This is a genomic window from Arthrobacter sp. AL05 (genome assembly GCF_029960715.1).
Lineage (GTDB): Bacteria > Actinomycetota > Actinomycetes > Actinomycetales > Micrococcaceae > Arthrobacter.
In genome coordinates, this window is the sequence record NZ_JASBRC010000006.1 from 113,022 (window position 1) to 170,692 (window position 57,671).

48 protein-coding genes and 1 pseudogene (2 of these 49 cut by a window edge) are annotated in these 57,671 nt (G+C 65.7%); 13 read left to right on the plus strand and 36 right to left on the minus strand.

Annotated features, from left to right (window positions below):
• The 4 genes in view from QK287_RS09730 to pgl are tightly spaced (at most 15 nt apart) and all read left to right on the plus strand, a layout consistent with a single transcriptional unit that may run on beyond the window.
• On the plus strand, positions 1-616 hold the 3' portion of the coding sequence (locus QK287_RS09730) for a glucose-6-phosphate isomerase (RefSeq protein WP_282359943.1). 1,019 nt of this gene lie to the left of the window's left edge; 616 of the gene's 1,635 nt are visible here — the last part of the coding sequence; its start codon lies beyond the left edge, outside the window; its stop codon occupies positions 614-616.
• Positions 617-631: 15 nt separating this feature from the next.
• Positions 632-2,194 (plus strand): glucose-6-phosphate dehydrogenase, encoded by a 1,563-nt coding sequence (gene zwf / locus QK287_RS09735; protein ID WP_226774889.1) that lies wholly within the window; start codon positions 632-634, stop codon positions 2,192-2,194.
• The gene (locus QK287_RS09740; protein WP_226774888.1) at positions 2,191-3,132 is read left to right on the plus strand and encodes a glucose-6-phosphate dehydrogenase assembly protein OpcA; all 942 of its coding nucleotides are present in this window, start codon (positions 2,191-2,193) and stop codon (positions 3,130-3,132) included. The genes zwf and QK287_RS09740 overlap by 4 nt, the downstream gene beginning before the upstream one ends.
• Positions 3,122-3,928 (plus strand): 6-phosphogluconolactonase, encoded by an 807-nt coding sequence (gene pgl, locus QK287_RS09745; protein ID WP_226774887.1) that lies wholly within the window; start codon positions 3,122-3,124, stop codon positions 3,926-3,928. The genes QK287_RS09740 and pgl overlap by 11 nt, the downstream gene beginning before the upstream one ends.
• A 31-nt stretch (positions 3,929-3,959) precedes the next feature.
• Here pgl and QK287_RS09750 read toward each other — a convergent pair whose 3' ends face one another.
• The 17 genes from QK287_RS09750 to QK287_RS09830 form a co-directional block, all read right to left on the minus strand.
• Positions 3,960-4,340 carry an RNA polymerase-binding protein RbpA gene (locus QK287_RS09750; RefSeq protein ID WP_226774886.1) on the minus strand — a complete coding sequence of 127 codons (381 nt, stop codon included), beginning with the start codon at positions 4,338-4,340 and terminating at the stop codon, positions 3,960-3,962.
• A 117-nt stretch (positions 4,341-4,457) separates the two neighbouring features.
• Entirely contained in the window at positions 4,458-4,715 is a 258-nt protein-coding gene (gene secG, locus QK287_RS09755) for a preprotein translocase subunit SecG (RefSeq protein WP_226774885.1), read from the minus strand.
• Between the two features lie 49 nt (positions 4,716-4,764).
• Positions 4,765-5,580 (minus strand): triose-phosphate isomerase, encoded by an 816-nt coding sequence (tpiA, locus tag QK287_RS09760; protein WP_226774884.1) that lies wholly within the window; start codon positions 5,578-5,580, stop codon positions 4,765-4,767.
• An 81-nt stretch (positions 5,581-5,661) separates the two neighbouring features.
• Complete coding sequence (locus tag QK287_RS09765; RefSeq protein WP_282359944.1) at positions 5,662-6,888, minus strand: phosphoglycerate kinase; 1,227 nt, start codon at positions 6,886-6,888, stop codon at positions 5,662-5,664.
• 10 nt (positions 6,889-6,898) lie between these two features.
• Complete coding sequence (gene gap, locus QK287_RS09770; protein WP_226774882.1) at positions 6,899-7,909, minus strand: type I glyceraldehyde-3-phosphate dehydrogenase; 1,011 nt, start codon at positions 7,907-7,909, stop codon at positions 6,899-6,901.
• 255 nt (positions 7,910-8,164) lie between these two features.
• Positions 8,165-8,788 (minus strand): superoxide dismutase, encoded by a 624-nt coding sequence (locus QK287_RS09775; RefSeq protein WP_226774881.1) that lies wholly within the window; start codon positions 8,786-8,788, stop codon positions 8,165-8,167.
• Between the two features lie 172 nt (positions 8,789-8,960).
• Positions 8,961-9,941 (minus strand): DNA-binding protein WhiA, encoded by a 981-nt coding sequence (gene whiA, locus QK287_RS09780; protein ID WP_226774880.1) that lies wholly within the window; start codon positions 9,939-9,941, stop codon positions 8,961-8,963.
• Positions 9,942-9,951: 10 nt separating this feature from the next.
• A complete protein-coding gene (gene yvcK, locus QK287_RS09785) occupies positions 9,952-10,971 on the minus strand; it encodes a uridine diphosphate-N-acetylglucosamine-binding protein YvcK (RefSeq protein WP_226774879.1) in 1,020 nt (339 codons plus the stop codon).
• Complete coding sequence (gene rapZ, locus QK287_RS09790) at positions 10,971-11,894, minus strand: RNase adapter RapZ (RefSeq protein ID WP_226774878.1); 924 nt, start codon at positions 11,892-11,894, stop codon at positions 10,971-10,973. The genes yvcK and rapZ overlap by 1 nt, the downstream gene beginning before the upstream one ends.
• 122 nt (positions 11,895-12,016) lie before the next feature.
• A complete protein-coding gene (uvrC, locus tag QK287_RS09795; RefSeq protein WP_226774877.1) occupies positions 12,017-14,044 on the minus strand; it encodes an excinuclease ABC subunit UvrC in 2,028 nt (675 codons plus the stop codon).
• A 44-nt stretch (positions 14,045-14,088) separates the two neighbouring features.
• The gene (locus QK287_RS09800) at positions 14,089-14,757 is read right to left on the minus strand and encodes a lysophospholipid acyltransferase family protein (protein ID WP_226774876.1); all 669 of its coding nucleotides are present in this window, start codon (positions 14,755-14,757) and stop codon (positions 14,089-14,091) included.
• Positions 14,744-15,520, minus strand: coding sequence for an HAD hydrolase-like protein (locus QK287_RS09805; RefSeq protein WP_226774875.1), 777 nt, complete (start codon positions 15,518-15,520; stop codon positions 14,744-14,746). The genes QK287_RS09800 and QK287_RS09805 overlap by 14 nt, the downstream gene beginning before the upstream one ends.
• A 111-nt stretch (positions 15,521-15,631) precedes the next feature.
• Positions 15,632-18,472: an excinuclease ABC subunit UvrA gene (gene uvrA / locus QK287_RS09810; RefSeq protein ID WP_253033584.1), complete on the minus strand. Its 2,841-nt coding sequence runs from the start codon at positions 18,470-18,472 to the stop codon at positions 15,632-15,634.
• Positions 18,473-18,678: 206 nt separating this feature from the next.
• A complete protein-coding gene (locus QK287_RS09815; protein WP_282359945.1) occupies positions 18,679-19,071 on the minus strand; it encodes a GntR family transcriptional regulator in 393 nt (130 codons plus the stop codon).
• Complete coding sequence (locus QK287_RS09820; RefSeq protein ID WP_282359980.1) at positions 19,068-20,798, minus strand: ABC transporter ATP-binding protein; 1,731 nt, start codon at positions 20,796-20,798, stop codon at positions 19,068-19,070. The genes QK287_RS09815 and QK287_RS09820 overlap by 4 nt, the downstream gene beginning before the upstream one ends.
• A 200-nt stretch (positions 20,799-20,998) precedes the next feature.
• Complete coding sequence (locus tag QK287_RS09825) at positions 20,999-22,726, minus strand: ABC transporter ATP-binding protein (RefSeq protein WP_282359946.1); 1,728 nt, start codon at positions 22,724-22,726, stop codon at positions 20,999-21,001.
• Between the two features lie 145 nt (positions 22,727-22,871).
• Positions 22,872-23,651, minus strand: a complete 780-nt coding sequence (locus QK287_RS09830) for a trans-aconitate 2-methyltransferase (protein WP_282359947.1) — start codon at positions 23,649-23,651, stop codon at positions 22,872-22,874.
• Positions 23,652-23,767: 116 nt separating this feature from the next.
• Between QK287_RS09830 and QK287_RS09835 the strand changes: the two genes are divergently transcribed.
• Genes QK287_RS09835 through QK287_RS09845 form a run of 3 tightly spaced genes read left to right on the plus strand, consistent with a single transcriptional unit; the run spans position 23,768 to position 28,251 of the window.
• A complete protein-coding gene (locus QK287_RS09835) occupies positions 23,768-26,314 on the plus strand; it encodes a DEAD/DEAH box helicase (protein ID WP_282359948.1) in 2,547 nt (848 codons plus the stop codon).
• A 22-nt stretch (positions 26,315-26,336) separates the two neighbouring features.
• Positions 26,337-26,837, plus strand: a complete 501-nt coding sequence (locus QK287_RS09840; protein ID WP_226774870.1) for a GNAT family N-acetyltransferase — start codon at positions 26,337-26,339, stop codon at positions 26,835-26,837.
• A gap of 52 nt (positions 26,838-26,889) precedes the next feature.
• Positions 26,890-28,251 (plus strand): alpha/beta fold hydrolase, encoded by a 1,362-nt coding sequence (locus tag QK287_RS09845; RefSeq protein ID WP_282359949.1) that lies wholly within the window; start codon positions 26,890-26,892, stop codon positions 28,249-28,251.
• A gap of 25 nt (positions 28,252-28,276) precedes the next feature.
• Here the strand turns inward: QK287_RS09845 and QK287_RS09850 are convergent, their stop codons facing one another.
• The 4 genes from QK287_RS09850 to coaE form a co-directional block, all read right to left on the minus strand.
• Positions 28,277-29,611 (minus strand): MFS transporter, encoded by a 1,335-nt coding sequence (locus tag QK287_RS09850; RefSeq protein ID WP_226773382.1) that lies wholly within the window; start codon positions 29,609-29,611, stop codon positions 28,277-28,279.
• A gap of 36 nt (positions 29,612-29,647) precedes the next feature.
• On the minus strand, positions 29,648-30,676 hold the full coding sequence (locus QK287_RS09855; RefSeq protein WP_226773377.1) for a TerC family protein: 1,029 nt from the start codon (positions 30,674-30,676) through the stop codon (positions 29,648-29,650).
• 178 nt (positions 30,677-30,854) lie between these two features.
• Complete coding sequence (uvrB, locus tag QK287_RS09860; protein ID WP_282359950.1) at positions 30,855-32,936, minus strand: excinuclease ABC subunit UvrB; 2,082 nt, start codon at positions 32,934-32,936, stop codon at positions 30,855-30,857.
• Positions 32,937-33,018: 82 nt separating this feature from the next.
• Positions 33,019-34,224, minus strand: coding sequence for a dephospho-CoA kinase (gene coaE / locus QK287_RS09865; protein WP_282359951.1), 1,206 nt, complete (start codon positions 34,222-34,224; stop codon positions 33,019-33,021).
• Positions 34,225-34,246: 22 nt separating this feature from the next.
• Here coaE and QK287_RS09870 point away from each other — a divergent pair, with 22 nt between their 5' ends.
• Positions 34,247-34,948 carry a YigZ family protein gene (locus tag QK287_RS09870; protein ID WP_282359952.1) on the plus strand — a complete coding sequence of 234 codons (702 nt, stop codon included), beginning with the start codon at positions 34,247-34,249 and terminating at the stop codon, positions 34,946-34,948.
• Complete coding sequence (locus QK287_RS09875) at positions 34,932-35,456, plus strand: GNAT family N-acetyltransferase (RefSeq protein WP_282359953.1); 525 nt, start codon at positions 34,932-34,934, stop codon at positions 35,454-35,456. The genes QK287_RS09870 and QK287_RS09875 overlap by 17 nt, the downstream gene beginning before the upstream one ends.
• 163 nt (positions 35,457-35,619) lie before the next feature.
• Here QK287_RS09875 and QK287_RS09880 read toward each other — a convergent pair whose 3' ends face one another.
• The 4 genes from QK287_RS09880 to polA all read right to left on the minus strand — a co-directional run bounded on the left by QK287_RS09880 (position 35,620) and on the right by polA (position 42,110).
• Positions 35,620-36,210, minus strand: a complete 591-nt coding sequence (locus tag QK287_RS09880) for a VOC family protein (protein ID WP_348774845.1) — start codon at positions 36,208-36,210, stop codon at positions 35,620-35,622.
• Positions 36,211-36,435: 225 nt separating this feature from the next.
• A complete protein-coding gene (gene rpsA, locus QK287_RS09885) occupies positions 36,436-37,917 on the minus strand; it encodes a 30S ribosomal protein S1 (protein WP_024367487.1) in 1,482 nt (493 codons plus the stop codon).
• A 198-nt stretch (positions 37,918-38,115) separates the two neighbouring features.
• Positions 38,116-39,405 carry a GNAT family N-acetyltransferase gene (locus QK287_RS09890; protein WP_282359954.1) on the minus strand — a complete coding sequence of 430 codons (1,290 nt, stop codon included), beginning with the start codon at positions 39,403-39,405 and terminating at the stop codon, positions 38,116-38,118.
• A gap of 47 nt (positions 39,406-39,452) precedes the next feature.
• Positions 39,453-42,110 carry a DNA polymerase I gene (gene polA / locus QK287_RS09895; protein ID WP_282359981.1) on the minus strand — a complete coding sequence of 886 codons (2,658 nt, stop codon included), beginning with the start codon at positions 42,108-42,110 and terminating at the stop codon, positions 39,453-39,455.
• A 187-nt stretch (positions 42,111-42,297) separates the two neighbouring features.
• Between polA and QK287_RS09900 the strand changes: the two genes are divergently transcribed.
• A complete protein-coding gene (locus QK287_RS09900) occupies positions 42,298-42,762 on the plus strand; it encodes a hotdog fold thioesterase (RefSeq protein ID WP_226773150.1) in 465 nt (154 codons plus the stop codon).
• 34 nt (positions 42,763-42,796) lie between these two features.
• On the opposite strand, the gene QK287_RS09905 is transcribed toward QK287_RS09900, so the two are convergent.
• From QK287_RS09905 to QK287_RS09935, 7 genes and pseudogenes are all read right to left on the minus strand, one after another.
• Positions 42,797-43,348, minus strand: a complete 552-nt coding sequence (locus tag QK287_RS09905; RefSeq protein ID WP_282359955.1) for a dihydrofolate reductase family protein — start codon at positions 43,346-43,348, stop codon at positions 42,797-42,799.
• A gap of 43 nt (positions 43,349-43,391) precedes the next feature.
• Positions 43,392-43,613: a hypothetical protein gene (locus QK287_RS09910; protein WP_226773152.1), complete on the minus strand. Its 222-nt coding sequence runs from the start codon at positions 43,611-43,613 to the stop codon at positions 43,392-43,394.
• Entirely contained in the window at positions 43,613-44,824 is a 1,212-nt protein-coding gene (locus QK287_RS09915; RefSeq protein ID WP_282359956.1) for an inorganic phosphate transporter, read from the minus strand. The genes QK287_RS09910 and QK287_RS09915 overlap by 1 nt, the downstream gene beginning before the upstream one ends.
• Positions 44,825-45,026: 202 nt before the next feature.
• Positions 45,027-45,708, minus strand: a pseudogene (locus tag QK287_RS09920) (hypothetical protein).
• Between the two features lie 51 nt (positions 45,709-45,759).
• Positions 45,760-46,629 carry a universal stress protein gene (locus tag QK287_RS09925; protein WP_226773154.1) on the minus strand — a complete coding sequence of 290 codons (870 nt, stop codon included), beginning with the start codon at positions 46,627-46,629 and terminating at the stop codon, positions 45,760-45,762.
• A 188-nt stretch (positions 46,630-46,817) separates the two neighbouring features.
• Positions 46,818-48,131 carry an erythromycin esterase family protein gene (locus QK287_RS09930; RefSeq protein ID WP_282359957.1) on the minus strand — a complete coding sequence of 438 codons (1,314 nt, stop codon included), beginning with the start codon at positions 48,129-48,131 and terminating at the stop codon, positions 46,818-46,820.
• Positions 48,128-49,510, minus strand: coding sequence for an MBL fold metallo-hydrolase (locus QK287_RS09935; RefSeq protein WP_282359958.1), 1,383 nt, complete (start codon positions 49,508-49,510; stop codon positions 48,128-48,130). Before QK287_RS09935 ends, QK287_RS09930 begins: the two co-directional genes overlap by 4 nt.
• 216 nt (positions 49,511-49,726) lie before the next feature.
• Here QK287_RS09935 and QK287_RS09940 point away from each other — a divergent pair, with 216 nt between their 5' ends.
• Complete coding sequence (locus QK287_RS09940; RefSeq protein ID WP_282359959.1) at positions 49,727-51,514, plus strand: long-chain-fatty-acid--CoA ligase; 1,788 nt, start codon at positions 49,727-49,729, stop codon at positions 51,512-51,514.
• 9 nt (positions 51,515-51,523) lie between these two features.
• On the opposite strand, the gene QK287_RS09945 is transcribed toward QK287_RS09940, so the two are convergent.
• Together QK287_RS09945 and QK287_RS09950 are read right to left on the minus strand one after the other, a co-directional pair.
• On the minus strand, positions 51,524-52,039 hold the full coding sequence (locus tag QK287_RS09945) for a TspO/MBR family protein (RefSeq protein WP_282359960.1): 516 nt from the start codon (positions 52,037-52,039) through the stop codon (positions 51,524-51,526).
• Complete coding sequence (locus QK287_RS09950; RefSeq protein WP_226773159.1) at positions 52,036-52,863, minus strand: dienelactone hydrolase family protein; 828 nt, start codon at positions 52,861-52,863, stop codon at positions 52,036-52,038. The genes QK287_RS09945 and QK287_RS09950 overlap by 4 nt, the downstream gene beginning before the upstream one ends.
• Before the next feature lie 214 nt (positions 52,864-53,077).
• Here QK287_RS09950 and QK287_RS09955 point away from each other — a divergent pair, with 214 nt between their 5' ends.
• Entirely contained in the window at positions 53,078-55,429 is a 2,352-nt protein-coding gene (locus tag QK287_RS09955) for an FdhF/YdeP family oxidoreductase (RefSeq protein ID WP_282359961.1), read from the plus strand.
• 160 nt (positions 55,430-55,589) lie between these two features.
• On the opposite strand, the gene QK287_RS09960 is transcribed toward QK287_RS09955, so the two are convergent.
• Both QK287_RS09960 and QK287_RS09965 read right to left on the minus strand, forming a co-directional pair.
• Positions 55,590-55,907, minus strand: coding sequence for a DUF6457 domain-containing protein (locus QK287_RS09960; protein WP_226773161.1), 318 nt, complete (start codon positions 55,905-55,907; stop codon positions 55,590-55,592).
• A 108-nt stretch (positions 55,908-56,015) separates the two neighbouring features.
• Complete coding sequence (locus tag QK287_RS09965) at positions 56,016-56,996, minus strand: LysR family transcriptional regulator (protein WP_226773162.1); 981 nt, start codon at positions 56,994-56,996, stop codon at positions 56,016-56,018.
• A 120-nt stretch (positions 56,997-57,116) separates the two neighbouring features.
• Here QK287_RS09965 and QK287_RS09970 point away from each other — a divergent pair, with 120 nt between their 5' ends.
• A protein-coding gene (locus QK287_RS09970) for a xanthine dehydrogenase family protein subunit M (protein ID WP_282359962.1) crosses the window boundary here: on the plus strand, positions 57,117-57,671 show its 5' portion. The gene runs 324 nt beyond the window's last position; the window shows 555 of its 879 coding nt (coding positions 1-555); it begins with the start codon at positions 57,117-57,119; its stop codon lies off the right edge, out of view.

Below are 57,671 nucleotides of genomic sequence, written 5' to 3' on the forward strand. Positions count from 1 at the left end.
CACGGCTGTCGCCGGGCGCCTCCTCGGGATCAACCCCTTTGACCAGCCTGACGTCGAAGCTGCCAAGGTGGCCGCCCGCGGCCTCCTTGACGCGCAGCCGGAGCCGACGCCGGCGGCCTTTACCGACGGTGCTATCGAGGTCCGCGGAGGTTCCTGGCTTGGCGGCGCCCGAACCGCTGCCGGCGCTCTCAGTGCGCTGCTCGGCGAACTGGAGCCGGACAGCTACCTCAGTGTCCAGGCCTACTTTGACCGACTCGCCTACGCACCCCTTGAGGACGTCCGGGACCAACTGGCAGCCGTCACCCGCCGCCCCGTGACGTTCGGCTGGGGCCCGCGGTTCCTGCACTCGACCGGGCAGTTCCATAAGGGCGGACCCGCGATCGGTGTCTTCCTGCAGGTGAGCGCAGCGGCAGCCACCGACCTGGCCATCCCGGATCGGCCTTTCAGCTTCGGGGAGTTGATCTCGGCCCAAGCCGCCGGCGATGCGCAAGTCCTCTCGGAACACGGCCGCCCGGTCCTGCGCCTGCACCTCACGGACCGCGCCGCAGGCGTCCGCCAGTTGCGGGAAATCGTTGCGGCGCTGGCCGGCCAGGCAGTCCCCTCCACCGAAAGCTAAGGCACCCACCCAACCATGCCAGAAAACCACAACGGCAACCGCAATTCCACGGGCCGGGGGCGGAACCCGCTCCGGGACCCGAGGGACCGGCGCCTGAACCGTATTGCCGGACCGTCGTCGCTGGTCCTGTTCGGGGTCACGGGAGACCTCGCCCGTAAAAAGCTCATGCCGGCCGTCTACGACCTGGCCAACCGCGGGCTGCTCCCGCCCAGTTTCGCGCTCGTCGGTTTTGCGCGGCGGAACTGGGAGAATGAGGACTTCGCCGCCGAGGTGAAGACGGCGGTGAAGGCTTACGCCCGCACCCCGTTTGATGAGACCGTGTGGACCCAACTGTCCGAGGGCATCCGTTTTGTGCAGGGCGAGTTCGACGACGACGAAGCGTTTAAGCGCCTCAGTGAAACCATCGACGAACTCGACGAACAGCGCGGAACCCGCGGCAACCACGCGTTCTACCTCTCCATCCCCCCGAACGCCTTCGAACTGGTGTGCCGGCAGCTGTCCAAACATGGCCTGGCGCAGGCCGCCGGAGACAAGTGGCGGCGCGTTGTGATCGAAAAGCCGTTCGGCCACAACCTGGAATCGGCACGCCAGCTCAACAACATCGTGGAATCCGTCTTCCCGCCCGATTCCGTTTTCCGGATCGACCACTATCTGGGCAAGGAGACGGTGCAGAACATTCTGGCACTGCGCTTCGCCAACCAGCTCTTCGAACCGCTCTGGAACGCCAACTACGTCGACCACGTCCAGATCACCATGGCCGAGGACATCGGCACCGGTGGCCGGGCGGGCTACTACGACGGTGTCGGCGCAGCCCGCGACGTCCTCCAGAACCACCTGCTGCAGCTCCTGGCGCTCACCGCAATGGAAGAGCCGATTTCATTCAACGCCGATGACCTGCGCGCGGAAAAAGAGAAGGTCCTTGCAGCCGTCCGGCTCCCCGCAGACCTGTCCACCCACTCGGCCCGAGGGCAATTCACCGGCGGCTGGCAGGGCGGCGAGCAAGTTGTTGGCTATCTGGAGGAAGAAGGCATCCCGGCGGACTCCAAAACGGAGACCTTCGCCGCGATCCGGGTCGACATCAACACCCGGCGCTGGGCGGGAGTGCCGTTCTACCTTCGCGCCGGCAAACGGCTGGGCCGCCGGGTGACCGAGATCGCTGTGGTGCTCAAGCGCGCACCGAACCTGCTCTTCACCGACCACGGTGAGGACGACTTCGGCCAGAACGCCGTGGTGATCCGGGTCCAACCCGACGAGGGCGCCACCATCCGGTTCGGCTCCAAGGTGCCGGGCACGCAGATGGAGGTCCGGGACGTCACGATGGACTTCGGCTACGGCCACTCCTTCACCGAGTCCAGCCCCGAGGCCTACGAACGGCTGATCCTTGACGTGCTGCTTGGTGAACCGCCGCTCTTTCCCCGCCACGCGGAAGTCGAGCTGTCCTGGAAGATCCTGGACCCGTTCGAGGAATACTGGGCGTCCCTGCCTGAACAACCGGAACCGTACGCCCCCGGAAGCTGGGGGCCGGCTTCCGCCGACCAGCTGCTTGCCCGCGACGGACGAACCTGGAGAAGGCCATGATCGTAGATCTTCCCGACACCACCACCTCGAAGATCTCCAAGAAGATCACGGCACTGCGTGAGCAGGGCGGCGTGATCGCCCTGGGACGGGTACTGACCCTGGTGGTCGTCACCAAGTCCGGGCTCGAGGAGGAGGCTATCGAAGCCGCCAATGAGGCCAGCCGCGAGCACCCCTGCCGGATCATCGTCCTTGCCGACGCCGGCGCCAAGGCTCCAACCCGGCTCGACGCGCAGATCCGGGTGGGCGGTGACGCCGGCGCATCCGAGGTTATTTTGCTCCGCGGGTACGGCGAACTCGCGGAGGAAAGCGAATCGCTCGTTGCGGCGCTGCTGCTGCCGGACGCGCCGATTGTAGCCTGGTGGCCGCACGGTGCCCCGAAGAATGCGTGCGAGACGTCCATCGGCCGGATCGCGCACCGGCGCATCACGGACTCGGGCAACGAGGCGGACCCGCAGCGGGCCCTCGAGAACGTCCGCCGCACCTATAAAGCCGGTGATACGGATCTCGCCTGGACGCGCCTGACCAACTGGCGAATCCAGCTGGCGGCGGTCCTGGACCAGGTGGACAGCTCACCGGTCACGGCCGTCGCCGTCGAAGGCGCCTCGGACTCCCCCAGTACTATCCTGCTCGCCGCATGGCTGACGCTGGCACTGGATGCCCCGGTGACAATTGTCGCTGACCCGGCCGGCACCGGAATCCGGCGTGTCCGGCTGACCCGGTCCAGCGGGGACGTGCAGCTGTTCCGGCCTGGGCAGACAGTGGCGGAACTGAGCCAGCCGGGCCAGCCGGTGCAGCGCATCTCCCTTCCGCGCCGCAGCCTGAAGGACTGCCTGGCCGAGGAGCTGCGTCGGCTCGATCCGGACGAAGTGTTTGGTGAAGTGATTACTATTGGACTGCCACGTACCAACTTAAGGAGTGTCCGTCCCAGTGAGCGCTGAGCCCAGAGTAAGCATCCATCCCGACTCGACCGTTCTGATGGCCGCCATCGCGGCCCGCCTGATCACCAAGCTCGTGGACATTCAGGACAAACACGGCGAAGCGACGGTGGTGCTGACCGGTGGCTCGATGGGCATCGGGTCGCTCAAGGCAGTCGCCGAGTCGCCTGCTGCGCCCGCCGTGGACTGGTCGAAGGTCAATTTCTGGTGGGGTGATGAGCGGTTCCTCGCAGCCGAGGACCCTGAGCGCAACGCCCGACAGGCCCGCGATGCGTTGCTCTCCCATATCAACGCCGATCCGGAGCGAATCCACACCCCCGGTTCCACCGCGGACTTTGACACTCCGGAAGAGGCTGCCGCGGACTATTCCCGCCGCCTGGCCGCGGCCGCGGCTGCGGAACACGCCGCGGACATGTCCGACGACCGGCCGGAGCGGCCCGGGGTCCTCCCCCGCTTCGACATCGTGCTCCTCGGCGTGGGTCCGGACGCGCACGTCGCCTCGCTGTTCCCCGAACAGGCCGGCGTCAGGGAGAAGCAACTGACGGTGGTGGGGGTCCGCAACTCCCCCAAGCCGCCGCCGATGCGGGTGTCGCTGACGCTGCCGGCCATTAACACGGCACTGGAAATTTGGATGGTCGTTGCCGGCGAGGACAAAGCCGGTGCGGTCGGACTGGCCCTTGCCGGAGCCAACCCGGTACAGGTGCCGGCGGCAGGTCCAAGGGGCCGGGACGAGACGCTGTGGCTGATCGACGAAAATGCGGCCTCGCACGTTCCGGAACAGTTGGTGCGCAAGGCCTAGGCCGCTCTCTTCCACCGCCTATCCTGCCAATCTATCCTGGCGGGAAGGATCGGCTGGCGCGCAGCCGCTCCAGCGCTCCGGCCAGGACGTCCTCGGCGTCTTGGCTGGAGCGCCGTTCTTTAACGTATTCGAGGTGGCTCTTGTAGCCTTCCGCCGGGACGTCATCGAGTGAGAATTGGGTTTCGTCCCGGGTTGCGGTTCCGCCGCAGTGCCGGCAGTCCCAGACACCGGGGATCTGCTCGTCGGGCAGCTGCGCGAAAACCAGTGCAGTCTCGTGGCCCTTGGCGCAACGGTAGGAGAACCGGGTGCGTGGTATCCGGGCGGCCGCGCTGGCAGGCGGCTCGTGGCGTGCTGGAGCCCCTTCTGTGGCACCTACCCGGGTTCCCCGGAACCCGGAGGCAGAATGAAGCATCGGGAGCTCCTGGCTACTCGAGGGACGGAATGCGCATGCAATCAGCCACAGTGTAGTTGGTGAGCTCCCGATGCCGGGAGGGCCAGAGGACCCGTTATTGAGTTTTCGGCCGTTGGGTCAGGAGTCGCCGGCACCGCTGAAACGCATCAGCAGACCCAGCCCGATGATCACAATGCCCCAGGTGATGCCAAGGATGACCGTAAAGCGGTTCAGGTTCCGTTCGGCGACGCCGGAGGAGCTGAGGCCGGAGGTCATGCCGCCGCCGAACATGTCGGACAGGCCGCCACCGCGACCCTTATGCAGCAGGATGAGCAAGGTCAGCAGCAGGCTGGTGATGCCCAGGAGGACCTGCAGAATGACATGAAGAACGTCCACGACGGCCTTTCAGAAGATTTGGATTGCGGGGGCCACGATGGTGTCCGGACTAATCCGTCAGCAGGTGACTCTCGAACCTGACAATATTAGCAAACTCGGCGGCATCCAGGCTGGCGCCGCCAACAAGCAAGCCGTCCACGTCGTGCTCTTTCATGATGGCGGCAGCGTTGTTGGCCTTAACCGAACCGCCGTAAAGCAGCCGGGTCTTGGCGGCGACGTCGGCACCAAAAAGGGTGGACAGTTCGCTGCGGATCGCGGCACACATTTCCTGCGCGTCGTCCGGACCGGCAACTTCGCCCGTTCCGATGGCCCAAACGGGCTCGTAGGCGACGACGAGTTCCGCGGCCTGCTCGGGGGTGAGGCCCTCGACGCCAGCCCGGAGCTGCGCGAGTGTGTGGTCAACGTGCGTTCCGGCCTGCCGGATTTCCAGGCCTTCGCCGACGCACAGCACGGGGGTAATGCCGTGCCGGAAGGCTGCCTTGGTCTTCGCGTTGAGGACCTCGTCAGCTTCGTGGTGGATGGTGCGGCGTTCGCTGTGCCCGACCAGGACGTAGCTGCAGCCAAGCTTGGCGAGGAACTGCCCGGAAATGTCGCCGGTGTACGCACCGGAGTCGGCCGGCGAGAGATCCTGGCCACCGTAGACAACCTTCAGCTCATCGCCCTGGACGAGCGTCTGGACACCGCGAAGGTCGGTAAACGGCGGGAAAACGGCAACCTCCGCCCGGCTGTAGTCGTGCTTGGCGTCCGAGAGGGTCCAGGCCAGCTTCTGCAGCAGGGTAATGCCCTGGACGTGGTCCATGTTCATCTTCCAGTTGCCAGCGATGAAGGGCGTCCGGTCGAATTTTCCGTTGCTTGACGTAGTCACGTGGTCTCCAAAAAGTTCGTAGCAGTGAAACAGCCGGCAGGGCGCCCGTCCTTGGAGAAGGGGCCCTGCCGGCTGGAGGATTTAGCGGTCCAGGACGCTCAGGCCGGGAAGTTCCTTGCCTTCAAGGTACTCCAGGCTGGCGCCGCCGCCGGTGGAAATGTGCCCAAACTGATCATCGGCGAAACCCAGGGTCCGGACCGCGGCGGCGGAGTCGCCGCCGCCGACGACTGTGAACGCCCCGGTTTCGGTTAGTGCCGCGGCGACGGCCCGTGTCCCGGCGGCGAACGCAGGGAACTCGAATACCCCCATGGGTCCGTTCCAGAACACCGTCCTGGCGCCCTGGATCCGTTCCGCGAACGCGGCAGACGATTCCGGACCGATGTCCAGGCCAATGCCCTGCGCGCCGAAGCTGCTGCCTTCCATCGCGTCCGCACGCACCGTCTCCTGCGCGGCGTCGGCGGCGAACTTATTTGCCACCACGACGTCGGTGGGAACCACAAATTCGGTCCCGGCGGCCGCTGCGCGCGCCAGATAGTCCTGCACGACCGGAATCTGGTCCTCTTCGAGCAAACTGCCGGCCACCTTGTGGCCCGCGGCGGCGAGGAAGGTGAACAACATGCCACCGCCGACCAGGATGGTGTCTGCCTTGCCGATGAGGTTGTTGATCACGGCCAGCTTGTCCGAGACCTTGGAACCGCCCAGCACAACGACGTAGGGCCGCTGCGTGTCGGTGGTGAGCTTGCGCAGCACCTCGACCTCGGTGCGGACCAAGTCGCCCTGGTAGGAGGGCAGGCGGGTCGCGACGTCGTACACACTGGCGTGCTTGCGGTGTACGGCGCCGAAGGCGTCGTCCACAAACGCGCCGTGGGATCCGGTGAGGGCCACCAGCTCATCGGCGAATGCGCCCCGTTCAACGTCGTCCTTTGACGTCTCCCGGGCGTCGAAACGAACGTTCTCCAGGACCAGGGCCTCGCCGTCCTGCAGCGCCGCCGCTCCGGCCGCAGCGGAACTGCCGACGGTGTCCCCTGCAAGGGAGACCTTGAAGGAGGCGAGTTCGGCAAGCCGCGCGACAGCTGGCTTGAGTGAGAACTTGTCCTCGGGGGCGCCCTTGGGGCGGCCGAGGTGGGCTGTAACCAGCACGCGGGCACCGGCATCCGTGAGCTTCGCCAGCACTGGGAGGGAGGCCTTGATGCGGCCGTCGTCAGTGACTGAAGAGCCGTCGAGCGGTACGTTCAGGTCACTTCTGACCAGAACGTACCGCCCGCGGACACCATCAGCGATCAGTTCGTTGAGGGTGTGGAATGTCATGAGTCTTACCCTAGCCCAGCTTGGCTGCGACGAGCTCCGTGAGGTCCACGAGGCGGTTGGAGTAGCCCCACTCGTTGTCGTACCAGGAAACAACCTTGACCTGGTTGCCGATCACTTTGGTGAGCCCGGAGTCGAAGATGGAGGATGCCGGGTCGCCGACGATGTCGGAGGAGACAATCGGCTCGTCGGTGTAGGTCAGCAGGCCCTTGAGTTCGGGAGTTTCGGACGCGGCCTTGAGCGCGGCGTTGACTTCCTCGACGGTCGTCTCTCGCGACACAATAACGGTCAGGTCGGTTGCGGAGCCGGTAGGGACCGGCACGCGGATGGCGTAGCCGTCGAGCTTGCCCTTGAGTTCGGGCAGGACCAGTCCGATTGCCTTGGCCGCGCCGGTGGAGGTGGGAACCATGTTGATGGCTGCGGCACGGGCACGGCGGAGGTCCTTGTGCGGGCCGTCCTGCAGGTTCTGGTCAGCGGTGTATGCGTGGATGGTGGTCATCAGGCCGCGCTCGATGCCAAAGGCGTCGTTGAGCACCTTGGCGAGCGGGCCGAGGCAGTTGGTGGTGCAGGAGGCGTTGGAAATGATGTGGTGAGCGGCCGGGTCGTAAAGCCCTTCGTTCACACCCATCACGATCGTGATGTCCTCGTCCGAGGCGGGGGCGGAAATCAGGACCTTCTTGGCGCCGGCATCGATGTGCTTCTGCGCATCGGCGGCCTTGGTGAAGAAACCGGTGGACTCGATCACAACGTCGACTCCGAGCTCGCCCCAGGGCAGCTTGGCGGGGTCGCGCTCGGCGAGGACCTTAACGGTCTTGCCGTCGACGACGATGTTGCCGTCCTTGACTTCGATGGTCTGGGCCAGACGGCCGCCGACGGAATCGTATTTGAAGAGGTGCGCCAGTGCTTCCGGGCTGGTGAGGTCGTTGACTGCAACGATCTCGAGGTCCGCCCCCTGGGCGAGTGCGGCGCGGAAGTAGTTGCGGCCAATACGGCCAAAGCCGTTAATACCAATACGGGTGGTCACGTTTTCAGTCTCCTTGGTGCTTTTACAAGCACGACTAGTTGAGAAGGCGCTCAAGCCAACTAACAGATCCCGCACGCCATTGGGCAGAGATGATTACCAGATCGGAGGGCGACCAGCCACATTGCTGAAGGCTAACCGCCTTCCGTGATCCATCTTACGTTTAGCTTGGCCCGCCCCCGCAAGTGCGGGGGCGGACCGTCCACAATTTGGGCCGAACGGGCCCAATTGTGAGCTTTGTTACAGCCGCATGACCTGCTACAGCGTGATCAGGCCGGTGGCGTTCTGGCGGGCGGCGTCAAAGCGCTTGGCGACGTCGGCCCAGTTCACGATGTTCCAGAAGGCCTTGACGTAGTCTGCTTTGACGTTGACGTAGTCCAGGTAGAAGGCGTGCTCCCACATGTCCAGCATCAGCAGCGGCGTGGTACCGACGGCGACGTTGCCCTGCTGATCGTAGAGCTGCTCGATCACGAGGTTTCCGCCGATCGGCTCGTAGGCCAGGAACGCCCAGCCGGAGCCCTGCAGGCCCATGGCCGCGGCGGTGAAGTGCGCCCGGAACGCGTCAAAGGAGCCGAAGGCGTCATCGATGGCGGCCGCCAGCTCGCCTTCGGGCTTGTCCCCGCCATCAGGGGAGAGGTTGTTCCAGAACACGGAGTGGTTGATGTGTCCGCCGGTGTGGAACGCAAGGTCCTTGGAGAGGCGGTTGATGTTGGCGAAGTCGCCCTTTTCGCGTGCTTCGGCCAGCTGGGCCAGGGCGTTGTTGGCGCCGGCCACGTAGGCGGCGTGGTGCTTGCTGTGGTGCAGCTCCATGATCCGCGCGGAGATGTGGGGCTCCAGCGCTGCGTAGTCATAGCTGAGGTCGGGCAGTACGTACTCGGTCACAAAATCCTCCAATGTCGTGGACTGGTTGTCCGTTTGGTAAGTCTCGGATTGTGCATCCGGATGTGTTTGCACCCGGAAGTTTCTGGATCGGGATCCAGTGGGCATAGCCTCCGGTCCGGCTGAGGTATTCCCGCTGCCCCATCTGAATTCTGCAGTTGTTTCTGAGGAGAGGCTACTCGTCAAGCATTTCCGGTGTCACATTCGCTTCCGTACCGGGGATGCCGAGGTCCTGCGCCCGTTTATCCGCCATGGCGAGCAGCCGGCGGATCCGTCCCGCGATTGCGTCCTTGGTCATCACCGGGTCCGCGAGCCGGCCCAGTTCGTCCAGGCTGGCCTGCTTGTGCGCGACCCGCAGCTCACCGGCGTACTTCAAGTGCTCCGGTACGTCGTCGCCGAGGATTTCCAGGGCCCGGTCCACGCGGGCTCCGGCAGCGACGGCGGCCTGCGCGGAACGGCGCAGGTTGGCGTCGTCGAAGTTGGCCAGCCGGTTCGCGGTGGCACGGACTTCCTTGCGCATCCGGCGCTCTTCCCAGACCATCAGCGCGTCGTGGGCGCCCATCCGGGTCAGCAGCGCGGCGATCGTGTCGCCGTCGCGGATAACCACTCGGTCCACTCCCCTGACTTCGCGGGCCTTGGCCTGGATGCCGAGCCGACGGGCGGCGCCGACGAGGGCCAGTGCGGACTCCGGGCCGGGGCAGGTGACCTCCATGGCAGAAGAGCGGCCGGGTTCGGTGAGGGATCCGTGGGCAAGGAAGGCGCCGCGCCAGACGGCCTCGGCGTCGGCCGCGGATCCATTCACCACGACCGAGGGCAGGCCGCGGACCGGGCGGCCGCGGGCGTCCAGGAGACCCGTCTGCCGGGCCAACGCTTCGCCGTCGCGGACCACACGCACCACGTAGCGGCTGCCGCGCCGCAGCCCGCCGCCGGACACAACGATGATCTCGCTCTGGTGTCCGTACACTTCGGCGATGGCTGCCCGGAGCCGGCGCGCAGTCGACGCGAGATCCACCTCGGCTTCGATCACAATCCGGCCCGAGATGATGTGCAGCCCGCCGGCGAAGCGGAGCATGGCGGACACTTCAGCCTTGCGGACCGAGGATTTCTTGATGTCCAGCCGGGACAGTTCTTCCTTGACTGATGCTGTCAGTGCCATGGCACCTTTCCTACCTGTTCCCGAAAATGTCGTGGTAAGCCGTTGCCAGCCGCAGGGGGTCGTGGATGGGCTGGCGGCGCGACGCCCCCACTTTACCCAACACCACCTCGGCGCCGAGCATCCCGGCGGCCTGTTCGAAGTCGGCGAGGTCAGCCACGGACGCCGGATCGGCCAGGACGACGTCGATCGTAAAGTCCGGCGCGTACTGCCGGAGCACCCGCAGGTGGTCGGCGGCGGACATCCCGAGGGTTTCCTTGGTGTCCGTGGCGAGGTTCATGGTCAGGCACCGGCGGGCTGCCGTGTTGCACAGCGCTTCACGCATTTCCGGCAGCAGCAGGTGCGGCAGCACGGAGGTGTACCAGGAGCCCGGGCCGAGGATGACCCAGTCGGCCAATTCGATCGCGGTGAGTGCCTCGATGCAGGCCGGGGCGTTCTCCGGCAACAGCCGGACGCTTTCCAGTGAGCCCGCGACGGCGCATTTGGCCTGCCCGGACACCGTGTGCAGCGCCGAGGTGCCGTCCGGGGCGGTGACCCGGACCTGGCCCTCGATGGTCAGCGGGAGGCTGGACATCGGCAGGACCTCGCCGCGCGCGCCCAGCAGCGCACCGGCCCATTTGAGGCCCGCCACGGTGTCGCCCAGGAGTTCCCAGAGGGTCACAATCAGCAGGTTGCCCATGGCGTGCTCGTCGAGCGAGCCGCCACGGCCCTTGCCGGGTGCGAATCGGTGCTGCATCACATCCCGCCAGGTGCGGCCCCAGTCGGTGTCGTCACAGAGTGCCGAGAGTGCCATCCGCAGGTCCCCGGGGGGCAGCACGCCATACTCCTCGCGCAGCCGTCCGGAGGAGCCACCGTCATCAGCTACCGTCACGATGGCGGTCAGCTCAGAGGTCAGCAGGCGCAGCGCTGAGAGCGACGCGGCGAGGCCATGGCCGCCGCCGAGCGCGACGACGGAAGGGCCCTTATCCTGCTGGCTGCCGAACGCGGCGCTGGCCGGCGGGACGAGGGGCAACGGCCCGGTGAGCAGCGCCATTATTCGCGGCCCAAGTCCCGGTGGGTGGTGGTCACGGTGACGCGCGGGTACTGCGCGAGCCGGCGGGACAGTTCGACGGCGACGGCGACGGAGCGGTGCTTGCCGCCGGTGCAGCCGACGGCAATGGTCGCGTAGTGCTTGTTCTCCCGGCGGTAGCCGTCCAGGACCGGCTCAAGAGCCAGCACGTAGCGTTCCACAAAATCGCTGACGCCTTGCGCCTTGAGCACATAGTCGCTGACGTCCTCGTCCAGCCCGGTGTGCGGGCGGAGGGCCGGCACCCAATGCGGGTTGGGAATAAAACGGGCATCTGCGACGAAGTTGGCGTCGACCGGAAGCCCGTACTTAAAACCGAAGCTCATCACGTTCAGGCGCAGGGCCACGGGTCCCGTTTCGCTGAAGAGTTCGGTGATCGCCGTCGCGAGCCCGTGCACGTTCAGCGCGGAGGTGTCCAGCACAATGTCGGCAGAGGTTCGCAGTTCGTGGAGCAGTTCGCGTTCCGCGGCGATGCCGTCAAGGATCCTGCCGCCGGCCTGGAGCGGGTGCGGACGCCGGCCCTGCTCGAAGCGGCGGACCAGGACGTCGTCGTTGGCATCGAGGAACAGGACCCGGAACCCGACGCCGCTGGCTTCCAGGTTCCGCAGGGCCGAACGGATGTCGGCGAACAGCTCCTTGCTCCGGACATCCATCACAACAGCAAGCTTGGAAATAGAACCCGGGGCGTGGGAGACAATTTCCGCGAGGGTGCCGAGCATCTGCGGGGGGAGGTTCTCCACGACGTACCAGCCGTGGTCCTCCAGGGCGTCCGCAGCAGTGCTCCGGCCGGCTCCGGACATGCCCGTCACGACAAGAAGTTCCGCCTCAACGGGCTTTACCGGTGTCATGCCGTCCGGCTCTGTACCGGATCCTGCCGTCGACTCTGCCATCAGTGAAGCCCCGTTCTGCTGTGCTGTTGTGCGCTGCCTCTTCAAGGGTGGCGGCCGCGCAGTGTTCCGTCGCGGCCCGCCTCATCCCAAGTCCTAACCCTAGCTAAGTTTGCCGGCGCTAGCTAAGTGTCCAGGATTTCACCGGTGGTCATGTTGACCGCGGGCACTGTGGCGTTCTCGACGTCGGCGGAGAAGTGCCGCACGATCGCCTCAGCCAGGGACGGACCGATCCCCTTGGCCCCGGTCAGTTCCTCGATGTTGGCCGCCTTGATGCTCTTCACCGAGCCGAACCGGGCGAGCAACGCCTTGCGTTTGGAGTCACCGAGGCCGGGCACACCGTCGAGCGCGGAGACGGTCATCGCCTTGCCGCGCTTTTGCCGGTGGAAGGAAATCGCGAAACGGTGCGCTTCGTCCCTGATGCGTTGCAGCAGATACAGCCCGGCGGAGGCCCGCGGCAGGATCACCGGGAAGTCACTGTCCGGCAACCAGACTTCCTCGAGCCGTTTGGCTAGGCCGACAACGTACACGTCGTCGATGCCCAGCTCGGCCAGGGCCCGGGCGGCCGCGTTGACCTGGGGCTTGCCGCCGTCGACGACGACCAGGTTGGGCGGGTAGGCAAATTTGGTTCGCGGCGCCGGAGTGGTGGTATCCGCCACCGTGGTCCCGGCCGCCGGGGCGACGGCGGCGTCTGCCACAGCGTTCAGCAGCGCCTGGTGTCCGGGTTGCCGGGCCGCGTCTGCCTGGACCGCTTTCTCCTGCAGATAGTTCCGGAAGCGCCGGGTGAGAACGTCATGCATGGCGGCAGTGTCGTCAGTTGCGGCGGCGCCGGTGACGGAGAACTTCCGGTACTCGGACTTCTTCGGCAGGCCGTCTTCCACCACCACCATGGAACCAACAACGTTGGTGCCCTGGACGTGCGAGATGTCGTAGCATTCGATCCGCAGCAGCGCGATCGGCAGATCCAACGCCTCCTGCAGTTCCTGCAGGGCCTGGGAACGCATGGTCAGGTCCCCCGCGCGCCGTGATTTGTGCAGTTTGAGGGCATGCTCGGCGTTCTCCCGGACGGTGGACAGCAGCGCGGCCTTGTCGCCGCGCTGCGGGACACGGACGTCCACCCGGGCCCCGCGCAGCCCGCTGAGCCACTGTGCCAGTTCGGCGGCGTTGCTGGGCTCCGTCGCGACGAGGACCTCCCGCGGCAGCCTGCCCTGCAGTCCTGCTTCCTCGCCGTAGACCTGCTGGAGCAAATGCTCCACCAGGTCCGGGGTGGTGGTGTCCTCGACCTTTTCCACCACCCAGCCGCGCTGACCGCGGATCCGGCCGCCCCGGACGTGGAAGACCTGCACGGCCGCTTCGAGCTCATCCTCGTGCAGGGCAAAAACGTCGGCGTCGGTATCCTCGGCCAGGACCACTGCGTTGCGTTCAAAGACCTTTTTCAGCGCAACGATGTCGTCCCGGATCCGGGCAGCCCGCTCGTAGTCCAGTTCCGCGACCGCCGCAGCCATGTCTTTCTCGAGCCGCGTCACGAAGGGTTTGGCTTCGCCGCCCATAAAGGAGCAGAAGTCCTCCGCCAGCGCGCGGTGGTCTTCGGCCGAGATGCGCCCGACACAGGGTGCCGCGCACTTGTCGATGTAGCCAAGCAGGCACGGCCTGCCGCTGGCTTCGGCCCGTTTGAGGACGCCGGGGCTGCAGCTGCGGACCGGGAAAACGCGCAGCAGGGTGTCCATGGTGTCCCGGATGGCGCCCGCGGTGTAGGGGCCGAAGTAGCGGGTCCCCTTGCGGCGCTCGCCACGCAGGACCTGCACCCGGGGGTATTTCTCCGCCATCGATACGGCGAGATACGGGTAGCTCTTGTCATCCCGGAACATGACATTGAACCGGGGTTTGAATTCCTTGATCCAGGTGTACTCCAGCTGGAGGGATTCAAGTTCGCTGCCGACGACTGTCCACTCGACACTGCTCGCGGTATGCACCATCGCATATGTCTTAGGCAGCAGGCCGGCCGGGTTGGCGAAGTAGGAGTTCAGCCGCGAGCGGAGGTTCTTGGCCTTGCCGACGTAGATGACCCGGCCGTGCGGGTCGCGGAAGCGGTAAACGCCCGGATTGGTCGGAATCTCACCTGTCTGGGGTCGGTAACCCGCTGGATCTGCCACGATTCCAGTCTACTGAGCCTGCAGCAGTGCCCTTGACGGCTGCGCTAGTCCACTGCCTTGCTTTGGTTGTAGCTGGTGGAACGTTCCTGGCCGCTGAGTTCGGCGATCGCGTCCATAATGCGGTCGGTGGCCTGCCGGCGGGCCGGCAGGGAGTGGTCCGGTCCGGTTTTGTCGAAATACATCGGTTCGCCGACCCTCATGGTGAAGTGCTGCGGCTTGACCGACTTGCTGTCCGCCGGCTGCAGGTGCTCGGTGCCGATCAGCCCCACCGGGAGCACCGGGGCGCCGGTGGTCAAGGCAAGCCACCCCACGCCGGTGCGGCCGCGGTAAAGAATTCCGTCGCGGGAGCGGGTGCCCTCCGGGTAAATACCGATGCCCTTGCCGGAGTCCAGGATTTCCAGCAGCGTTTTGAGCGCCTGGACGCTGGCTGCCTGCTCGCCCCGTTCCACCGGGATCGAGCCAACGGCTTCGAAGAAGGACTTCATGACCTTGCCTTTGACTCCGCCGGTGGTGAAGTACTCGGCTTTGGCAAAGAAGGCGACCGGGCGGGGCATCAGCGCCTGGACGATCACGCTGTCCAGGAACGAGAGGTGGTTGGGGGCCACGATGAAGGGACCGTGCTTGGGCACGTTCTCAAGTCCGATGACCGTCGGCCGGCAGGTCGAGGTCACCAGACCCCGGGTGGTCCAGCGGATTGCATCAAACATTGCCATCGGTGCACACCTCGTTTACAGCGTCGTTCGTCAGGTTCGGGTTCACTGCAACCGGGTCCAGCGGCTCCGGATTCACGGCGGTGTCCCGCCGGGTAATGCTCCCGTAGAGTTCGGCGCTGCTGTGCACAACCTCCACGGCGCCGGCAGTGTTCAGTTCCCCAGCCGGAGCGAATCCCCAGCCTACGCCGATACAGTCAAGGCCGTTGGCAGCGGCGCCGGCAACGTCCTGGGCACGGTCCCCCACCATCACGGCACCGCGGGTGTCCAGGCCACGGCCGGAGAAATCCGAGAGCGCCGCGGCAACGATCGATTTCTTCCCCGACTGGGTCCCGGCTGCCGCTGCCTCATCCGCGGCCGAGCCTCGGATGGTGAGGAACAGGCCGGCAATCCCGTGGTGCTCCAGCACTGTCCGGGCCAGGCCCTCGGGTTTCTGGGTGGCGACGGCGATGGGCCGGCCTGCGCCGGCAAAGGTTTCCAGCAGCGCGCGAATACCGGGATAGAGCCGGCTTTGGGCGATGCCGGTGGCCAGATAGTGCGCACGGTAGATGCGGATGGCGTCGTCCAGTTGACCGGCAGGCACCCCGGCGATTTCGGTGAGCGAATGGCTGAGTTTGGGGCCAATCATGGCATCCATTCGGGCTTTACCCGGAATGCGGAGTCCGAGCTCTGTGAGGGCCGCCGCGATTCCGTCCGATATTCCGTGCACCGGATCGACAAGAGTGCCGTCCAGGTCGAAAATCACGGGCACTGTTGTTTGGGTCACCGGCTTAGTTTCTCACGAGTCTACCGGTGCCAGAAACCCGTATGCCCCGAAAGGAATGTATCCGACGCGGCAAGGCCGGCGCTTCGGTGGAAGCACCGGCCCCGGCCGGCTTCAGGCCAGAATGTCGGCCAGGAAGGCTGCGGTATGGCTTTGGGTGGACTTTGCCACCTGTTCCGGTGTTCCGGAAGCTACAATTCGGCCACCGCCGGACCCTCCGTCCGGGCCCAGGTCGACGATCCAGTCAGCGCTTTTAATGACATCGAGGTTGTGCTCGATGGTGATGACGGTGTTGCCCTTGTCCACGAGGCCCTGCAGGACCAGCAGCAGTTTCCGGATGTCCTCGAAGTGCAGCCCTGTGGTGGGTTCGTCAAGGACGTAGATGCTGCGGCCGTTGGAGCGCTTCTGCAGTTCGGCTGCCAGCTTCACCCGCTGGGCCTCGCCGCCGGAGAGTGTCGTCGCGGGCTGCCCCAGCCGGACATAGCCGAGCCCGACGTCGACGAGGGTGCTCAGGTGGCGGGCAATCGGCGAGAACGCCGCGAAGAATTCGGCGCCTTCCTCGATGGGCATGTTCAGTACGTCGGCGATCGTTTTGCCCTTGTAGTGGACTTCCAGGGTTTCGCGGTTGTACCGGGCGCCGTGGCACACCTCGCAGGGTACGTAGACGTCCGGCAGGAAGTTCATTTCGATCTTCAGCGTGCCGTCACCGGAGCAAGCCTCGCAGCGGCCGCCCTTGACGTTGAAGGAGAACCGGCCCGGCAGGTAGCCGCGCACCTTGGCCTCAGTGGTGTCCGCGAAAAGCTTGCGGATATTGTCGAAAACGCCAGTGTAGGTGGCTGGGTTGGACCGCGGTGTGCGGCCGATGGGGCTCTGATCGACGTGGACCACCTTGTCGAGATGCTCGAGGCCCTGGATGGACTTATGCCGTCCGGCCACCTGTTTGGCGCCGTTGAGCTTGTTGGCCAGGACCTTGTACAGGATCTCGTTTACCAGGGTGGACTTGCCGGAGCCGCTGACGCCGGTCACCGCGGTGAACAGACCCAGCGGGAACGTAGCGTCAACGTTCAGGAGGTTGTGCTCCTTGGCGCCGACGACCTTAAGCTCACGCTTTTTGTCGTACTTTCGCCGCTTTTTCGGGACTTCGATCCGCTTCCGGCCGGAGAGGTAGTCACCGGTGAGTGACTCGGTGTTCTCGAGCAGCCCCTGATAGGAACCGGAGTGCACCACCATGCCGCCGTGCTCGCCGGCGCCGGGTCCGATATCGACCACCCAGTCGGCCTCCTGGATGGTGTCCTCGTCGTGTTCGACCACAATCAGGGTGTTGCCGAGGTCCCGCAGCCGGGTGAGTGTCTCGATCAGGCGCCGGTTATCCCGCTGGTGCAGGCCGATGGAAGGCTCGTCCAGGACGTAAAGGACACCCACCAGGCCGGAACCGATCTGGGTGGCCAGCCGGATCCGCTGGGCTTCGCCGCCGGAGAGAGTGCCGGACGCCCGCTCCAGGTTCAAATACTCCAGGCCGACGTCGAGCAGGAAGGTGAGCCGGGCCTGGATCTCCTTAAGGACCTGGTTGGCAATCTGGGCCTCCCGTCCGGTCAGCACCAGGTTGTCCAGGAAATAGGCGCAGTCGCGCATTGGCAACGCGGCGACCGCGGCAATGGACTTGCCGTTGATCAGCACCGAGAGCGAGGCCGGGTTCAGGCGTGCACCGTTGCAGGCCGGGCACGGAATCTGCCGCATGTACTCCTCGTAACGGTCCCGGGCCTTGTCCGAGTCCGTTTCGAGGTGCTTGCGGTGGACGTACTGGATGACGCCTTCGAAGCCTGTGCTGTATTTGCGTTCCCGGCCGAAACGGTTGCGGTACTGCACCACCACTTTGTGGTCCTTGCCGTGCAGCACGGTCTGGCGGGTGTCCTCGGAGAGCTTGTCCCACGGGGTTTTCATGGAGAAACCCAGTTCCTTGGCGAGTCCGCCGAGCAGCCGGTTCCAGTACTCCGTGGTTGCCGTGCCGAGCGACCACGGAGCGATGGCACCCTCCGCCAGGGACAACTCCCCGTTCGGGATGATCAGTTCCTCATCGACCTCGAGCTTCGTGCCGATGCCGCTGCAGGCCGAGCACGCACCGAAAGGATTGTTAAAGGAAAAGGAGCGGGGTTCGATCTCATCGATCGCCAGGGGGTGCTCATTTGGGCAGGCGAGGTGTTCGGAGAACGCCCGGACCCGCTCCGGGTCGTCAGCTTCGAGGTCGACGAACTCGGCGAGGATCCTGCCCTCGGCAAGGCCCAAGGCAGTTTCCACCGAGTCCGTGAGGCGCTGGCTGATGCCGTCCTTGACCACAAGGCGATCCACCACCACCTCGATGGTGTGTTTGAACTGTTTGCCCAGCTTGGGCGGGTCGCTGAGTTGGATCAGCGTGTCATCGACCCGGGCACGCGAGTATCCCTTGGCGGTGAGCTCCTTGAACAATTCGACGAATTCGCCCTTGCGGCCCCGGACAACCGGTGCCAGGACCTGGAAGCGGGTGCCTTCCGGCAGCTCCAGGAGCTGGTCCACGATCTGCTGCGGGGTTTGCTTCGCGACGGGCTCCCCGCAGATGGGGCAGTGTGGGCGGCCAACGCGGGCCCACAGGAGCCGCATGTAGTCGTAGATTTCGGTGATGGTACCCACCGTGGAGCGCGGGTTTTTGCTGGTGGACTTCTGGTCGATGGACACCGCGGGCGAGAGGCCCTCGATGAAGTCGACGTCGGGCTTGTCCACCTGGCCGAGGAACTGCCTGGCGTAGGCGGAGAGGGATTCGACGTAGCGGCGTTGGCCTTCGGCAAAAATAGTGTCGAACGCCAGGGACGACTTGCCCGAGCCGGAGAGGCCGGTAAAAACGATCATGGAGTCGCGGGGCAGGTCCAGGTCCACGTTGCGCAGATTATGCTCGCGCGCGCCTTTGACCACCAGCCGCGACATGTCCGGACGCTTCACCGCGGGGCGCGCATCGTCTGCGCGGCCCGGTTTTGCGGACTCCGTCGGGAGGACTGCGGACTGGGAATCTACGGCTGGATCGTCAGCTACGGCTTTAGGCACGCTACCAATGCTAATCGAAAACTTCTTCGAAGATCCATTTCCGGGGCGCCCCGTGCCGCGAAATCCCGCGCGGCAACTTAGCGCCGGTCCTAGGAGCGGTCGTACGCGGCGGCGAGCAGCTGCACGGCCTCGGCGAAGCTGGCGCCCTGGGCTTTCGCGGCATCGGCGAACCCGGCAGCCACAGCGGAGAGCGAGCTCCAGGCTTCGTCCCGTGCGCACATCACAGTGCCGTTTCGGCGCCGGGTGACCACAACGCCGGCGGCCTCGAGTTCCTTGTAGGCGCGGGCCACGGTATGGGGTGCGACCCCCAGCTCGCCGGCAAGGCTGCGGACGGCAGGGAGCTTGGTCCCGGGCGCCAGCGCGCCGTTGTCGGCCCGTTCAATAATGTTGAGCCGGAGCTGATCAAACAACGGGACCGTGCTGCCGGGGTTGGGCCGCCAGGCACCGGGAAACGGGACCGTCGATGCGTCCGTGGGGGTCACTGTCCGGGCTCCCGGCCGGAGGTGGCCTGTTCGCGGCGGGCGAACTGTGCCTTATACAGTTTCAGGTACATCCCACCCCTGGAGATGAGTTGGCGGTGGGTTCCTTGTTCAACGATCCGTCCTTGATCCATGACCAGAATTAGATCAGCGTCGCGCACGGTGGACAAGCGGTGGGCAATCACGAAGCTGGTGCGTCCCTGCCTGAGGCCGCGCATCGCCCGGCGGATCTGGACTTCGGTGCGGCTATCCACCGAGCTGGTCGCCTCGTCCAGGACCAGGATGCTGCGCCCGGCGAGTTGCGCACGGGCAATCGAAATCAGCTGGCGCTGTCCGCGGCTGAGCGAGTCTCCGTCGTTGCCGAGCATCGTGTCGTACCCCTCAGGCAGCGCCCGGACGAACTGGTCAACATGGCTGGCCTGAGCAGCGGCAATCACTGCGGCATCGCCCGCGCCGGGGCGGCCGTATTCGATGTTCTCCCGGATGCTGCCGGTGAAGAGCCAGGAGTCCTGCAACACGGTCCCGAACCTGGCCCGCAGTTCGTCGCGTGTCAGTTCGGCGATATCCGTGCCGTCGACAGTAATCCGGCCCGAATCGAGTTCGTTGAAGCGCATAAGCAGGTTCACAACAGTGGTCTTGCCGGCTCCGGTATGGCCAACAATTGCCACGGTCTGGCCGGGTTCCACGGTAAAACTCAGATCCTGGACCACCGGTGAACCGGGCCGGTAACCGAACGTCACACGCTCAAACGTGACCCGGCCCGCGGCATGGGGCGGCGCAATTCCGGCCCCGTGCCGGCCCGGGTCCGGCGGGATCTCCGGTGCATCCAGGAGGTTAAAGACCCGCCCGGCCGAGACCAGGCAGGACTGCAGCAGGGTCAGCATGCCGCCAATCTGCCCCATCGGTTGGCTGAAGAGCCTGCTGAATTGGATGAAGGCCTGAAGGCCGCCAATCGTCATGGCCCCGGACAGCACCTGAAGCGCCCCGACGACGGCGACGGCGATGTAGTTGAGGTTGGAGACCAGGACCATCAGCGGCTGAACGACGCCGGACACGTACTGGGCGCGTGCGCCCGCGCGGCACAATCGGTCGTTGGCGTCCCTGAAACTGGACGCAGCTGCCTCCTGCCGGCCAAAGGCCTTGATCACCTCATGTCCGGTGAATAGCTCCTCGAGTTGTGCGTGCAGCTCCCCGGTGCTGCCCCATTGCTCAGTGAAATGGCCCTGTGACTTCCGGGCCACCAGGACGGTGATGAGGGTCGACACCGGGACGGACACCAGCGCGATCACTGCCAGCACCGGGGAGATCCACAGCATCATGCCCAGCGCCCCGGAGAGCATCAACAGCGACACAATGAGCTGGTTGAGCAGCTGGTTGAGCGCCTGGGCAATGTTGTCGACGTCGTTGGTGGCTCGGCTCAGAACGTCGCCACGGTGCTGCTCGTCGAAGTGGCCCGACGGCAGGACGTGCAGTTTGACCTCCACCGAGGCACGCAGCCCGCTGCTGAGTCGCTGCGCGGCAACGGCCGTCAGGGTGCCCTGGATCCAACTGAAGGCCGAGGCCCCCAGATACATCAGCGAGACCTCCGCCAGCAGGGCAGCCAGCTGATCCTGGTCGAAGGTTCCGCCGGTGACGCCAGCAACAACGACGTCGGTGGCGTCGCCGAGGACTTTGGGCGCCAGCACGTTGAGCACCACAAATGCGCAGGTGGCAGCGAGGACGCCTGCCATCAGCAACCTCGACGGGCGCAGCAGCCCGAGTAGCCGCCCTGCCGTGCGCCAGCGAAGCCGGCCGACGCCCGGGGTCGTTCCGGGAGGCGCTGACGGGAGGGCAGCGCGCCGGCCGTCCGGTTGTGTGTCCAGCACGGGTTGCTCTGTGGTCCCGCCGGCGGCGGGAGTGCCGGTCCCGGCGTCGGGGGGCGGCTCCGGCTTCACGGGGTCTCCTCAAGCACCAGCTGGGAGGCTGCGATCTCCTGGTAGCTCGGCGAGGACTCCATCAGCTGCTGATGTGTTCCCTGTGCCACGAGCCGGCCGTCCTCGAGGACAAGGATCAGCCCTGCGTCCTCGATCGTGGCAACACGTTCGGCCACGATCAGGACAGTGGCCGAATGCAGCAGCGGCGCCATCGCCTGTCGGAGCCGGGTGTCCGTACCGTAGTCCAACGCCGAGAAACTGTCATCAAACACGTACACCGCCGAACGCCGGAGCAGAGCCCGGGCGATGCAAAGCCGCTGCCGCTGGCCGCCGGAAAAATTCGTTCCGCCCTCCGTCACCGGTGCCTGCAGCCCCTGCGGCAGCCGCCGGACAAAAGCACCGGCCTGAGCATTCCCCAGTACCTGCCAGAGTTCCTCGTCCGTGGCTGCCGGCGCGGCCATTCTCAGGTTCTCGGCAAGCGTCCCGGAGAACAGGTAGGAGTGCTGGGGAACGAAGGCTATCAGGCTGCGCAGCGTCGCCAGGGACAGCCCGCGGACTTCGGATCCGCCGATGCTGATCGTCCCGGCGGTGGCATCCAGGAACCTTGGCAGCAGGTTCAGCAGGGTGCTCTTACCGCTGCCGGTGGCGCCGATGACCGCCGTGACGGTTCCGGGAAGGGCTGTGAAGCTGACACCGTCAAGGACGGGGACCTCAGCCCCCGGGTATGCGAAGGAGACGTTTCGGAACTCCACGGTGTTGCCCACCGGCGCGGCTCCCGCCGGGCCGTCCGTGATCGCTGGCACCGTGTCGAGGACAGCCTGGATTCGTTCGGCGCAGGCAGCCGCGCGGGGAGCAGTCATCACAACGTACATCGCCATCATGATCGCGATCAGGATCTGCAGGATGTAGGCGATGAAGGCCGTCACGGCTCCCAGCCGCATTTCTCCGGACTGGATGCGGTGCCCGCCGAACCAAACCACACCAACGGAGGAGAGATTCACCACGAGCATTATCAGCGGCATCATCCCGGCGACCAGCAACGCGGAGCTCAGGTTGTTCCGGGTCAACTCCTTGTTTGCCCCTTCGAAGCGCCGGATCTCATGCGCCTGCCTGACGAATCCGCGGATAACGCTGGCGCCGATGATCTGCTCGCGCAGCACCCGGCCGATCCGGTCGATGAGCTCCTGGCCCTGCCGGTAGAGCGGAACGAGGCGGCGCACGATCAGGACCATAATGACCGCAAGCACCGGAATCACCGCGACGACGATGCCGGAGAGCGCAATGTCCTGGTGGACGGCGAGCACCATGCCGCCGATGAAAATGGCCGGTGCCGCGATCAGCATCGTGAACACAAGAACCATGAGGTTTTGCACCTGTGCGACGTCGTTTGTGGCCCGGGTCACGAGGCTGGCGGCCCCGAAGGCGCCGATTTCCTGCGAGGACAGGGATTGTACTTTTACAAACAGCTCTTCCCGCAGTTTCCGGCCAAGTTCCATAGCCGTGACAGCGCCCAGGTAGCCGGCGCCGATTGCAGCTACCACCTGGACGCCGGCAATCGCCGCCATCCAGGACCCTAACCGCAGGATCTCCGGGACATTTCCGCGGACGATTCCGTTGTCGATAATGGCGGCGTTCAGGGTAGGAAGGAGGAGGCTGGCAGTCGTCTGCACGAGCTGCAGGGCCACAATTGCCAAGACGGAACCTTTATGGGCTCCCAGAATGCGTCGTGTCAGGCCAATAAGCACCGAACCTCCATCGCTAGCTCGGGGCGCCGATCGGGATATTTCAAGGCAGCTGCCCCCTGGCCGCCCCGCCATTGTAACCACGCTCACACTGTGCTCGAGTGTAACCCGGTGCTCGGCTGCCCGATGGGCCGCCCGCCAGGGCCGGTCATCCCGGGGTGCGGGCCACAGCGAAAATCCGGCGAAACCCGAACACCGTGCCGTGCGGGCCGGCAGGATAGGCCCGGGCCAGCAGTGCGGAGTAGTCGGCTTCGAAAGCACGGGCATCGGCGGCGGACAGTGCGGCCAGGACGGGCCGCAGTCCGGTCCCGCGCACCCATTCGAGCACCGGGTCCGGGCCGGGAAGGAGCTGCAGGTAAGTGGTCTCCCACACGTCCGCCGCACAGCCGGCGTCGAGCATGATGTTCAGGTATTCTTCCGGGCGGCCCACTGCGTCCGCGTGGCGCAGCACACCGGCGAGCCGGCCCGACCATGTCACCGATTCCGCCAGGCCGCGCATCAGCGTGTGCGAAGGCGAGCGGAAATTCCCGGGCACCTGCAGCGCGAACCAGGCGCCGGGCTTGAGCGCGGCGAGCCAGCGGGCCAGCAGGTCCCGGTGGTCCGGAACCCATTGCAGCGCGGCGTTGGTCACCACCACGTCGGTGTCATCGGAAGGCATCCAGCCGGCAATGTCCGCGTGGCTGAAAGAGAGATTCGGCAGCGGCTCCGCAGCGGAATCGGACCGGGCCAGCATCTCCGCAGAGGAGTCCAGGCCGGTCACCTGCGCCATAGGCCAGCGCCGGGCGAGGGCGGCGGTCAGGGCCCCGGAGCCGCAGCCGAGGTCAACGACGTTCCGGGGAGCATCCGCATGGATCCGGGCAGTCAGGTCAAAGTACGGCCGGTCACGGTACTCCCCGAACTTCGCGTACTTGGCGGGATCCCATTTCACTGCGTTCCTCCAGACACCGGCAACGACGCGCCGTGCGAAGCCTAACCCCGGCCCGGGCAGCAGCCCAAGAGGTGTCCGGCCCGGCTGCGCGGCGCCGGACACTAAGCTGGGAGGCAATGAAACTCGTTGATCAGCTCCCCGCCCCGGCCGCCCGGGTCCCAGGCCGGACCGGCCTTGACCCGGACGAGCTTTACACCCGCTTTGTCGAGTGGACCGAAACCCGCGGGCTGGCCCTGTACACCGCTCAGGACGAAGCCGTGATGGAGCTTGCCACCGGCGCCAACGTGATCCTGGCAACCCCCACCGGATCCGGAAAGTCCCTCGTTGCGATCGCGGTTCACTTCCAGGCCATGGCCCGCGGCCAGCGCAGCTACTACACGGCCCCGATCAAGGCCTTGGTCTCGGAGAAGTTCTTCGCACTGTGCGATATTTTCGGCGCCGAGAATGTCGGTATGATCACCGGCGACTCCGGCGTTAACCAGGACGCCCCCATTATTTGCTGCACGGCGGAGATCCTGGCCAACATCGCCCTCCGCGAAGGGGCCGACGCCGAGCTCGGCGCCGTGATCATGGACGAGTTCCACTTTTACTCCGACCCGCAGCGCGGCTGGGCCTGGCAGGTCCCGCTGCTGGAACTCCCCCAGGCGCAGTTCCTGTTGATGTCCGCCACGCTTGGCGACGTTAGCCGCTTCGAAGCCGGAATCACCGCGCTGACCGGACGCCCGACGACGACCGTCAGCTCGGTGGAGCGGCCCATCCCGCTGCACTATTACTACGAGCAGACACCTGTACACGAGACGCTCGAAGAACTCCTTGCCACTAAGCAGGTGCCCGTATATGTGGTGCACTTCAGCCAGGTGGAGGCGATCGACCGGGCCCAGAACCTGATGAGCGTCAACGTCTGCAGCCGCGAGGAAAAGGACAAAATCGCCGAGCTGATCGCCGGCTTCCGCTTTGCCGCCGGCTTCGGCAAGACCCTCAACCGGCTGGTCCGGCACGGGATCGGCGTCCATCACGCCGGTATGCTGCCCAAGTACCGCCGGCTGGTGGAGCAGCTCGCGCAGGCCGGGCTGCTTAAGGTCATCTGCGGCACCGACACGCTCGGTGTTGGCATCAACGTCCCCATCCGCACCGTGCTGCTGACCGCGCTGAGCAAGTACGACGGCGTCCGAACCCGGCTGCTGAATTCCCGGGAATTCCACCAGATCGCCGGCCGCGCCGGGCGGGCCGGTTACGACACGGCGGGGACCGTGGTGGTCCAAGCGCCCGAGCATGTCACGGAGAACGTCAAGGCCATGGCCAAAGCCACGGCCAAGTTCGGGGACGATCAAAAGAAGCTCCGGCAGGTGGTTAAGAAGAAGCCGCCGGAAGGCTTTGTCTCCTGGGGCGAACCGACTTACAAGCGCCTGGTGGAATCCGTCCCGGATCCGCTGACATCCAGTTTCTCCGTGACCCATTCGATGTTGATGAACCTGATGGAGCGGCCGGGCGACCCGTTCCAGGCCGCCCGCCGGCTGCTCACCGAGAACCACGAGACCCGGTCCTCCCAGCTGCAGCTGATGAAAAGGGCGCTTGGGATCTACCGGGAGCTCCTGGCTGCAGGAGTGGTGGAACGGATCCCGGTTCAGCAGCAGGGACCCGATGGCCGCACCGTCCGGCTGACCGTCCACCTGCAGGCCAACTTCGCGCTGAACCAGCCGCTGTCCCCGTTCGCCCTCGCGGCACTGGAGCTGCTGGATCCGGAGTCGCCGTCGTACGCCCTGGACGTGGTGTCAGTCATTGAGTCGACGCTGGAGAAACCCCGTCAAATCCTCTCAGCGCAACTGAAGAAAGCGCGCGGCGAGGCCGTCGCGGCGATGAAGGCCGACGGAATCGACTACGACCAGCGCATGGCGATGCTCGACGAGGTCAGTTACCCGCAGCCGCTCGGGGAGCTGCTCGGGGAGGCGTTCGACGTTTACCGCCGGGCCGCCCCGTGGATCGGCGACTTTGAACTGGCGCCCAAATCGATCGTCCGGGACATGTACCAGCGGGCCATGAACTTTGGCGAGTTTGTCCAGTTCTACGGGCTGGCCCGCTCGGAGGGGATTGTGCTGCGCTACCTGGCCGACGGATTCAAGGCGTTGCGCCAGACGGTCCCCCAGGACGCCCTCCGCGAGGACCTCGAGGACTTCATCGCGTGGCTCGGCGAGCTGGTCCGGCAGGTTGATTCCAGCCTGCTCGACGAGTGGGAGGAGCTCACCTCCGGCAAGGCGCCAACACCTCACGATGCTCCGCCGCCACCGCCGCCGTCGCTGACCTCCAACGTGCGGGCCTTCCGGGTAATGGTCCGCAACGAGATGTTCCGCCGGGTGGAGCTCTTCGCAGATGAGGACGCTACCGCCCTGGCCGGGCTCGATTCCGGCTCCGGTTGGGACTTCGAACGCTGGGAGGACGCGCTGGACGACTACTTCGACGAACATAACGATATCGGCACCGGCCCGGATGCCCGCGGTCCCGGCCTGCTAATGATCACCGAAGAGCCCGCGCTGTGGAAGGTCCGGCAAATCTTCGACGATCCAGCCGGCAATCATGACTGGGGCATCTCAGCCGAGGTTGACCTTGCCGCCTCGGATGAGACCGGCACCGCCGTCGTGCGCGTGACGGACGTCAACCGGCTCTAAGCGGCCCTAGTAAACTCGAATAATGAGTCTAATCCGGCCCGCGACGGCAAACGATGTCCCCGCAATCCTGCAGATGATCCATGACCTGGCTCTCTACGAGAAGGAGCCGGACGCCGTCCGGAACACCCCGGAGATGCTGGGCGAGGCCTTGTTTGGCGAGAACCCGCGGGTGTTCGCCGCCATGGCTGAGAACGAGACCGGTGAGGTGCGGGGGTTCGCCCTCTGGTTCCTGAATTACTCCACGTGGGAGGGTGTCCACGGCATCTATCTCGAGGACCTGTATGTGCGCCCGGAGGCACGCGGCGAAGGCCACGGCAAGGCGCTCCTGCGGCACCTGGCTGAGACCGCCGTCGCACGCGGCTACGCCCGCGTCGAATGGAGCGTCCTCGACTGGAACGAGCCCTCGATCAATTTCTACAAAAAACTCGGCGCACACCCGATGGAGGAATGGTCCACGTTCCGGCTCACCGGTGAAGCGCTGGAGGCCTTTGCCGGCGCCAGCAAGGCCCGGGCCCGTGGCTGACCGGTCGGTTGCTGGCCGGCCTGTTGCTGGACGGCCTGCGGCCGACCTGCCCATGACCGGTTCCGGTGCCGCGGACCTGCTGGCGGCCGCACGGCCGACTGTCCCGCACACCATCAAGTCGCGGCACGCCTACCGCGGGATGCGCACGGCGGAGCACTACTTCGAAGTGCCGCTGGACCACTTCGGCGCTGGCGGCCCGGCCGGCGAGACCATCACCGTCTTCGCCCGCGAGTACGTCTCCGCGGACCACAGCGAGGAAGCCGCCGCCCAGCTCCCGTGGCTGCTGTACCTGCAGGGCGGGCCGGGCGGGCGCGGAAACCGGCTTCCCGCGCTGGGCGGCTGGAGCAAGGCCGCCGCCAGGGACTTCCGGATCCTGATGCTTGACCAGCGCGGCACCGGGCTGTCCTCCGCGATAGACCGTAAGACACTTCCACTGCGCGGCAGCGACGCCGATCAGGCGCACTACCTCAGCTATTTCCGCGCTGACTCGATCGTCGCCGACGCCGAGTCCATCCGGCTTGCCCTGGGGTCGGGACCGTGGACGATCTACGGTCAGAGCTACGGTGGCTTCTGCGCCCTCAGCTATCTTTCCTTCGCTCCGGAGGGCCTGCGGGAGGCCCTGATTACGGGCGGCCTGGGCCCGCTCTCCGGACCCGCGGACCGGGTGTACCAAAAAACCTTCGGGCGGGTGGCGGCCCGCAACGCCGAGTATTTCGGCAGGTATCCGGAGGACCGGGCAGCGGTCAGCCGGATTGCCCGGCACCTTCGTGAGACGGCGGAGTTGCTGCCCGACGGCGAACGCCTGACCGTGGAACGTTTCCAGATGGTCGGGTCATTTTTGGGCGGAAACACCAGGGTGGACGCCCTGCATCACCTGCTGGAGGACGCTTTCGTCGGCACACCCGCCGGCGAGCGGCTTTCGGATGCCTTCCTGGAGCAGGTCCGCGGGCTGGTGTCCCGGTCCGCCAACCCGCTGTACGCGCTGATGCACGAATCAATTTATGGCCAGGGTGAGTCCACCGACTGGGCCGCCTGGCGTGTCCTGCAGGACTTCCCGGAGTTCTCCCCGGAGGCCCCCGAGCCGTTGCTGACCGGTGAAATGGTCTACCCCTGGTACTTCGAGCAGGATCCCGCACTACGGCCGCTGCGGAACATTGCCCGGCTGCTCGCCGAAAAGGACGACTGGCCACGGCTCTATGATGCCGAACGGCTCGCTCTGAACAGCGTGCCAGTGGCGGCCGCCGTCTACACGGACGATATCTATGTTGACCGTGGGCTTTCGCTGGAGACCGCGGCTGCTGTCCGCGGACTGCAGGTTTGGGAGTCCGCGGACTTCCACCACGACGGTATTGCGGACGACGGCGAGGGTATCTTCGGCCGACTCCTGGGCCTGACCCGCTCCGTCAGGCCCTAACCCGGCGGTTCGCTGCACCGCAGGGTTAGGGCGCCGTCAGGCGGCGCGCACGCATGGCGGCGAGGGAGCCGACGGTGAACACCACCGCGGCGACGGCGGCCGCCGCCAGGTTGAGGCCCCGGTAGCCAACTCCACTCATCAGCAGCCCGGAGAAGCCGGCCCCGACAGCGCCGGCGACCCCCATCATCGTGTCCGAGACACCCTGGACGAGGACGCGGTCACCGGCGTGGACGCTTTCGGCCAGCAGGGTTGAACCCGCGATCGTGGCAGCGGACCAGCCCAATCCGAGCAGGATCAGGCCCACGGCGACCAGCGCCGGTTCGGCCTGGCCGAAGCCGGCCACGAGGACCGAGAGCAGGATCAGGCCGTGCCCCAGCAAAATGACCGGCAGCCGGCCCGTTTTGTCCGTCAGCCAGCCCATGACCGGTGAGAGTGCGTACATTCCGGCGATGTGCAGCGAAATGGTGAAGCCGATCAGGACCAGGACATCGGTGCTGGCGGCGTGCGCATGGCCGGCCGGCATGCCGGTGAGTGGTCCCTCGGTCAGCAGTTGCAGGTGCAGCGGCGTCATCGACATCACGGCGGCCATGCAGCCGTGCGCGGAAATAATCGCCAGCAGCGCAAAGCGTGCCCGCGGCGAGGCCCGGATGGCATCCAGGCCGTGCCGGAGGCTGTTCCGACGCCGGGCGGCGGCGGTGGGCGTCGGCTGACTTTCGGACCGCAGCCTGGCAGCCAGCAGCAGCGGGTCCGGCCGCAGGCCAATGAGCAGCAGCAGCGCGGCCAGGGCCAGTCCCGCCGTCGAAAATACAAAGGGGCCCGCCAGTTCCGGCAAGCCGAGCGCACTGCCTACCAGGGCGCCGGGACGGATCAGGTTGGGTCCGGCCACGGCGCCGATTGTGACAGCCCACACGACGATCGCCAGGGCTCGGCCGCGGCGTTCCGGAGCGGCGAGGTCGACGGCGGCGAAGCGGGCCTGCAGGTTGGCTGCCGTGCCCAGTCCAAGCAGGGCCGCTGCCAGCAGCAGCACGGGAAAGCTTCCCGTCACAGTGGAAACGATGACCAGCAGGGCTCCGGCCATGGCAGCGAGCAGGCCCGTAACCAGCGAGCCGCGCCGGCCGCGCCGGCCGGCCAGGCCTGCCAGCGGCAGCGCGGCCGCCGCCGCGCCGAGGGTCATGGTGGTGGTGACAGCTCCGGCCCACGCGTTCGAGCCCGAGAGCTGGACGGCCAGGAGGGACCCGACGGACAGGCTGGCGCCGCTGCCCACGCCGCTGAGCAGCTGAGCCGTGCTCAGGACCCAGACGGTTCGGCGCTGGACCCGCTGCGGGTCCAGGACCGAACCGTGCGCCGGGCTGGAGTCGATGGTTTTCACGGTCCGAGCTTAGCCGAACCGTGGAAGCTACTCGGCGTCGATCAGGCTCTTGCGGGAGTCTTCCTCGAGCCGGGGGTCCACCTTCGATGTTGTGGTGCCGGAGCTGACCAGGCTGGCAATGACGGCCACGATGATGGTGCCGATGATTACCGCGAGCGAGAGGAAAGTCGGGATCTCGGGAGCCCATTCGATGTGCCGGCCGCCGTTGACAAACGGGAGTTCGTTCACATGCATCGCGTGCAGGACCAGCTTCACACCAATGAACGCGAGAATCACGGAAAGGGCGTGCTTCAGGTAGACGAGGCGGGTCATCAGGCCGCCGAGCAGGAAGTACAGCTGACGCAGGCCCATCAGGGCGAAGATGTTGGCGGTGAAGACGATGAACGGGCTTTGCGTCAGGCCAAATATGGCGGGGATGGAGTCCACCGCGAACAGCAGATCCGTCAGGCCGATGGTCACAAAGACGACCAGCATGGGGGTGAAGACCCTTTTGCCGTCCACCATGGTGCGGAGTTTGCCGCCGTCGAACGTCTGGGACATCGGCAGGACAGTGCGGATCCGGGCGATGAGCGGGTTTTCCCGGTCTTCCTCGTCACCGCCGTCGTCCTGGAGCTGCTTCCACGCGGTCCAAAGCAGGAAGGCGCCGAAGAGGTAGAAGATCCAGCTGAACTGTTCGATCACTAGTGCGCCGAGCAGGATGAAGATGCCGCGCAGGACCAGCGCGATGATGATGCCCACCATCAGGACTTCCTGCTGGTACTTACGGGGTACCGAAAAGCGGGCCATGATGATGATAAAGACGAACAGGTTGTCGATGCTGAGGCTGTACTCCGTGACCCAGCCGGCAATGAACTGCCCGCCGTACTCGGGACCGGTGAAGGCAAACATCGCTGCGGCAAAAACGAGCGCCAGCCCGATGTAGAAGGTGACCCAGAGGCCTGCTTCCTTCATGGAGGGCTCATGCGGCCGCTTGAGGACGAGAAGCAGATCGACGGCGAGGATGGTGCCGAGGACAACGAAGGAGCCGATCTCAAACCAGAGGGGAAGTTCAGGCACGAAGATACCTTTCGCAGGGTACAACTAAGCGGTGCAAGTCTCTCCGGCCAAGCTCTCGCACCCGGGCCATTGCCTCCAGGTACCACTTGCAGCCCGCTACGCCCGGCAGGGCGTCTGTGCCATGCGTGTTGACGATCGTAGCGCTTGGGATACTCCCCTACGTTCCTCCTACCCTACCTTAGGCGTGCCCGGCGGACTGCATCTGGCGCAGTTCCTTCTTCAGCTCCCCTACCTCGTCACGAAGCCGGGCGGCAAGCTCGAAGTGCAGCTCCCCGGCGGCGGCATGCATTTGTTCGGTGAGCTGCTCGATCAGGCCCACCAGATCCTCGGCCGGTGCCGCGGCCAGGCCGTCCGCCCGGACCTTTGCCGAGCCCTTGCCCTTGCCGCGCGACTTGCCGGCCGCGGCGAGGAGTTCGCGGGTGTCGGCGTCCTCCTTGGCGATCTGGTCCGTGATGTCGGCGATCTTCTTCCGCAGCGGCTGCGGGTCGACGCCGTTAGCGGTGTTGTACGCCACTTGGATCTCGCGCCGCCGGTTGGTCTCGTCAATGGCCTTCGCCATGGAGTCGGTGATCCGGTCCGCGTACATGTGGACCTCGCCGGAGACGTTGCGGGCGGCCCGGCCGATGGTCTGGATCAGCGACGTTGCCGACCGCAGGAAGCCTTCCTTGTCCGCATCCAGGATACTCACCAGCGACACCTCGGGCAGGTCCAGGCCCTCCCGGAGCAAGTTGATGCCGACCAGGACGTCGAAGACTCCCATCCGAAGTTCCCGCAGCAGCTCGACGCGGCGCAGGGTGTCAACGTCCGAGTGCAGGTATTCGACCTTGACGCCGTGCCCGAGCAGATAATCGGTAAGGTCCTCCGCCATCCGTTTGGTCAGTGTGGTGACCAGGATGCGCTCATCCTTCGCGGTGCGGGTCTTGATCTCACCGAGCAGGTCATCGATTTGGCCCTTTGTCGGCTTGACGATCACCTCGGGGTCGATGAGGCCGGTGGGCCGGATGATTTGCTGGACGTAGCCGTCGGCTTTGCCGAGCTCGTACTTGCCCGGCGTGGCGGAGAGGTAGACGGTCTGCCCAACGCGGTCCTGGAATTCGTCCCATTTCAACGGCCGGTTATCCATCGCGGAGGGCAGCCGGAAGCCGTGGTCTACGAGGTTCCGCTTCCGGGACATGTCGCCCTCGTACATCGCGCCGATCTGCGGCACTGTAACGTGCGACTCGTCGATGACCAGGAGGAAGTCGTCCGGGAAGTAATCGATGAGGCAGTGCGGCGCCGTTCCGCGGGCGCGGCCGTCGATGTGGCTGGAGTAGTTCTCGATGCCGTTGCAGAAGCCCATCTGCTGCATCATTTCCAGGTCGTAGGTGGTGCGCATCCTGAGTCGCTGCGCTTCCACAAGTTTGTTCTGGCTTTCCAGGACCTGGAGCCGTCCGGCGAGCTCGTCTTCTATCCGCTTGATCGCCCGGCCCATACGTTCCGGACCGGCGACATAGTGCGATGCCGGGAAGACGTACATTTCGGTCTCATCACGGATGATTTCTCCGGTGAGCGGGTGCAGGGTATAGATGTTCTCGATCTCGTCGCCGAAGAACTCGATCCGGATCGCAAGCTCCTCGTACATCGGGATGATTTCTACGGTGTCGCCACGGACCCGGAACGTGCCTCGGTGGAAGTCCATGTCGTTGCGGGCATACTGCATGGAAACGAATTTCCGCAGCAGGTCATCGCGGTTCATCTCGGCGCCCTTGCTCAGTGTCACCATGCCGGCGATGTATTCCTCCGGGGTGCCGAGGCCATAGATGCAGGACACGGTGGCGACCACGATCACGTCCCGGCGGGTCAGCAGCGCATTGGTGGCGGAGTGCCGGAGCCGTTCGACTTCCTCGTTGACGGACGAGTCCTTTTCGATGAAGGTGTCCGTCTGCGCCACGTAGGCTTCCGGCTGGTAGTAGTCGTAGTAGGAGACGAAGTATTCGACGGCGTTGTTGGGCAGCAGCTCGCGGAATTCGTTGACGAGCTGCGCTGCGAGGGTCTTGTTTTGCACCATCACCAGGGTGGGCCGCTGCACCTGCTCGATCAGCCACGCCGTCGTCGCGCTCTTGCCGGTACCCGTGGCGCCGAGCAGCACCACGTCCTTCTCGCCGTTTTTGATGCGCTCGGTCAGTTCCCCGATGGCGGCCGGCTGGTCGCCTGCCGGCTGGAATTCGCTGATGACCTCGAAAGGCGCCACGACACGGTTGATCTGCTGGGCAAGACTCATGTTCCTAATGTACCGCCGGGCCCCGACGCTCCGCCCTGATTCAGCTTTGGGCGGTACGTTCCGGTCCGGCTTCGGGCCCCGGCTACAAGGGAGGCTGCCAGCCGGTGCGCCGCGCCCACGCTTCCATTTGCGCCGGGGCGTGCCCGGCCATCCCGTCCTCCGTGTCCGAGGCGTAGCCAGCGGTGCTCCGATCTGCGCCGTGCAACCTGCCGGCCCGGCGCTTCTCGGCAAGGTATTCCTCCCGGGCAGCCGGGTCATCGCGCAGCCAGTCCCGGAAGCAGAGCGCGAACCGCCAGCCCGGCGAGCCCACGGCCCGGACGTGGAGGTTGACCGCCCGTCCGGGGTCCGCGTTGGCGTGCAGGCGCTCCGGCCAGCTTGCCGGGTCCGGGGGCGGGGGTTGGGGGTTGCCGGAAACCGCACCGGGCGGCGCCGGGAAACCCGCTTCGGCGAGCAGCAGCGAGATCCGGTCCGCGGCGGCCATGTCCTCGACGCCGAGCTGGAGGTCCAGCACGTCGTTCGCGCCGAGGCCGGACACGGCAGTGGAACCAACATGGTGCAGGGCCAGGATGTCCTCCCCCGCAGCCGTCCGCAGGCGCGCCATAAGCCGCGCGGCTTGCACCGGCCACTCGGGGTTGGCGTGCGCCGGCAGCGGGGCGCCGGTCCGGGGTGCCGGGCGGTGCCTGCCCAGGTTCTCCGCGAATGGTGACAGCCGGAATTTCCAGAGCCGGTCCACCGCGTCCCGAAGTTCCTGCTTGGAACCGGAGTTGTCCAGGACGACGTCGGCTGCTGCCAGCCGGGCCTGCCTGCCCGCCTGCGCAGCTATCCTGGCGCGGGCGTCAGCGGGGCTCATCCGCCGGTGTTGCACCATCCGCTGCAGCCGGGCCTCATCGGGGGCGTCAACCACCACCACCAGGTGGAAATTGGAACCCTGGCCAGTCTCAACGAGGAGCGGGATGTCCTGGACCACCACGGCGCCCACAGGGGCGGCGGCGGACAGTGCGGCAGCCCGCTCCCGCACCAGCGGATGGATGATGTTGTTTAATACGGCAAGGCGGTCCGGGTTGCCGAACACGAGGGCGCCGAGCTTGGCCCGGTCCAGGCCGCCGTCGGGCGTCAAAACCGACTTGCTGAAGGCCTCCACCACCTTGGCGAGTCCGGGTGTGCCGGGCTCGACGACCTCCCGGGCCAGGGCGTCTGCGTCGATCACTACGGCGCCCAGTTCGCGCAGGCGCGAGGAGGCCACTGACTTGCCTGCGGCGATGCCGCCCGTCAACCCGATTTTCAGCACTCCACCAGACTAAACTGATCCGGTGGCTGAAGATGCGGTTTTCCCGGAGAGCAGGGCCACCGTGTACACCTCGCTGGCGGCGGACCGGGAGTTCCGCCACGAGACTGAGGTTAAACGCTCCCGCTTCATTACGGTGCTGCATCGGACCGCAGACGAGGATGGGGCCCGTTCGGTCCTTGCCGCCCTGCGCAAAGAATTCCACGACGCGCGGCACCACTGTTCCGCGTTTGTGCTCGGTCCGGACCGGGATGTCCAACGCTCAAACGACGACGGCGAACCGTCGGGAACCGCGGGCAACCCGATGCTTGATGCGCTGCTCAAACGCGAAACCGCTCCGGGCGCGACGGATCTCAGTGATGTAACAGCTGTGGTGGTCCGGTACTTTGGCGGGATCCTGCTGGGGGCAGGCGGATTGGTCAGAGCCTACTCGGAAGCCGTGACCGCTGCCTTGGACCGGGCGCCCCTCGTGCAGCGCCGCCGGCTGCGGATCTGCAGGGTGGCCGTTCCGCACACGTCCGCCGGGCGGCTGGAAAACGAGCTCCGCGCCGCGGGTTACGTCATGGCAGAATCCAGTTACGCGGCGGAAGCTACTATCCTTCGGCTTGCCCTGCCGGATGATCCGCCTGGTCTGGCCCGGGCGGCCGAGCGGCTGGCCGCGCTGTCTGCCGGAACGGCCGAATTAGTGCCCGGAGAAACGGAGTGGATCGATGTCCCCCACGGCTGAGCCTTCCCGTCCCGCCGTGTTGCTCGTTGATGTCTCAGGGGCGGTCCTCGAGCAGCTCCTGTCAGTGGCGATCCAGGACGCGGATGCGGACGACGTGACCCCACCCTTGGGCAGCGCCGCCGGCTGGAATTCGGAACGGATCAGCTGGTTCCGCGAATACCACCGAGCGGCCGCCGGACTCGACGGGCCAGGCCAGCAGCAAAGCTGGGCGGTCAGTTCCGGCGGTGAACTGGCGGGCGCGGTCCGGCTGCGGCGGACCGGAGCCGGTGCGCTGGAAACGGGTATCTGGCTGGCGCGCAGCTTCCGCGGCCGCGGAATCGCACGCGAAGCGCTTCGTCTCGTGATTGGCCGGGCCGCCGCGACCGGGGCATCGGTGCTGGAAGCCGAGACAACGGCAGGGAACACCGCGGCGCTGGCCCTCCTGAGGTCAGCCGGTGCCGAGCTCGAGGAAGGCGAAGCCGCCACCGGTGCAACGGTTCCGGTCAAGGCCAGGATCGCGTTGCGCTGACTCCCCCACCCTGAGCATGCCCGCCGTTCACCACCCCCCGGTGGACATGCCCACTGTTCAGCACCCCCCGATGCTGAGCATGCCCCCTGTTAGCCCAAGCCCTTGGACATAATCCTGATGTTCCCATCGCCCGGGTCCGCGGCTGGACATGGTCCACCCGGATTCAGGCGAGAGCCGCCGCAATTTCCCAAATGTGGCCGCCGGGGTCGCGAAAGCTTGCCGTGCGGATACCCCACGGCCGGTTCACCGGTCCATTCAGGAGTTCGACGCCGCGCCCGGTCAAATCCGCGCACAAGGCATCAACGTCGTCCACCTCGAGGGTGAATTGCATCCTGGCGCCGACCTCGGCAGAAGCCACCTTGGCAGGGCCGATGAGCTCCGGTGCCTCGGAAGAGTTCAACAAATTGATCAGGGTGTTCTCGAACCTAAACACAGCCGAGGCCTCGTCTTCATACGCCACCGGCAGACCAAACACTTCCCGGTAGAAGCGTTTTGCCACGGGCAGATCCTCGACGAATAAGGTGATGGCTCCGATTGCCCCTGGCCAAGTCCGGTTGTCAGCTGGCTCGGTTGCCTGGAAATTTCCTGCAGTTCCACCCATAGTGGCCGCCCCCTTGTGTTCCGTTGACCTAACCCGGACAGCATCGACGCTAAGCAGCTGCAAAGTCAACCATTCCGCCCGCCACCAACGGCATGGCCTGGCTCGGTCTGCGACGGACATGTCCACCGGGCCCGGCGGGATACCTCCGGACATGCCCCGCCCTCGGGACCAGGCCTGAGCATAATACTGTTATGTCCAGTGGCCGCAGCCACCACCGGGCATGTCCCCACGGGGAGCAGCCAGGGCCGGCCCGAAAACCTGGCACTTGTAAAACAACATAAAAGTGGCCGCCCCCGGAGGGGCGGCCACTTCTATGGCGCTAATTTAGGCTACAAACTGCCAGGGCCCGGAGATTGGATCCCCGGGAACCACGGGCAATTAGTTGCCGGTCAGCTTCTCGCGCAGTGCTGCCAGAGCCTCATCGGAAGCAAGCGTGCCGCCACCGGTGTTGGACTCGGCTGCAGCCGGCTCGGAGGAGTAGCTGGTGGTGCCGGAGTCGCTCTCGCCGGACGTTGCAGCTGCAGCGTCGTCGGCAGCGTGCTGGGCAACCTGCTTCTTGTGGGCTTCCCAGCGGGTCTGGGCGTCAGCGTACTGCTGCTCCCAGGCGGCGCGCTGCGTCTCGTAGCCTTCAAGCCACTCGTTGGACTCCGGATCGAAGCCCTCCGGGTACTTGTAGTTGCCTTCTTCGTCGTACTCTGCGGCCATGCCGTAAAGAGCCGGATCGAATTCGGTGGACTCGGCGTCGACGCCCTCGTTGGCCTGCTTGAGGGAGAGCGAGATGCGGCGGCGTTCGAGGTCGATGTCGATGACCTTGACGAACAGCTCGTCACCAACGGAGACAACCTGCTCGGCCAGCTCAACGTGGCGCACTGCGAGCTCGGAGATGTGGACCAAGCCTTCGATGCCGTCTTCAACGCGAACGAACGCACCGAACGGAACCAGCTTGGTGACCTTACCCGGCACAACCTGCCCGAGGGCGTGGGTGCGGGCGAAGGTCTGCCACGGATCTTCCTGCGTAGCCTTGAGCGAGAGGGAAACACGCTCGCGGTCCAGGTCGACCTCGAGAACCTCCACGGTTACTTCCTGGCCCACCTCGACAACCTCGGACGGGTGGTCGATGTGCTTCCAGGACAGCTCGGAAACGTGAACGAGGCCGTCCACGCCGCCCAGGTCCACGAATGCACCGAAGTTGACGATGGAGGAAACGACGCCGGGACGGACCTGGCCCTTTTCCAGCTTGTTGAGGAACGTGGAGCGGACCTCGGACTGGGTCTGCTCGAGCCATGCACGGCGGGACAGCACAACGTTGTTGCGGTTCTTGTCCAGCTCGATGATTTTGGCTTCGATCTTCTGGCCGATGTACGGAGCAAGGTCGCGCACACGGCGCATCTCGACGAGGGATGCCGGCAGGAAGCCGCGCAGGCCGATGTCGAGGATAAGACCACCCTTGACAACCTCGATGACGGTGCCGGTGACGACGCCGTCCTCTTCCTTGACCTTCTCGATGTCGCCCCAGGCGCGCTCGTACTGAGCACGCTTCTTGGAGAGGATCAGGCGGCCTTCTTTGTCTTCCTTGGTGAGCACCAGGGCTTCGACGAGATCGCCAACGGAGACGACGTCTCCGGGATCAACATCGTGCTTGATGGACAGCTCGCGGGAGGGAATGACACCTTCGGTCTTGTAACCGATGTCGAGCAGAACTTCGTCGCGGTCGACCTTCACGACGGTACCTTCGACGAGGTCCCCGTCGTTGAAGTACTTGATGGTGGCGTCGACAGCTGCGAGGAAGTCCTCAGCGGTACCGATGTCGTTAATTGCGACTACGGGTGTACCGGGCTTCTCGGTGGAGGTGATGGTCATGTAGTAGGGGCTCCGTTGTGGATAGTTAGTCGGTCAGGCCAACCGCTGCGCCCACGTCGGCGACACGGGAGCAGGCACGGCATTTTGCCGGGTCATCCTGATTTGTGGATTGAAGATGCGGGCACGTAGTACACGCCCGTTTAGTCTAGTCGTATACGGGAACGCCGGTCAAAGTGCAACGGCTCGGGGCCAATTCGCCTAAAAGTGCGTCAGGCAGTGCGGTGCACGGTCGACGGCGAACATCAGCCGTGCGGTCAGTGCGGCCCCGGAAACGTGCTCCAGGATCCGCCCGGCAGCCGCCAGCGTCACCGGGCAGACTGCGCCGAGAAAGACGGACCCGAGTTCCGCGACGTCGAGGCTCAGGTCCGGTTCGGTGCCGTCCGGGGCGGACTCCACGCGGGCTTCACCGTCAGTCACAGTCAGCGTGTACGTGCCCGCCGCGAAGCCCAGGGTGTCGGTGACGCGCAGGACCAGGCTGCCGTCGGTCGAGTAGCGTCGTGCGCCGAGGGCTTTGGCCGTGTCCAGGATCCGGAGCCAAAGCATGTCTGCGTTCTCGGCGGACTCGATGCAACGCGGGTCCTCAAGGGCCCACGTCAGCGGATCGTCCACGGGGGCTTCGGCCCACGCAACACGCTGAATGAGGTCGATGCTGCCGAGGAACTGCCACAGCTCGAGGTAGCCGGACGTGGTGGCAGCGACGAGGTCAACGACTTCCATGGTGGCTGGCGTGGTGTCCCAGCCGGAGAATTTGTAGGCGACATAACCGTCCACAGCACCGTCGGCGTCGTAGTGCAGGGCACAGCGGATCGATTCGTCCTCCGCCCCGTCCCGGCCTAGTGTCCCCGAGCTGCGCTGCCGGTAGGCGTCCTGCCGATCGATAGACCCGGGCGTGACCCGGTGGATGCGTTCGAACACGCCCTGGGCCAGCTCCAGCAGGACTTTCCGGTCGGCGACTTCCACCGAGCCGCTCGCACTGTGCCGCAGCCGGAAGCGCGGGCCGGTGTCCACCTTCACGCTGCGCTCGAACGTCGCGACGCCGAAGCCGAACCGCCCGTAGATGGAAGCCTCGGACGCCGTCAGGGCAGCAATGGCCAGGCCGTCGGCTTTCGACGCCGCCAGGTCCTCGGTCATCATCCGGCGCAGGAGTCCCTGCCGGCGGTGGGTTCCCCGGACGGTTACGGCGGTGATCAGCTGCGCTTCGAGCTGCCGGCCGTAACCGACATTGAGGTTTTTGCGCAGGGTCCCGAAGGTGGCCACGGGGATGTCGGCAGCCAGGGAATGCGCGGCCACTGTGCCGCGCTGGTAGACCCCCGTCAGCTCGCGGTTGTCGGCGCGGTACATGGCCATGACCTTGTCCACGAACTCGTCCTTGTGGCGCTCGTCGTAAAAGCCGACGCCGACGCCGCGCAGCCAGGAGACGCCCAGCGCGTAGTCCGGTTCGCCCTTTTGGGCCGCCCGGAACCTCCTGATCTCGTACTTTTCAGTCATGTGCTTTCCCCCTGGGTATCCTGCAAAATCCACAATTCACGCAGGCATCAATGCCCCGCCTCGTACCAGCTCGAACCGACGCCGATCTGGACTTCCAGCGGAACGGTCAACCTGGCAGCCGCCCCCATCTGCTCGGTCACGAGCTTTTCCACGGTGTCCCGCTCTCCGGCCGCGACTTCCAAAACCAGTTCGTCATGGACCTGCAGCAGCATCCGCGACTTCAGTCCCTGTTCGGCCAGCGCACCGGAGACCCCGAGCATCGCACGCTTGATGATGTCCGCTGCCGATCCCTGGATCGGAGAGTTCAGCGCAATGCGCTCAGCGTTCTCGCGCAGCTGGCGGTCGGTGCTCGTGAGGTCCGGAAGATACCGGCGTCGGCCCTCGATGGTGGCGGTGTACCCGTCGATTCTGGCCTGCTCCACGACGCCGCGGAGATAGTCGCGGACGGCGCCGAACCGGTCGAAGTAGTCCTTCATCAGCGTCCTCGCCTCATCGACGGAAACCTCGAGCTGCTTGGAGAGCCCGAAGGAGGTTAGTCCGTAGGCAAGGCCATAGGACATGGCCTTGACCTTGGAACGCATCGCACTGGTCACCTGGTCTGTGGGTACATGGAAGATGTTGGAACCTACGAACCGATGCAGGTCTTCGCCGTCCTTGTAGGCCTGAATCAGGCCCGCATCCCCCGAGAGGTGCGCCATGATGCGCATTTCGATCTGCGAGTAGTCGGCCGAGAGCAGGCAGTCGTAGCCATCGCTGACCACAAAGATGCTGCGCACACGGCGGCCCTCCTCGCTGCGGATGGGGATGTTCTGCAGGTTGGGGTTGTTGGACGAGATCCGGCCGGTGGCTGCGACGTTTTGCGCGTAACTGGTGTGGATCCGGCCGTCGTCGGTGACGGACTTCTTCAGCGACTCCAGCATCTGACGCAGCTTCGAGGACTCGCGGTGCGCCATTAGCTGGACGAGGAATTCGTGCCCGGTCTTTTCCAGCAGGTTCTTGAGCGACGCGGCGTCGGTGGTGTACCCGGACTTGATCTTTTTGGTTTTCGGCAGTCCCAGCTCCTCAAACAGGACCGTCTGGAGCTGCTTCGGCGACCCCAGGTTTACTTCGTGGCCAATCGCGGCGAACGCAAGCTCCTGGGCGTTGTCGATGACCTTGGCCAGATCCGCCAACTGCTCGTCCATACGCGCCATGTCGATGGCAATTCCGGCGAGTTCCATGTCGGCAAGGACCCGGCTGACGGGCAGCTCGAGGGTGGTCAGCAGGTCCTGGGCTCCGCGTTCCTGCAGCTCCGTTTCGAAGTAGCGGCTCAGTGCCTGGGCGACGGCGGCCACCTGGACGAGCGCGCCGGCGGCGGCAGTATCGCCGTCGAACGCCAACTCAAGCTGGCCGGCCTTGGCCGCCTCGGTCGCGACGCCGATGTTCAGGTGGTGCTGGGCGAGTTCGGCGAGCTCATAGCTGCGGCGGTCAGGCTGAATGAGGTACCCGGAAATTGCGGTGTCGTCCACCACGCCGTCCAGGCCCAGGCCACGGTTGGAGAGAGCTTTGAGTGCCGCCTTGTAGCCATGCATGACCTTGGGCGCGGCCGCGTCCCTGAGCCAGCCGGCCAGGACGTTCTCGGCGGCGGCGTCCTGGCCGGCGAGGTCGATGTAGGCAGCCCCGTCCGCACGGACGATGGCCAGGGCAGCGGCATCCTCGCCGATCCGGCCCGGCACGAGGTCGACGGCGACAGCTGAACGCTTGCCGGCCCCCGAGTCGAGGAAAGCAGCCAGCTCGGCAGCGTTCGAAGGGACCACGAAGTCCGGAGTGTCGAGGCGCTCGCGCTCCGGCTCAGCGACCTCACTGCCGTACAGGGCGAAGAGCCGGGTACGGATGGTCTTGAATTCGAGGGTATCGAACAACTCCTCGATGGCAGCCTGGTCCGGCCGCGGTTCCGAAAGTTCTTCCAGCGTCACCGGGAGCTCCAGATCGGTGTGGAGCCTGTTCAGCCTCCGGTTGCGCTTGACGTCCTCAACGTTTTCGCGGAGGGAATCCCCCACCTTCCCGCCGATGGAGTCGATGTTCGCCAGAACCCCCTCCAGGCCGCCGTAAAGGTTAATCCACTTCGCTGCCGTCTTGGGGCCGACGCCGGGAACGCCGGGAAGGTTGTCCGCGGACTCTCCCACCAGCGCGGCGAGGTCCGAATACTGGGCTGGCGTGACGAAATACTTCTCCTGGATGGCCACGGCATCCAGGCGGGGAATGTCACTGACACCCTTTTTCGGGTACAGCACAAAGACGTTGTCAGTGATCAGCTGGAAGGCATCCCGGTCCCCCGAAACCAGGAGCACCTCGAAACCGGCCTTGTCTCCCATCGTGGCGAGGGTGGCCAGGATATCGTCAGCTTCGTAGCCGGGCATCTTGATGGTCTTGATGCCCCAAGCTCCCATGACCTTGTCGATGAGGTCGATCTGGCCGCTCATCTCGCGGGGGGTTTCGTTGCGTCCGCCCTTGTAGTCGCTGTATTCGGCCTTGCGATGGGTGGTGTCATCGGAGACGTCGAAGGCGACGGCAACGTGGGTGGGCTTCTGCTCCTTGATGAGGTTGATCAGCATGGACGTAAAGCCGTGTACGGCGTTTGTGTGCTGTCCCGTGGCGGTGGAGAATTTGTCAGCCGGCAGCGCGAAGAACGCACGAAATGCCATGGAGTGGCCGTCGAGGACCATCAGCCGGGGCTGACCGGTGATCGGAACCACGGGCGCCGCAGTGGCGGAAACCGGTTCCGCGGCCCGGCTGGAGGGCACGGGCCTGGCCGCAATCGCTGATTCGGTCTCCGTTGCCGGAAGGGTATCCGCGGCAGAGGGGGCAAGGGCCGGTTTGGTAGTTTCGCTCACAGGTGCCAGCCTAGTTCCCATGACGGACAATTTCACGCCGGGCCCGTACACGGCCGAGCTGGCGGCAGCCGGGATTCCCGAGGAAATGCACGATTGGCTGGGGCACTACGGTGTGGGCGCCCTGGTGGTGAAGATGGGCATCCATTTCGTGGAGATGAGTCCCGAGCGCACTGTTGGCACCATGCCGGTGGAAGGCAACACCCAGGTCGCCGGCATCCTGCACGGCGGTGCCCACGTGGTGCTTGCCGAGACGCTTGGTTCCTTTGCTGCCGGAATGCATGCCGGGCCGCAGCGGCAGGCGCTGGGAATCGACGTCAGCGCCACGCATCACCGGGCAATCACCGCGGGCACGGTGACCGGCACGTGCACTGCCATCCACCTTGGCCGCACCCTGACCACGCACGAGATCGTGATGACGGACGAGCAGGGCCGCAGGCTCTCGACCGCGCGCATCACCAACCTGATCCGCGACATCGCCGAGTAGCAGCCCCGCAGCCCGGCGCCTCGCCGCAGCGGTTCTATGCCTGGGCGCGCCCGAAACGGTAGCGCAGTTCCATGATGCCCCGGCCCATGGTGTGCGCGTAAAGCAGCTCCATCGGTGCCGTCGGCCCCGACATCGGCAGCACCGGCTTGCCGCTGCCGAGGACAACGGGAATTATCGAAATAATGATCTCGTCCAGCGCGCCGGCATCCGCGAATTGGGCTGCGAGTACGCCGCCCCCGACGATCCAGACATTCCGGTCTCCCGCTTCGGCCTCGAGATCAGCAACGAACTCGGCCACGGGACCGCGGACAAACGTCACGTTCGCACCGGGCGGGGCGGAGAGTTCGTGGCGTGTGAAGACCCAGCACGCCGTCGTTGGGTAGGGCCAGCGGCCGGGTTCGTTCTTCCTTAGCCAGGCGTAGGTCTCACCGCCCATCACGATGCAGCCCACCTCCGCCATAAAGGCTTCATAGCTTTCCTTGCCCCCGGCGAAGCCGTCGAACTGGAGCAGCCAGTCCAGTTCGTCGTCGGCGGTGGCGATGAATCCGTCCAGCGAGGACGCAACAAAATACTGGAATCCAGGCATGGCCCCAGCGTAGCCGGACCCGCCCCGGACGCCCACCTGCCGGTTATTTGCTGAAGTAGGGAATGATCAGGTACAACCCGAACAAGACGGCCAGCCCGCAAAGACCGAAGCAGACGTACGCGAGCGGCCGGACCCATGCCGGTTTCCGCTCATCGACGTCGCCGGCGATGGCCGTGAGGCGGACTCCCAAGGAGTAAAGGACCACAACGGTCAGCGCAGCGACTAGCGTTGCGCCGGCGACTTGAACCAGTTCCAGCCACTTCATCAGAGCTCGCCCTTCGGGTTGTTGTTGGTGCCGGCGGCGGCGCGTGCCTTTTTCTTGCGGAAGTGCACGGCCGTGCCGGCTTCCTCAACTTCTACGGCATTGTGGTGTCCGACCCGCGACTTGTTCGAGTGCACAAACATGTAGGTCACGGCCGCAGTGCCGGCCACGGCGGCAATCACCACGCCGCCGACGCCGGTATTCACCAGCAGTGCCGTGAGCGCCCCCATCAACCCCGCAGCCGGAAGGGTGAAGAGCCAACCCAGCGCAATCCGCCCAGCGGTGCCCCATCGTACGGTGGTCCCGCGCCGGCCCAAGCCTGAACCGATTACGGAGCCGGACGCTACCTGCGTGGTGGACAGTGCAAACCCCAGATGGGAGGAGGCCAGGATGGCGGAAGCCGTGCTGCTTTCGGCGGCAAAGCCCTGTGCCGGCTTGACGTCGGTAAGCCCGGATCCCATCGTGCGGATGATGCGCCAGCCACCGGAGTAGGTACCAAGCGCGATGGCGAGGGCGCAGGCGGCGATGACCCAGAGTTGAGGTCCGGAGCCCGGCTGCTGGCTGCCCGCAGCAATCAGCACCAGCGTGATGATGCCCATCGTCTTTTGTGCGTCGTTGGTCCCGTGGGCAAGGGCAACGAGGCTGGAGGTGAAAATCTGGCCGGTCCGGAATCCGCCGCGCTTCTGGGTGAGCTTGCTGCCGGTATCCGGATCGTGCCGGGAGGTCAGCGCATACGCAAGCTTGGTGCACAGGTACGCAACACCGCCGGCGATGATCGGCGCAAAGATGGCGGGCAGGATCACCTTCTGTGTCAGGGACGAGAAGTTAACCGAATGGATCCCGATCCCGGCGATGGCCGCACCGATCAGACCGCCAAATAATGCGTGCGAGGAACTCGACGGCAGGCCTTTGAGCCAGGTGATCATGTTCCAGAGGATGGCGCCCATCAGGCCGGCGAAGATGATCTCCGGTGTGATCTGGATGCCGTCGGCACCTTCCTTGATAATTCCGCCTGACACGGTCCTGGCCACTTCCGTGGACAGGAATGCTCCCACCAGGTTCAGGACCGCCGCGAGGGCGACCGCCGTTTTGGGTTTGATGGCGCCGGTGGCAATGGGGGTGGCCATCGCGTTGGCGGTGTCATGAAATCCGTTGGTGAAGTCAAAAAAAAGTGCCAGCGATATCACCAGCGCCACCATGATGGTGATTTGCACCTATTGCCCAATCTGCAGAGTAGTCGGTCAGCAGTTTCATCCGCCGGCGCCGCATCATTCATCCGGAATTCACCGGATAGGCGTGCGGGGTTCAGCAAAATCGCTTGACGCGTTAAAGGGTAAAGGGCAAGGGTAGCAGGGCCAAAAACTGGCCCCGGCGCCGCCCTGGCCGGGTCAGTGGGCGGGGCGCAAGCGCCTTTCCTCAGTTCTGCTGGAGATCGGGTGCCGGCGCGGCGTCGATCATCGCGGCGGCCTTCTGCTCAAGCGCAGCAACCGTTACGTCAGGCAGCGCAATCAGTCCGTCCAGTTCGCGGCGCGCGCCGGTACGCGGTTTGCCGTTCCGCCGGTGTGGCAGCAGCATCCGACGCGATCCGCAGCAGCTTCCGGGCCGTCGCGAGGCGCTGCCGCTCGGGTCCGGTGAAGTTGCTGTCCTTGATCCGCAGGGCCTCATGCTCGGCGACGTCGAAGGCGAGGGCGAAGCCGTGCACGGCTTCGCGGTACTCAGCTAACCGCGACAGCGTTGTGATGTCCTCCGGGGCTTCGGGTCGCATGGCGTCGGCCGTCCGTTTGGCGCGCAGGAACGCTACCGTTAGCGGTTCGCGGACGTCGGTCATGGCCGGAAAGTCGATGAGCTTGCCCACGTCGAGTTCATAGTCGAGCCACCGCCGGTTGACGGCGTTGTGGCTTTCCACCAGGTTCCAGGCCTCGGACCGGCTGGCCTGCTCCGCCTCCGCGGCCTGGTTGCGAAGCGTATAGAGCTCAACCCGCCGCTTGTGCCGGCGTTCACTGGCTTGGGACCAGGAACGTGCCCAACCGCCGAACACTCCGCTGAGCGGGAAGACCAGCCACCAATAGTGGCCAATAAAATCCAGGACGGGCTGCACCAGAGGTTCCTCCCACCCGGCGCGGGCAGGCTAAAAGGTCCGCTGCGCCGCTCAGTCCTTGTGCTTAACCTTGTGGACCCGGGTAACGATGGTCGGGCACGGCAAGCTGAGGAGGACGGCGTGGGCTGTGGAGCCGAGCAGCATCCGGGAAAAGCCCCCGTGGCCGCGGCTGCCAACCACGAGGAGCCGTGCGTCCCTGGCGGCTTCGACCAGGGCTTTGGCGGGTTCGGTGTCGGTCTCCAGGCGCTGGTGGACAATCAGGTCCGGATACTTATCGCCCAGCCCTGCGACGGATTCCGCCAGGACGACCCGGTCCTCCTCAAGGATGGATTCCGCGAGCCCGCTCTCCGGCAGCTGGGTTTCGATCCAGCGCGCCGGCCTGCGGAAGGCGAAGACGACTGTCAACTCGTCACTGCCGCGGTCTGCCTCCGCGGCCGCGAAGTTCACGGCCTGGAGGGATTCTTCGGAACCGTCCACTCCCACCACAACGCCGTGGTTCCCCGCGCCGGCCTTGAGCGGAATGACAGCTGCGGAAGCTTCGGAGGCGGAGACGATCTGCAGGGCACGATCCGACATGGGGCCGCCGTCCAACCAGTGTTTGTCGTGCTCGCCCACGACCACCAACGATGCTTCCTTGGCGGCGTCCCGCAGCACCGAGCTGCCGCTGCCGTGACCGAGTTCGACGTCGACCTTGACACTGGGGGCCTGTCCGCTGGCGCTGGCCTTCGCCTCCTGGAGCAGTTCCGTGCCGGCCTGCCTGATGAGTTCGTGGTACTGGAAATCCGGGGTCATCCAGCGGTCATCCACGGCGTGGATCACCGTGACGGGAAGCTTGTCGCGGGCCGCGCGTTCGAGGGCCCATGCCAGCGCGGCCTTGCTTCCGGCTGATCCGTTGATACCGACGACGATTGGCTTTTTCATTCTGAATCGTGCTCTTTTCCGTAGCGGGGTCTGTCCTGCTTCGCGTGATCCGGGCGGCAGTACCGGGAGTCCGCCGACACCTTATTCTCCGCCGGGGCTGCTCCGCCGGTTAGGGGCTTAAGCCCCGCGCACCGGTGCCTCATCCGCGCCGGGACGTGAAACGGGCCCGGACGTGAAACGGGCCCGGACTAGAAGCCGGTCGGCTCAGTTGCAAATTCCGGTTCCCGCGGCGGAGCCTCATGGTGAATCGGTCGCAGCGGGCGGGTGTGCTCGAACCAGACCAGCGCGTCGTAGCGCTCACCCATCCGGGTCGGAACGTAATTCCCCAGCTCCCGCTCAGGGTGGTAGAGGACACCTATCGCCCGGTGGCCAAGCCAGCTCGAGAGCCAAGGCCCGTTCCTGTCGGCATTGAACTCCAGCACCGCTGCCGCCCCCAGTGCCTCGTGCAGGAAATCCTCGTGGCTGCCCGGGCGCGCGGCCGGAACCGGCAGGACCCGCTCGTGGCTGCCCCAGGCGTCCGCCGCGATTACCCCGCCCCGGTGGCAGGCGAGGCCCACCAGCAGCACGCCCTCGGCGGCGTGCCGTTCGCGCAGCAATTGCCCCACGTTCACCAGCCCGTCCTGCGTCATATCCGTAGCCCGGGCATCCCCCACATGGGTGTTGTGCGCCCAAATGAGTCCCTTCGAGTCGGCACCCAGGTGTTTGCTGAGCCGGTCGATGGTATCGGCCATGTGGTGGTCCCGGATGTTCCAGGACTGGCGGTCACCGCGGACCATGATCCGGTAATAGTGCTCGGCGTTGGCTGCCACCTCGGCGTTCTGCACCGCGTCGAACGCTCCTTCGTCGTGCCCGCCCGGGCCGGACACCCTGCTTCTGACCTCGGTGAGGAGGGCGATGACGTCAGCCTCGCAGGACTGCGGGACCAGCCTCGTGCTCCAGGCGTACCTTTGCGGGTCTTCGTGGTGGGGCACGAAGCACTGCCAGGCTCGCAGGGCCGCGGGTACCGCGCCGGGCTCGTTGTCCCGAAGCCAACTGATGATTTCTCGGAGCGAATCCCAGAGCGAGTACACGTCGAGCCCGTAGAAACCGACCCGCCGGCTCATCGGACGGCGGATATTCCAGCTTCGGAGCCAGTCCAGGAAGGCCGCAACTTCCTCGTTCGCCCACAGCCAGGTGGGCCAGCGTCCAAATCCCGCGAGCAGGGCATGGACCCCCTGGTCCTGCCCGGTCTCGCCGCGCACCCAGCGGTTGATCCGCCAGCAATCGGGCCAATCCCCCTCGACACCGATCCAGTTATAGCCCTCCTCTTCGATCAGGCGCCTGCTGAGGGTGTCGCGCCAGGTATAGAACTCGTGTGTTCCGTGGGACGCTTCGCCAATCGCGACGAACCGGCAGTCCCCGGCCCGCCGGACGAGCCCGTTGAGGTCCCGGTCGGTCGTCAAGGGCCGGGCCAGCGAGTGTATTTCGGCCAATACCGCGGATTTCGCGGTGCCCGAGCTCACCAGGGCTCCTCAACGGAGATCGTTTCGAGGTGCTCGGGAACCCGGGCCCGCCAGCCGAGTTCACGCTTGATCCGCAGGCGCAGGGCATCGGAGGCGTCCGGCTCTCCGTGGGTGATGTAAGTCATCCGTGGTGCTGTTTCGGCGGCCTTCATCCACGCGATGATGCCGTCGGCGTCCGCGTGCGCAGAGAGGCTTTCCATTTGGATCACTTCAGCGCGGACCACGATGTCCTCACCATAAACGCGGAGCTCGCGCCCGCCGGCCGCGAGGGCGGCGCCACGGGTGCCGCCGGCCTGGTATCCGCTGAGGATCACAGCGTTCTTCGGATCCGGCCCGTAGGCGGCGAGATGGTGCAGGATCCTTCCGCCGGTGAGCATTCCGCTGGCGGAGATGATGATCATGGGGCCGCCGCGGAGGTTCAGCAGCTTGGATTCATCAACGGAGCGGGTGAGCCGGGCGATTTTGTACATGTTCCGGTATTCCTGCTCGCCAAGCCGGTGCTCTTCGGGGTGGCGCTGATACATCCCGGAGGCATCGATCGCCATTGGGCTGTTCAGGTACACGGGGATGTCCGGGATCAGGTTCTTGCTGCGGAGCCGGGACAGGTGCAGCATCAACGTCTCGGCCCGGCCGACGGCGAACGCCGCGACCAGCACCACGCCGCCGCGCTTCGCGACCCGGTTAATAATGTCCGCCAGTTGCTTCTCCGGAGCCACGGTGGAGTGCTTCCGGTTCCCGTAGGTCGATTCAGTGACCAGTACGTCGGTCGCTGGCAGGGGCCGTGGCGGGAACATCAGCGGGTCATCAGACCGTCCCAGGTCCCCGGTGAAGTGCACCGACCGGGAGCCCATCCGCACGTGGACCTGCGCGGCGCCGAGGATATGGCCCGCCGGCAGGAGCGTCAGCACCATCCCGCCGCCGAGGTCCAGTGGATCGTCAAAAGCACGGACAGTGAAACTGTTGAGCGAAGCGACGGCGTCAGCTGCGGTGTAGAGCGGCAGCGCCGGGTTGTGCCCGGCCGATCCCCTGTGGGTGGCGTACCGGGCTTCCTCCTCCTGCAGGTAGCCGCTGTCGGGAAGGAGCAGCTTGCACAGGTCGGTGGTGCCCTCAGTGGCGATCACCGGACCGGCGAATCCATTGCGCACCAGGACGGGAACGTAACCGGTGTGGTCCAGATGCGCATGGGTCAGGACGACGGCGTCGATTGATTCCGGCGGGACCGGAAACGGTGTCCGGTTGCGTTCTCGGCTGCGTTTGTAGCCCTGGAAGAGTCCGCAGTCCACCAGGACCCGTTTACCGCCGGCTTCCAGCAGGTAGCGGGAACCTGTGACGGTATCCGTGGCTCCGAGGAAGCGGAGGGTTGGCTGCTGGTGCGTCATGGTGTTCCCGTTCCCGCCTGGAATGACCGGCATCAACACGACGGGGCGGCGCTGACCCGCGCAAGCGATGTAGCCTCAGCTTCCGCCCGCACCGCGGCCGGCCATAGGGCCAAAAGTCACGGGCGCGGCAGCCGCACCGCGCAGGCACCGGTAGGATTTTTTGGGCGGGCCTCCTGGCGCGCGAACACCTGTGGATTGCAGTGGCAAGGACTGATCATGAAAAAGACATCGACGTCGAGCTCGTCCACCGGCCCAGCTTCGGCGGATACTGCCCGGGAACATGGGCAGCCGTGGAGCGAACGCCCCTGGACCCGCGCGTACGGGCCGGGCGTACCGTCCCGCCTGGCGCTCCCGAAAGGCTCGCTCGTCGACCTCCTGGACAAGTCGGTGCGGCGTTATGGGTCGAAGACCGCGCTGGAGTTTTTCGGCGCCCGCACCAGCTACCGCGAGCTCGGCACGCTGATCAGCCGGGCCGCCGCCGGTCTGGAGAAGCTCGGCGTCAAGGCCGGCGACCGGGTCGCCCTCGTGCTGCCAAACTGCCCGCAGCACATCATTGCCTTCCATGCCGTGCTGCGCCTGGGCGCCGTTGTGGTCGAGCACAATCCGCTGTACACGGACCGGGAGCTGCGCCACCAGTTCGAGGATCACGGGGCCGTCGTCGCAATTGTTTGGGATAAAGCGGTGGAACGGGTCCGCCAGTTGCCGGCCGACGTTGGGCTGCGCAGCATCGTCTCGGTGGACCTCATTCCGGCGATGCCGCTGCTGCAGCGGCTGGCGCTGCGGCTTCCGGTTCCGGCGGCCCGTAAGGCCCGCGCTGCCCTCTCCGTGGGCAGCAAGCAGCCGAAGGCCCGGCCCGTAGCCGCCCCGCGAACGGTACTGCCGTGGCGGGACCTCCTCGACGCCGGCAGACTCAAAAAGAATCATCCGCGCCCCGCACCCCGGGACGTCGCAGTCCTTCAGTACACCTCCGGCACCACGGGGTTGCCCAAAGCGGCCATGCTCAGCCACGCCAATCTGCAAGCCAATGCCGCCCAGGGCAGGGCCTGGGTGCCCGGGCTCAAGGACGGCCGGGAGACCGTGTACGCGGTGCTGCCGATGTTCCATGCCTACGGGCTGACGCTCTGCATGACGTTTGCCTTGAGTATCGGCGCGAAACTGGTCCTGTTCCCTAAATTCGACGTCGATCTGGTGTTCAAGGCGCTCAAGAAGTCCCCTGCGACTTTCCTGCCGGCCGTGCCGCCGATCTACGACCGGATCGCTGCGGCCGCGGCGGAACGCGGCGTTGGGCTGGGAAGCATCCGCTTTGCCATCTCCGGCGCGATGAACCTGCCTACGGCGACCGTGGAGACCTGGGAAAAAGCGACCGGCGGCTACCTGATCGAGGGCTACGGACTCACCGAAACGTCTCCGATCGCGATTGGCAACCCTTTCGGCGCCAGCCGAAAGCCGGGCACCGTCGGGGTACCCTTCCCGTTGACCGACATTCGGGTGGTGGATCCCAGGAACGTCGCGCTGGACCGTGCGGCGGGCGAGGAGGGTGAACTGCTGATCCGCGGTCCGCAGGTATTCGCCGGCTATTGGAACCGGCCGGTGGAGACCGAGGAGGCCCTGCTCGACGGCGGTTGGTTCCGTACCGGAGACATCGTCTCCGTGGACGAGGACTACTTCGTGACCATTCGTGACCGGATCAAGGAACTCATCATCACCGGGGGCTTTAATGTCTCGCCCAGCGAAGTTGAAGACGTCATGGCCACGTTCCCGGGGGTTGCCGAAGTCTGCGTCGTCGGGCTGCCCCGCGCCGGCGGCGGCGAGGACGTGGTCGCCGCAGTCGTGCCGGCCGCCGGCACCAGCATTAACACCGACTCGCTCCTGGTCTTTGCCCGGAAACACCTGACCGCCTACAAGGTACCCCGCCGGGTGGTGGTCCTTGAGACGCTCCCCCGCTCGCTGATCGGCAAGGTCCTGCGCCGCGAGATCCGGGACACCCTCGCGGCAGTGCGCTGAGGCGAAGGATTACTGCCGGCCGCCGGCCGCACCAGGATTGAGACGCGCGATAGCCGCCGACAGGACGGCGGCGAACCCACACCACAACGCGTAGGGGGCCAGGGCCACGCCTGCACCGCGGTTCAATTGATATGTACGACGCACCAGATCGGCGCTGCTTGCGGTCAGCACAGCGCATTCCGCCGCTGCCAGCCACGGCCGGCGGGCACGCCAGAAAAGCCAACTCCATGTCGCGTTAAGAACCAAGTTGACTGCCAGGGCGCCCCGGTAGGCACGGATCTCCGCCGCTGCGATGCTGCCGTCTGGCGGATCCTCCGCCTCGCCGCTGTCCAGGGCGGCGGCGGAACTGACCGCGAGATCCGCATAGAGGGCAGTCCAGACCACTGGAAAGGCTATAACCGGCGGCTGCCAGCCCGGTTTCCGCAGCCCCCGGTACCAGCGGCTGTCCGGATCGGTGGCTAGGCCCCCGGCCGCTGCCGTGGCGGCGGTCGCTGCTGCGGTCCACACGGCTGTGCGCAGTTTCATGGCCCCTCATTGGGTGTTGTAATACCGGCACGGCCCGGGAGCAGGCGCTCGCTGATGAATTCGATGGTCCGGTCAAGGGCCGCCCTGGTCGGGTGGCCCGGGGTGTCCACCAGGTCCACGGTCAGCACACAATGTGCGGACTGGGCGATTCCGAGCGGGTTGCCCGGCGAGGAATCGATTTCTATCCCTTCGAAGCTCCCGCCGAATTCGCGCCGCATGGTTTCGAATCGCTCTGCCGGGCACGCCCGGTCGTTGCTGAACCGCAATCCGAGGAGCCGCAGCCCCTGGCTGGTCCGGTCCTTCACCCGGTCCAGTTCGACGTCGTCCAAACCTACAGCGGCCCGCCGCCGTGCCGTCAGGCCCGCGGGCAGCGCTGGCTGGCTCATAACAGGGGCGAGGACTGCGGGTTCCAGGGCCATGGCCAGCGCGAAGCTTCCGGTCATGCACATGCCGATCGCCCCGACGCCGGGACCCCCGCACTCCTGATGGGCGGTAGCGGCAAGGGCGCACAGCCAACCTGTGGCGGGACTGCTCCGGTTCGCCAGGACGGCGAATTCGCGCGAGACGCATACTTTCGCTATTGACTTCACAATTCCCTCACCCGCTTTTCCGCCGGGACGCCCAAACATGGAAGGAAGATAGACCGTGAATCCGCTCTCGATCAGCCTGCGCGCCAGGTCCAACACGCCCGGGTGGATCCCGGGGACCTCGTGGATCAGGACCACCGCCGGGCCCGCTCCCGCCCGGAACACCTGGTGGTGGATGCCGCCGTGGCTGAAGGTCGACTCGGTGAAGCCCGCCAGCGTTACCTTTTGCTCCGGCATCTAAGACCCTTTCGGATTCGGGCCGGCTCTCCCTGATTCACTTTGGCCGCACCGCCTACCGCACATGCTACGTAACCGCGGCGCCGCCGTCGACGGTGAATTCCTTCCGGCGCTCCGGGCCAACTACTAGGCCCGTCTCAGGACAAAAAGGTAGTCTGCTTGGTATCAGTGAAGCGCAGCCTAAACAGGCGGTGGTTGCAGAAGGGAAGTTCACGTGACCAGCAAGAACCCCCAGGTCGAGGAATACGACGACAAGGACCTCGTGGTCGGAGACGGTCCAAAGGACTGGGCCGCCGGCATCCCCGGAGTGATGCACTCCATGGTGCCTGCCATCGAGCACATGGGTGTGAACCGGACGCGCAAGACCGTTCTGGCGATGAATCAGAAGAAGGGTTTCGACTGCCCGAGCTGCGCGTGGCCGGACCCGAAGCACCGCAAGACCTTCGAGTTTTGTGAAAACGGCGCAAAGGCTGTCACCTGGGAGGCGACTCCGGTGGTCATTGGCAGTGAGTTCTGGGCGGAGCATTCCGTCAGCGAACTGCGGACCCGCTCCGAATACTGGCTGGGAATGCAGGGCCGGCTTACCGAGCCCGTCCACAAACCGGCCGGCGAGGACCACTACAAGCCGGTGAGCTGGCCGGAGGCGATCCGGATCGTCGCGGACAAGCTCAAGGGCCTGGACTCACCCGACGAGGCAGCGTTTTACACCAGCGGCCGCACGTCCAATGAAGCCGCCTTCCTCTACCAGTTGATGGTCCGCGGCTATGGCACGAACAACCTGCCGGACTGTTCCAACATGTGCCACGAGTCCTCGGGCTGGGCCATGGGCCAGACCATCGGCATTGGCAAGGCAACCGTGAGTTTCGACGACTACGCCAATGCCGACCTGATCATCATCATGGGCCAGAACCCGGGCACCAATCACCCGCGGATGCTTACCGAGCTGGAAGCATGCAAGGAAAACGGCGGCGAAATCGTTGCTGTCAATCCCCTGCCGGAGGCCGGGCTGCGCCGCTACAAGAACCCGCAGAAGGTCAAAGGCATCGTTGGCCGCGGCACGGAAATCGCTGACCAGTTCCTGCACATCCGCATCGGCGGTGACATGGCACTGCTGCAGGCAATCTCCAAACGTGTGCTCGACGCTGAGGCACAAAACCCCGGCACCGTGCTGGACCACGAGTTCCTGGCCGCGCACTGCGAAGGACTCGATGAGCTCAAGGAACACCTCAGCTACCTAGACGAGGAAGCGGTCCTGGCTGCGACCGGCCTGCGAACCGAAGAAATTGACGAACTGGCGTCGCGCTACCTGAAAGCCGAGAAAGTCATTATCACCTGGGCCATGGGCATCACGCAGCAGAAGAAGGGCGTGGCAACCATTAAGGAGATCATCAACCTGCTGCTGTTGCGTGGAAACATGGGCAAGCCCGGCGCCGGAGCCTCCCCTATCCGGGGGCACAGCAACGTCCAGGGCGACCGCACCATGGGTATCTGGGAGCAGATGCCGCAGTCCTTTATGGACGCCCTCGGCGATGAGTTCGGCTTCGAACCGCCCCGGGAACACGGTGTGGACGCCGTGGAAACCATCAACAAAATGCGCGATGGGGGGATCAGGTTCTTTATGGCTCTCGGCGGAAACTTTGTAGGCGCCATGGCAGACACCAACGCCACCGAAGCGGCCATGGCGGGAACTGAGCTTTCCGTGCAGGTATCCACGAAACTCAACCGCTCCCACGCTGTGACAGGCGCGGAGGCCCTGATCCTGCCCACGATGGGCCGGACGGAGATTGACATCCAGGAGTCCGGACCGCAGTTCGTCTCCGTGGAGGATACCGTCTGCGCCGTGCACCCTTCCTGGGGAAGCGTTGAACCGGTCTCGCACCACTTGCTGTCCGAGACGGCGATTGTCAGCCGGCTCGGCAAAGCGCTGGTTGGGGACCGGATCAAGGCCGACTGGGACGGCTTCGAGAAGAACTACGACCTGGTCCGTGACCACATTTCGCGGGTCGTGGGCGGTTGCGAGGACTACAACACCCGGATCAGGCAGGAAGGTGGCTTCATTCTCGAGAACGGACCGCGGGATTCCCGGACGTTCCCCACCCCGACCGGCAAAGCTGTGCTGACTGTCAACGATCTGGAGCACGTGCAGAAGCCGGAGGGAACCCTGATCCTGCAGACCATGCGCTCCCATGACCAGTTCAACACCACCATCTACGGGCACAATGACCGCTACCGGGGTATCAAGAAGGGCCGCGATGTGGTCTTCGTGAACCCGGATGACATCGTGGAGCTGGGCCTTGCCGACGGAATGTTGGTTGACATCCGGGGCGAGTACCGGGACGGCGTGGAGCGTGTCATCCGGAAGTTCCGTGTGGTGTCCTACCCGACCGCACGGGGCTGCGCCGCTGCCTACTACCCGGAGGCCAATGTGCTGGTGCCCCTGGACCATACGGCCGACGGCAGCAACACGCCAGTGTCCAAGGCCGTGATCGTCAAGCTTGAGCCCAGCCCGGACCAGGCAGCGAACAGTTCGAGCTCGCTGGCATCCGGCGCGGCGCAGCTGCGGTAGAAGGCTTTCCCGCGGGACATGCCCAGCCCTGACCGGGCCCACTGGACATCATGGAACAATGTCCAGTCTCCGGAACCAGGGGTGGGCATGTCCCGCGGGTTTGCCCGCAGCTCCCACGGGGTTTGCAGCCGCTCCCGTGTTGGCTTGCCGGCTGCTGCGGCTATTGTGCCCGCTTCGCCCAGCCCTCTTCGTCGGGTCCGCCCGACTCGCCATGCTCACAGAGCTCAAGAACCTTGTTGGCGGCGGCGTGGACGGCCTCATCGGTCCCCTTGCGGCCCTCGGTCGAAGCGGTTCCCGCGGCGAATCCGACGATGAATGCGCTGACGGCATCGGCGTGCGGCCCCACGGCTTTGAGTGACTCGTCTGCGACTTGAACGATTTTCTCGTGGTCTACTTCCAGGTCAAGAATCTGCAGCGCCTGAATCAGGCGGGCACTCCAATGCCGCAGTGAGCTGTCTTCGTCCCGGGTCAAAGTCATGTATGGCTCCTCGTCGTAGCGGTAGGTGGGTGATTATCTACCCCCACTAGGGTTAGCACCGACCCCGGTGTTTCGCAACGCGAGACAGTCAAACCCGGCGGGGAAGCTTCAGCTCCACAGTGCGACGTGAAACTTCGGTCCCCGGCGTTCCAAGCCCCTCGAACCGCCGGGGGCCGTCATCGCAGCAGTCGCATCCGCGGTTCCGGCGAAGCGCTGCAGCGTCTGCGCCATGGTGGTGGTCCGGCGGTGGTCCAGGGTGCTCGCCCACCACAGTCCGGTGACCGGTGTCCCGACGACGGGTACCCGGGCGAGTGAGCCGCCCTGGAGTTCGGTTCGGACATTGTTGCCGAGCGCCAGCATGATGCCCTCCCCCGCCCGCACCGCTGCCAGGGCCTCCGTCTCGCTGCTGAGCCGGATGATCTCCGGCGCCACTCCCAGCGTGGCCAGCCAACGGCCCTCCTCCGAGCTGTTTTGGATCCCCGCCGGACCGGCGAACCAGGGCCGGTCCAGCAACCGGGCCGCCGTAACCGGTCCGTGCAGCCGGGCCAGCGGATGCACCGCCGCCGCTACCAAAACACGCTGGTAGCGCAGGAACGCAACGCACTCCATTCCCGCTCCGATGCCGACGGTGCCGGCCGGAGACCTCGGCCGGGCGCCGAGGGCGATGTCGTACGCGCGCTCCTGCAGCAGCGAGGCCAGATCGTCGGCGGACTCGACCACTACGTCCACTGCAGCTCCGGGGACACGCTGGGTGAAGAGATCCAGCAACCGACCGGCAGCGTGTTCGGCAAAGGGAGCGGTCGATGCAATCCTCAGCCGTCCGGCGTCGTTCTTGGCGTTCGCCACCTGCCAGCGCGCTTGGTCTGCCATGCCGACTATGTCCTGGGCGTAGTCCGCCAGGGCGCGGCCCCCCGGCGTGAGCGCGATGCCCCCTCCGGCACGCACAAAGAGCGGGTCGCCAAGGTCCAGCCGGAGCGCCGCCAGGGCCGCGGAAACTGCCGGTTCACTGACTCCGAGGGTTTCCGCGGCAGCGTGCAGCGACCCCAGGCGGGCGACCAGGGCGAACGTGCGGAGCTGGCTTAATGTCATGGCCACAGCGTCATAACCTTTCGCTTATGACGATATTGACACTGCGTATCAGGTGAGGCAAGACTTGCCCCAAATCGGTGCTGCGCGACGTTGCCAGCGCCCCGGGGTGAGGTGGGAACAATGCAGATTCCGGCTCCTTTTGACTACGTGCGGGCCACTTCCGTGGACAACGCCCTGGAGCTCCTCTCCCGCCACGGGCCGGAGTCGCGGGTCATCGCCGGGGGGCACAGCCTCCTGCCGATGATGAAGCTCCGGCTCTCCCGGCCCGAATGGCTGATCGACATCAACGACCTTTACGAGCTCGACTTCGTCCTTCGTGACGGCGACACGCTTCGTATCGGCGCCCTGACGCGCCACTCGACCCTGCTGGAATCTGACGAGATCGCGGCGCTCTTCCCGATCGTCCGCGACGCCGAAGCGGTGATCGCCGATCCGGTCGTGCGCAACAGAGGAACCATCGGCGGATCGCTCTGCCAGGCCGATCCGGCCGAGGACCTGTCCACGGTCTGCGACGTGCTGGGTGCCGAAGCCGTGATCCGGGGACCCGCCGGCGAGCGCGTCCTGGCCATTGCCGACTTCCACCGAGGGCCCTATGAGACGGCGGTGGGCCAGGACGAACTGCTGTGCGAGCTCCGCTTCCCCATCCGCCCCCGCGCGGGCAGCGCCTACGAAAAG

Bases quoted from the DNA above. Each gene is read 5' to 3' on its own strand.
- QK287_RS09840 (WP_226774870.1), top strand. From the start codon at position 26,337: ATGAGTCTAATCCGGCCCGCGACGGCAAACGATGTCCCCGCAATCCTG.
- polA (WP_282359981.1), bottom strand. From the start codon at position 42,110: ATGGTCCTCGACGGCCACTCCATGGCATTTCGTGCGTTCTTCGCGCTG.
- rpsA (WP_024367487.1), bottom strand. From the start codon at position 37,917: ATGACCATCACCTCCACCGAGAAGCCCGGTACACCCGTAGTCGCAATT.
- QK287_RS09960 (WP_226773161.1), bottom strand. From the start codon at position 55,907: ATGACTTTGACCCGGGACGAAGACAGCTCACTGCGGCATTGGAGTGCC.
- uvrB (WP_282359950.1), bottom strand. From the start codon at position 32,936: ATGAGTCTTGCCCAGCAGATCAACCGTGTCGTGGCGCCTTTCGAGGTC.
- QK287_RS09935 (WP_282359958.1), bottom strand. From the start codon at position 49,510: ATGACGCACCAGCAGCCAACCCTCCGCTTCCTCGGAGCCACGGATACC.
- QK287_RS09835 (WP_282359948.1), top strand. From the start codon at position 23,768: ATGAAACTCGTTGATCAGCTCCCCGCCCCGGCCGCCCGGGTCCCAGGC.
- rapZ (WP_226774878.1), bottom strand. From the start codon at position 11,894: ATGGCAGAGTCGACGGCAGGATCCGGTACAGAGCCGGACGGCATGACA.
- zwf (WP_226774889.1), top strand. From the start codon at position 632: ATGCCAGAAAACCACAACGGCAACCGCAATTCCACGGGCCGGGGGCGG.
- QK287_RS09800 (WP_226774876.1), bottom strand. From the start codon at position 14,757: ATGGCAATGTTTGATGCAATCCGCTGGACCACCCGGGGTCTGGTGACC.
- QK287_RS09925 (WP_226773154.1), bottom strand. From the start codon at position 46,629: ATGAAAAAGCCAATCGTCGTCGGTATCAACGGATCAGCCGGAAGCAAG.
- uvrA (WP_253033584.1), bottom strand. From the start codon at position 18,472: ATGTCGCGGCTGGTGGTCAAAGGCGCGCGCGAGCATAATCTGCGCAAC.
- QK287_RS09905 (WP_282359955.1), bottom strand. From the start codon at position 43,348: ATGCCTGGATTCCAGTATTTTGTTGCGTCCTCGCTGGACGGATTCATC.
- QK287_RS09875 (WP_282359953.1), top strand. From the start codon at position 34,932: ATGTCCCCCACGGCTGAGCCTTCCCGTCCCGCCGTGTTGCTCGTTGAT.
- whiA (WP_226774880.1), bottom strand. From the start codon at position 9,941: ATGGCACTGACAGCATCAGTCAAGGAAGAACTGTCCCGGCTGGACATC.
- QK287_RS09900 (WP_226773150.1), top strand. From the start codon at position 42,298: ATGACGGACAATTTCACGCCGGGCCCGTACACGGCCGAGCTGGCGGCA.
- QK287_RS09940 (WP_282359959.1), top strand. From the start codon at position 49,727: ATGAAAAAGACATCGACGTCGAGCTCGTCCACCGGCCCAGCTTCGGCG.
- yvcK (WP_226774879.1), bottom strand. From the start codon at position 10,971: ATGGCGCTGCTCACCGGGCCGTTGCCCCTCGTCCCGCCGGCCAGCGCC.
- QK287_RS09845 (WP_282359949.1), top strand. From the start codon at position 26,890: ATGACCGGTTCCGGTGCCGCGGACCTGCTGGCGGCCGCACGGCCGACT.
- QK287_RS09950 (WP_226773159.1), bottom strand. From the start codon at position 52,863: ATGCCGGAGCAAAAGGTAACGCTGGCGGGCTTCACCGAGTCGACCTTC.
- QK287_RS09750 (WP_226774886.1), bottom strand. From the start codon at position 4,340: ATGCTTCATTCTGCCTCCGGGTTCCGGGGAACCCGGGTAGGTGCCACA.
- QK287_RS09910 (WP_226773152.1), bottom strand. From the start codon at position 43,613: ATGAAGTGGCTGGAACTGGTTCAAGTCGCCGGCGCAACGCTAGTCGCT.
- QK287_RS09890 (WP_282359954.1), bottom strand. From the start codon at position 39,405: ATGACTGAAAAGTACGAGATCAGGAGGTTCCGGGCGGCCCAAAAGGGC.
- QK287_RS09880 (WP_348774845.1), bottom strand. From the start codon at position 36,210: ATGTCCGGAGGTATCCCGCCGGGCCCGGTGGACATGTCCGTCGCAGAC.
- QK287_RS09965 (WP_226773162.1), bottom strand. From the start codon at position 56,996: ATGACATTAAGCCAGCTCCGCACGTTCGCCCTGGTCGCCCGCCTGGGG.
- QK287_RS09820 (WP_282359980.1), bottom strand. From the start codon at position 20,798: ATGGCAGGCGTCCTCGCTGCCACCTGCGCATTTGTGGTGCTCAACGTG.
- QK287_RS09740 (WP_226774888.1), top strand. From the start codon at position 2,191: ATGATCGTAGATCTTCCCGACACCACCACCTCGAAGATCTCCAAGAAG.
- QK287_RS09945 (WP_282359960.1), bottom strand. From the start codon at position 52,039: ATGAAACTGCGCACAGCCGTGTGGACCGCAGCAGCGACCGCCGCCACG.
- QK287_RS09765 (WP_282359944.1), bottom strand. From the start codon at position 6,888: ATGACATTCCACACCCTCAACGAACTGATCGCTGATGGTGTCCGCGGG.